We start from the raw sequence: 57,671 nt of genomic DNA, 5'->3' as shown, positions 1-57,671 counted from the left end.
CGAAAAGACGAGGGGCAGGAAGCGGCGACAAATGAATGTCGGATATATGAGCCAAGTGAAACATTCCACAGAACATAGCGAGACAATAAAAATAGGCAACAAAAAAACAAAAAGCTTTTAAAATGAAGAGGATATAAGAACAAACATGGCAATTGAGAGAGTATAATATCGGAAAAATTCAAAAAACAGCTTAAAAAGAGACAATTATTCGCCACGCACCGGAAGAGAGAAGGCAAACGAAACGGTAATGTCTCCATTTGTAAAACAGTCGAAGCAGACGTTTGCAGCCTTCATAATATTCGCTTCCTCATAATATTCGCTTCCCTTGAAAAATATGACGGGAAATAAGCGGGCTTTAGCTCATAGGCCTCGAACCCAAGCGCACAAGACCGGTGTATGACATTTTGTAAGATTGGTAGAATTTACAAGATTGCTATATTGCAATTTACCGGGAACAGCCACTCTCAGGAAAATGGCATCATATATCCATCAACGGCCCCGCGACATATGCCGCCCTTTCTTCTCGAACATGAGTTGCGAGAAAGATTCTAGATCTCAGTTTTATAAGAATTCCGGTGATAAAATCCAAATCCGCCATCATTCAGGAAATGGCTGGGATTGGCATGTCTCTGCCGATGATCTCGTAAATCGTCGGGCGAAGGGCGGAAAATCATATTCTGAGTGATTGATAACCAAAAAAATGAGCTGCCCTTTGTGTTGTGAAATACAAAATTACCTTTGCATGGCGGGACAAGCTTGAACGAATCCTTATAGGCAGGAAGGAGGTTAACAAGTTTTGCTCCGAACCGGAATTGACAAGGGGTATGTGCACGGTGAGGCCAGCGTGAAGGAATACCATCGCCAAAGAAGCAGGAGGTTAGGCAGGGCTTTTTTCGTGAAACGGGATTGGTCAGGCGTGTGTTTGCGGTATGGCAGGTTTGAAGGAAATTCCATGAGCCGTGGGAGGCTAGCGTTTTTTCCTCCTTACAGGTTTTGCAGGGGGGGTCTGCGCCGTGTAGCGAGCTCTAAGGATTCCCGTAACCAAGGAAACTGGTAAGCAGGGCGGGCTTTTTCATAGAACAGGGTTGGCAAGGCATATTCTGCGCGGGTGAAACACGCTTGAAAGAACCTCTCTTTGAGTGGGGAAGATTAACGACGGTTTTATTCTGAAACGGGATTGGCGGAACTTATGTGCATTGTGTAGCAAGCTCTAAGGATTCCCGTAACCACGGAAACAGGTAAGCAGGCGGTCTTTCTCATAGAACAGGATTGGCAGGCATAATCTGCGCGGTGAAACACGCTTGAGAGAACCTCTCTTTGAGTGGGGGAGATTAACGACGGTTTCATTCTGAAACGGGATTGGTCAGGCGTCTGTTTGCGGTATGGCAGGTTTGAAGGAAATTCGCTGGCCGTGGGGGAGGCTAGCGTTTTTTCCCCTTTAACAGGTTTTGCGGGGGGCTGCGCGGTGTAGCAAGCTCTAAGGATTCCCGTAACCAAGGAAACAGGTAAGCAGGGCGGGCTTTTTCATGGAACAGGATTGGCAGGCATAATCTGTGCGGTGAAACACGTTTGAGAGAACCTCTCTTTGAGTGGGGAAGATTAACGACGGTTTTATTCTGAAACGGGATTGGCAGAACTTATGTGCATTGTGTAGCAAGCTCTAAGGATTCTCGTAACCAAGGAGACAGGAGGTTAGGCAGGGCGGGCTTTTTCATAGAACAGGATTGGCAGGCATAATCTGCGCGGTGAAACGCGCTTGAGAGAACCTCTCTTTGAGTGGGGAAGATTAACGACGGTTTTATTCTAAAACGGGATTGGCAGAACCTATGTGACTAGTGAAAACGGCTTGAAAGACACTCTTTGAGCAGCAAGGGCGGCAAGCGAAATTTTTGTTCTGACACAGGATTGTTGTGCACGTGTCCGTGATGGAGCAAGCTTGAAGGAATGCTATGGACCCGCAAGGAAGTTGCCGCGGTTAACGAGGCTTGTGTTCTGAAAGCAGGATTGGCAGCGCGCGTGTGCGCGGTGCGGCAAGTTTGAAGAAAACCCTTGAGTAGTAAGGCGGCTGGCGCGCTTTTATCGTGAAATAGTATGCAGATGTGTATTCAGGACATCAGATAAAGCAGGAAACTTAAAAGCCGGAGATGTAAAAGCCGGAGACTTATTGAAAACAAAAAAGGACGCTAAAAAGCGTCCTTTTTTTGTGAAAAGTAAACCAAGCCCCCTCAATTTACTTTTTCAAGCCCCCGCCTTTATTAGAAGCGATAGGTTACACCAGCGCCGATCAGCCATGGATCAAGCTTGGCTTTACCGCTGATGTGTTCATTCAGACCCAAAGCGTCAGCAGTTGCTTTGTTAAGCTTGCCGTCGAAATCCGGACGGAGGTAAAGTTTCTTGACATCAAAGTTGAAGCCCCAGTGTTGGTCAAGCATGTAGTCAAAACCAACTTGAAGAGCGCCGCCCCATGTGTTGTCGATGTCGAGGTCTCTCAAACCAATGCCTGCTGAATTGTGGTCAGCATCTTCATTGTAGAAGATTGTGTAGTTAACACCACCGCCGATATATGGCTTGAATGCGCCGAAATTGGTGAAGTGGTATTGAAGAGTAAGGGTCGGAGGCAAAATCCATGTTTTACCAAGCTTGCCAGCACCTGCTGCATGCAACGAACCTTGACCGTCGATTGACGAATAGGTTGTACCCAAAATCAATTCGGCAGCGATGTTGTTGGTGAAGTAATAGGTGATGTCGAGTTCAGGAATAACTGTGCTCGAGAAGTCGAGGTCAGAACCATGAATCTGGTTAACATGGCCTTTGTCGCGTGGAACAACGCCGAGAGCGCGAACGCGGATCTGCCATGGGCTTTGAGCTTCCTGAACAACAGGCTTTGCACTCTGAACATCGGCAGCCGAAGCTGAACCTGAGAAGCTGAGTGCTGCAGCGATGGCAACTATACTGCTACCGATCAATTTCTTCATATCATTGTCTCCTAAATCAATATGCGTGCGTGTTTCACATCAGTAATTTGATTACGTTCAAGCCTATTTAATCTGAAATATCCATTGATTTGAATCAAACAATCGCCTTTTTGCCGCTTTATCGCCTTGTTTGAGAAGTAACTGTATCATTATTGCAACAAATTTTGTTGGCTGTGGAAAAAAACAGAGGCCGTTTCCGGCGATTATTAAGTGACTGTTTACTAAGTCGAATCAACTGCAAGAAGAAAAAATCTGTTTATCCAAGAATTTCTGTTACAACTGTTTATTCATGAAACAGTTTTAATAACCGGATGCAGGTAAAGATAGATCGTTAAAAAAGCCAAACTCACAAGATGCTGATAAAGTGATTGCTTTCATGCTTTTTTACCGCTAACAATTTTATTGTTGCATAGGAATTGCTTGGCCGTTCGGAAATCGTCCATGATTGGTAAAAGCCGTTAAAGCCACCAATCGGGATTTCAGGTATTCGGCCAAGAAAATGCACGTCGGACATAGGCAAACAGTTAACAAGTAGACAATGATGTTTTTTTCAGATCAACGACGATGAACTGCCAGTGGTTTTGGATACTTTGCCGTTGATTATGTTTCACTTGTTTTCTTGCCGGTTTTCATATGGAAAATTATTCGTCTGCACTCGACCTTTCACAAACGCCAAAAGTCGATAATAACAATATCACGTTGATTTCCGAAAAAACGGATCATCAGGAAATGATCGAAGAGCTGAACAGAGAAGCTTTCGGTCCTGCCCGTTTTACACGTGCTGCCCACCTTATCCGCGAAAAGGGCGGGCATGACCTTGGCCTTTCATTTGTTGCCATTTTCAATCATCATCTGGTCGGTACAATCAGAATGACCCCGATTGTGGTGGGAAATGTCAATGGCTACCTGCTTGGGCCGATTGTTATTTCACCGAAGTTCAAAAGCTTAGGCGTCGGGAGCCTGTTGATGCGCCATACGATCGAAACGGCAAAGGCCAAAGGGGTTCCCTTTATTCTGCTCGTTGGTGATGAACCTTATTATCGCCGTTTCGGTTTTTCAAAAGTGCCGGTAACGGACATGGTTATGCCCTTGCCGGTCAATCCTGAACGCTTGTTGGCACTTGAACTTGTTGATCGTGCATTGGAAACAGCAAAAGGGCTTGTGCTTCACAAAAACCAGTCCAAACGGCAAGATTGAAAACCGGTCAAATCGGCAGGGCAGATTTTATCTGCTTTCAACGGCAATTGAAAAGCGGTGCATGGGGTGAACGCCGGCTCTATTTTGAAATTCGGTGAAGGACTTATGCCCATCGGAAACAGGCGGTTCCTGCCCATATGTTTTGGACTTTGCCAAAGTCTTCGTGCTTTTGTTCAAGTGTCGAGACAATCAGGCTCGAAAAAGTGTCGAGACAACCGAAACTCTCGCGAGAGTTAAAGACGATCGCGCCGGTTGAAAGGCATTGCACCGGTCGGAAGATGTTGCACGAGTAAAAAACGGTTATGACTGTCGAAAGGCCTTAGAACGGTAAAAACTGGCGTGACTTTCGGTTATCGTTAAGAACAACGGAAATTGTTGTGACAGTCTGCAACATGTTTCATTTGTGGTCGAAATTCTCGAAGGGGCGCGTTTTATTGTCTTCATTTTTGAAGAAGGCCGTATTGGTGATTTAACGGCCTTCTCTATACCAGAGGCTTGCTAACAGAAGAAATGAAGCAACGAGCGCCAGAACACCGTTGAACAGTGAAAAAGCGGATGTGCTCACCAGTCGGGTTTCGCTGGCGGCATTGAGCAGAATGCGGTTTTGCCTTTGTGCGGGGGCAAGACTCTTGCCTTTTACAACATCTATGGCAGGCAATGTGACTTTATCACCCGCCTTTTGATGTAGACGCGTGACTGCGCCCCCACTGGTTCCGGCCACCGGCAACAACTTTTCTTCCGTCGAAATCAACTCGGAATATTCGGGTGAATTGACCGCGCCAATATGTGTCAGCGCTTCCTTGTCGCCATTGGTGACTTTGAAAAGTCCGATTTCATCGGTATCGAGCGTTGCTTCAAACACACCTTCCTGCTGTCTTTCCAAAGTCACATTTTTGGTTTTTCCTGAAGGGAAATGGACTGTGGCAATATCGGGTTTGTCGGCCATGGTCTGGCGGCGAATGGTTAGTCTGTTTCCATTGCCGGAAGCTGACAGTGCTTCTTCTTCGAGTTCCGGCTCTTTCATCAGCCAATGTGCCATGCGTCTATAAAGGGCGGCATAAGGCCCGCCACCCTCGAAACCGCGTGCCCATAACCAGCCTTCATCGGAAAGCAACATTCCCACACGTCCCTTGCCAATATGCGACAGCAACATGAGCGGGCGGTTGTCTGCACCATTCATGAGAACGGTGCTTTTGGAGCTATCCTGAACTGCGATCTGGCGCAGCCAACGACCCCAATTTTGTGCCTTTGACGTGTCGGTTTTGTCCGGATTGTTTTTCACAACTTCGCCCGAAAGGCCGCGTGTGACAGGGTGGCGCAAACCCGCTTGCGTCAGGCTCGGTGTAAAAGGTTTTTCAATAATTTCACCGCTCGGCAAAGCAGGCAGAACGCTTAATAACGGCGTACGCGCAAGCGAATTGTCACCGGCAAATTCGGGCCCTGTTGCCATCAGCAATGCGCCACCATTTTTCACATATTGAGCGACATAGTCGTAATAGATCAAAGGCAACACATTATAGTGCTGGTAACGGTCGAAAATGACGAGATCAAAGTCGTTAATTTTGTCAACAAACAGTTCGGTTGTCGGAAAGACAATCAGCGAAAGCTGGCTTAACGGCGTATTATCGGCTTTTTCGGGAGGGCGCAAAATAGTGAAATGGACAAGGTCGATGCTGGGGTCACTTTTCAACAGGTCCCGCCATGTGCGCTCGCCATTATGTGGCTCCCCCGAAACCAGAAGCACGCGCAGGTTTTCACGCACACCATCCACCACCGTTACCGCAGTATTATTGACATCGGTAAGCTCGCCAGAAAGAGGCGAGGTCGTAACCTCGATAATGTTCTTTCCGGCATGGGGAAGGGTAATTTCGGTTTCAATTTCTCTATTTGTTGCTTCGGATTGGTGGAAAACAACATTGCCATTGATCTTGAGTTCCACCATTGCATCACGGGCAGAAGCGGGGACTTTCCCCTTATCCTGAATTTCAAACCGTATTTTAAACGGTTTGTTGGTAATTCCGAAACGCGGCGGGTCGACAAACTTGACCTGCCTGTCATATTCGTCGGGTTCACCGGTAATAAGGGCATTCACCGGCTTTTCACCGGAAGTGTTGGCGTTTGCCGCTTCAATATCATGAACTTCACCGTCGGTAATCAGGATTGTGCCTGCATAACGGGCAGGCGCAACATCCGAAATGGCTTCGTTCAAAGGCGTAAACAGCCTTGTTTCGCTACCATTATTATTGTCCGAGATGGCCTTTGCCTCGATCAGGCGGGGCTCGAATTCAGGATGATTTGCAAGCTCTTCCCGAAGCATTTTCAATGCCTCTTCGGTATCTTTCGAGCGCGAGCCGAAATTCTGGCTCTGGCTTTCGTCTATGACGATACCGACAGTGCTTTTCAACGGCTCCCGCTGTTCTTCGACCATAACCGGATTGATGAGAGCAATTGCCATAACAGCGAGTGCACAAGCCCGCAAAACCGCCCCGCGTTTACGCAAAACAAGTGCGGCTATAACAAATACAAGTGCTATACCGATTAAAGTGAGGCTTAACGGCCAGGAAACCAAAGGTTCAAACGCAAGTGACTGGTTCATTGTGATTTTTCCTGTCCCAAACGCTCCAGAAGTGCCGGCACATGCACCTGATCGGCCTTATAATTTCCGGTGAGAATATACATGACAATATTCAAACCACCGCGAAAAGCCCAAACACGTTGCATCTCGTCATCAGGAACAAGCGGATATTTCCATGCGCCTTTTCCGTCATGCGCCCATGCACCGGCAAAATCATTGGCAGTGATGAGAATCGAGCTGACACCATCGCCCGCATGGATTGGCCGTTTGTCATTTCCCCCGAGTGCCGATGATAAAATCCATAATGGCGAACCTCTATAGCGACCGGGGAAATCCGGCATGATAAAAAACGATCGCGAAATAACATGATCGGGGGGCGCCTGCTCGAGTTCGGGAATGTTGAGACCATCCAGAATATCGCGCAAGCGTTGGTTGTTGGGTGTGGTTTTGCCGCTCAAATCCATGCCGGTTTCAATCTGGTCGTGGGTGTCGAACAAGACAGTGCCACCTTGATGCATATAGGTGTTGATTTTGTCGATTGCCTTTTGTGTCGGCATCGGCGAATTGGCGTCAACCGACCAATAAATGAGCGGGTAAAATGCGAGTTCGTCCTCGTCAAGATCAAGTGCGGCAACTGCACCGGGGTCAATCGTTGTACGGGTTTTTATGAACTGCCCCAAAGCTTCGAGACCGGTTTTGCTGGTATTATCAATGTCATCCAGTCCGGTTATGACATAGGCAAGCCGCGTTTTTCCCGCCGATTGCACCATTGCTGTGTCTTTGTCGGAAAGCTTTTGTGCAAAAACAGCTTGTGGAGTGAAACTCTGTAGAAGGGTGAATGCCATTGCAAAGGCCAATAAAATCACCAGAAATTTGCGTTTTCCGCTAAATAGTCGGCCTTGTTTTCCGAACAATTGTCGCCCGCAGAGCATCACAAATGTATCAAGTGCAAAAATTGCAATGGCAAGTGCCAGCAGAAAACCGTTCAAATGCGTTTCAACATCGTTTGAATAGTCCATCAAACGCACTTTTCCGGCAAAAATTTCTGTGTCGAGCGGTGTCAACCTGTCCTCTTTATCGAAGAGATTGACTGCATAGAGGTTGTTTTTCTTTCCATAAAGGCCGGGAGGATGGTTGAACGAGGGAAGCGCCTCGGTTTTATCGTTCAATATTAGCGGCGAAACGGTTGAGGGGGCCGGTACAAGCGCCCCGTTTACATCTATAATCTGCCAGGGGTCGCGTACAATATTTTCATCACTTTTTGCCCCGTCGCTTTTCGTGTCTGTCTGATTTGCTGTTTCTGCCAGTCTTTGCATCATGTCGACAAAAAAGCCCGAAAGCGGCAATGTCGACCATGTCGGGTCGGCCGAAGTATGAATGAAAATCAACATGCCTTTGCCACGCTGGGTGGCGGTAATGAGCGGCGTGCCATCGGCGAGACTCAACCATGTGTGGTCGAAAAGTTCGGGGCTCGGTTCGGCGAGAATTTGCCTCGACACCGTCACATCATCAGGAAAAGCAAGATCGGCAAAAATACCCTTTTTCGGTAAAGGTGCAAGCTTTTGCGGCGTTGCCCACGACATGATGCCGCCCAATTGGCGTTCTCCATGACGCATTTTTACCGGCAGTAACGGGTCATCGCTATCGCTACTTGCAAGATTTTGGCCTGCAAAGCGAATAAGTGTGCCGCCTTTTTCCACAAAACGGGTGAGGAGATCCTGCGAAGCCTTGGGCATATTCACAACATCATCCATGATGAGTGTGGAAGGGTTTTGTGCGATAAGTTGTTCGATAGCGTCGGAAAAATTATTGCTGCTTGCGGTAATGATCTGGTCGCGCCCCTGAAGGGCCTTGGTCACATAATAAAGGGGCGACAAAAGCGGCTGGGTGAGCTCATGGGCAGAAGTTGCAAGAATTGCAACGCGGTAAATATGGTTTCTGGAATCGGAAAGATATGTGCTTGCAACATCATTTCTGCCACTCACCCTGATAGCGGCAATGTCGTTTTTGAGTTCGAGCGGCAAGTTGAAAGCGGCAATTGTCGACGTTTCACCATCTTCAAAACGACCTCCAGTTTCCCCGATCAGCCGCCCTTCGCGGTCAAAGGCGGAAAGCGAGAAGTTTTTTTCATTATTGCCTTTTGCGCGTATCAGATCGACAGCGAGCGACCCGCTCTCGTTTTTGACCGATGTGATGGCGATCAATTCGGCAATGTCGGTGTCGTAAAGCAGGATATTGCTATTGGTATTGGCAACGAGTTTATTAAATGCGCTTTCGTCTTCAACCATTTGTAAGCCGTCGGAAAGATAGGCAATATCGGCTTTTTGACCTTTGAGGGCGGTTATCAGCCTGTTGATGATAGAAAGGCGGTGAGCGGGCAGGGATAAAGGTTGCAGATTGTGAATAAGCCGGGTCGCTTCTTCACTGCCGAGCGGGCGGATGTCCTGATTGTCATTGCCAGCGGTTGCCGCAATATAGATTGTCTTTTTTGCCGCATCTGCCTGTTTGATGAGTGCGGCCGCGGCATTGATGCGCTTGTCCCAATCATGAACCGAAGACCAGCTATTATCAATGACAATGGCAAGCGGTGCTTGCCCTGTCAAAACTGTCGATGTCGGCCGCCAGATCGGATCGGCAAAGGCAAAGATGACAATTGCCACCAGAAGAAGCCGTAAAAGCAGCAACCACCACGGAGTACGGTTGGGCGTTTCCTCTTTATTGGCAATTTTTAACAAAAGCCGTAATGGCGGAAAAATTTCGTGCGCGGGTGCTGGTGGAGTGACATGCAATAGCCACCAGATAGCCGGTAGTGCAAACAAAAAAAGTAGCAGAAAAGGTGCACCGAAACTCATGCCTTAACCTCTCCTGTAACCTTGAGCCTGTCCGATGAGGTTGGCAAGTTCGAGAATAACCGTGCTCATTTTTTTATCGGTCGCAGCAATGTGGTAACTCGCACCGCTTTTGTTGGCAAAATCGGCAAGACTTTGACGACGCGCTTTATAGAGGCGCAAATAGGCATCCTGAAATGTCTCGGCACGACCGGCAAGATAATGTTGACGGCTTTCCGGATCAATAAATTCGACCCGTCCATGGTAGGGAAAACGCTCTTCTGCGGGGTCGTAAACTTCGACAAAATGCGCCGTCACATCGGCATTTGCCAATGCGCCGAATTTCTTTTCAATTGTGTCCGGATCATCCAGAAAATCACTTAAAAGGATGATATGCGAATGGCGGCTTACGTCAAGAAAATCACCGAACTTCAGGGGGGCTTTGAGATTTGCGAAACTTAAAGCCATTTCTTCGGCCGCATTGCGTGATTGGGTGGGAGCCATAAGCCCCGGCACTGCGACACGCTCTCCCGATCGGGAAAAAAGTTCGCAAAGGGTCAGTGCCATAAGCATAGCATAACTATCCTTGGGCATGTCGGAAAAGCGGGATTGATAATGCATGGAGGGCGATTGATCGGGCAATATCCATATCGTCTGGGCGGCTGCCCATTCCTGATCGCGAAGATAGATATGATTGTCGCGCGCCGAGCGGCGCCAATCAATGCGCGTTACCGGTTCGCCATCAACATAGGGGCGAAATTGCCAGAAATTATCGCCATTGCCGCGTTTGCGCCGGCCATGAAAACCGGAAACCAGCGTGTTGGCAATGTGGCGCGCCTCGATGAGAAGGTCAGGCAGTTTGGCCGACTGGATACGGGCTTTCACCGCCAGATCGGTTGGTGCTTCTACATTGATGTCGCGAGCAATAGCCATTATTTGTTTTCGCTGTCCGTTGTTTTGCTATCCGTTGTTTTAGCTTGAGCGGATGTCCTTTTATTCGATGTCTTTCACAAGATCATTGATAACTTCAGAAATTGTAAGCCCGTCGGCGCGCGCTGTGAAGTTCAATGCCATACGGTGTTGTAAAACCGGAATTGCCAATGCTTTGACATCGTCAACCGAGGGGGCAAGCCGCCCCTGATAAAGTGCGCGCGCTCTCGCACACAAGGACAGGGCTTGTGAAGCACGCGGACCCGGCCCCCAGGCAATGTGTTTTTTAGCGTGCACATTATCGGAATCGGGGCGGGCAGAGCGTACCAATTTCAAAATGGCATCGACGACATTTTCGGAAATCGGCATTTGTCGCACCATTTCCTGAATGGTTTCGAGCTTCTTTCCGTCAAGCACCGGTTTTATTGTTTGTTTTTTAGCGCCCGTTGTTTCGACAATAATGCGCCGTTCGGTATCAATATCGGGATAATCGACATTGATCTGCATGAGGAAACGGTCAAGCTGGGCTTCAGGAAGCGGATAGGTTCCTTCCTGTTCAAGCGGGTTTTGTGTTGCAAGCACATGGAAAGGGCTTGGCAAATCATATTGTTCGCCGGCAACAGTGACATGATATTCCTGCATGGCCTGCAACAGCGCCGATTGGGTTCTGGGCGAGGCACGGTTGATTTCATCAGCCATAAGAAGCTGGGCAAAAACCGGCCCCTTGATGTATCTGAAAGAGCGTTTTCCGCTTTTGTCGGTATCCATGACTTCCGAACCGATAATATCGGATGGCATCAAATCGGGGGTAAACTGGATACGTTTTTCATCCAATCCCAAAACAGTGCCCAATGTTTCGACCAATCGGGTTTTTGCAAGTCCCGGCACACCGACAAGCAGTGCGTGCCCGCCCGACAAAATCGCAATAATACTGTTTTCAACAACAGTGCTTTGACCGAACACAACCTTGTCGATCGTGGCGCGCAACGTTTCAAACAGCTTTCCGACATTGTCGAAATCGGCAATTATTCCGGCATCATCTTTTGCTGCAATTTTGTTTGCAACTTTTTGGGAAGCAGCCTTTTTTGCAGGCTTGAGGGCAGATGCGCCAGCTTTTGTTTTCTTCGGCTCGGATGTTGTTTTAGAAGCGCTTCTCATGGCTTTTCCCCAGAACTTTTTGAATAGATGACCAAATAGAATTGACGGTGATGGAATTTGTCACCACCTTCATCTTTGAACAATGACTATTTCATGGCTTGTAGCAGAAAAATAACAGAAATGAACTGTCTAAAAGTCTTGAATAGCGATTTGACAAGAAGGTTTTTTAAAATTGGATAGAGAAAGTCGGGTAATTTCGCAAAACGACATTGTCAAAAAATTTAATGAAGAAACAGAATTTTCAACCGTTTCACGCTCTTCCATACAATCGGTTAATTCCGGCCGGCCGTTTTCCAATTCTCTTCCCATGCGGCAAAAATCCGAACGTTTGTCCTGGCAACGCTCGGCCGTGCTTGTCGGTTTTATTGAAAAATCCGATATGCCACATCTCGTTTTGACAAAGCGGACAGCAAAACTTCTCAAACATTCCGGACAAATCGCTTTTCCGGGCGGGAAAAGAGAAGCGCGCGACACCAGCGATGAAATGACTGCTTTGCGAGAAGCTCATGAAGAAATCGGGCTGGAGCCGGAATATTTCACAAAACTCGGCGAACTCGACTTCTATTATACGTCGACAGGTTTCGAGATTCGTCCGGTGGTGGGATTGATTGAAGCTGGCGCTGAATTTGTCAAAAATGACGACGAGGTTGATGAAATATTTACTGTACCGCTATCTTTTGTGCTTGATCCGAAAAATTATGTGATTGTATCAAAGAAGTCGGGAGCAGAAAAGCGGAGCTTCTATGCACTTTCCTTCGACAATCACTATATATGGGGTGCGACGGCCGCAATGATTCGTTCACTCGCAGAAAGGTTATCCCGTTGACTACGCTTAATATCGCCAAAAAAGCCTTGTGGCTTCACGATGAGGGGCTGCAACAACTGCTTCATTGTCTTTCGGAAAATGGCGAAGAGGCGCGCGTGGTAGGCGGGGCTGTGCGTAACCAGCTTCTGGGCTATCCTGTCAACGATATTGATATTGCAACAACCTGTGTGCCCGATGAAATTATCAAGCGGGTAAGCGAGAAAGGTTTCAAAGCAGTTCCCACAGGCTATGAACATGGCACAATCACTGTGGTGGTGAAGGGTCACTCCTATGAAGTAACCGCGCTTAGAGCCGATATTGAACCGGACGGGCGGCGGGCAAAAGTTGTTTTCGGGCGTGACTGGAAGACTGACGCACAAAGGCGCGATTTCACAATCAACGCCATTTATGCCGATGCCGAAGGCAAAATTTATGATGATGTCAACGGTCTTGCCGATATTGAAAGCGAGACTTTGCGTTTCATCGGCGTTGCCGAGGATCGTATTCGCGAGGATTACTTGCGCATTTTAAGATTTTTTCGCCTTTATGCATGGGTGGGCAAAGGGCGTCCCGATGCCGAAGCCATCAAAGCTTGCGCACGGCTGAAAGACGGCCTTTTGCAATTATCTGCCGAACGGGTGTGGTCGGAGGTTAAAAAAATGCTTTCCGCTCCCGACCCGACGCGGGCGCTTTTATGGATGCGGCAAGCCGCAATTTTGGGAATTATTCTTCCCGAAACCGAAAAATGGGGTATCGACGCATTTCCCCCGCTGATCGGAACCGAACATGTCATGGGCTTTCCTCCCGACCCGTTATTGCGGCTTTTTTCCATTGTGCCACGCGATGAAGTGCGATTGAAAAAAATGGCCGAACGGTTGCGCTTTTCCAAAGCTGAAAAAACACGGTTGCTCGCCTTTGCGCATATGGGGCCGATCAAATATGATTGTCCCGATGTCGGAATTAAAAAACTGGTCTATAATCATGGCAAGCAGGCGGTTCTTGACGAATTGACGCTCGCATTGTCACATGCACGCGCCCATGCTTTAAGCAATGATAATGCACTTGTTGAAGCAAGCCATTATACACGGCTCAGAAAATTGGCCGAGCATTATGAGGTTCCGGTTTTCCCCTTGACCGGCAAAGATCTTTTACCTCTCGGTATCACCGAGGGGCCGGCCATCGGGCACAAACTTAAAGCGCTGGAAAGGCTTTGGGTGGAAACCGGCTTTTTACTGGATAAGAAAGCACTCCTCGATATGGCAATGGCCTGAGATATGGCAATGGCCTGAGATATGACAATGGCCTGAAATATGACAATGGCTTGAAATATGACAACGGCTTGAAATATGACAATGGCCTGAGATGTGGCCATGGTCTGATCGGAAATATCAGCCTCGCGGGCTATTCTTTAAAATGAGGCAGGTTTGCTTTCGTGCCCGACGTGATGAAGGCAATGTTTATCCGGCTTATTTTATCTGCCACCTTTTGTCCAATTTCGTGATTACACCCATTTCGGGATTTGGCTTCGCGAAATAGCTAAAGCTATTCCGGCTTTTCTAATTGGAATTGCTAAAGCCATTTAACAGTGGGCGGCAGGGAAGAGAGAATACTTTCGATATTTCCACCGGTTTTGAGCCCGAAAATAGTGCCCCTGTCATATATAAGGTTGAATTCGACATAGCGGCCACGCTGGATAAGTTGGGCATTTCTTTGTTTTTCTGTCCACGGCTTATTGAAGTTTTCACGCACAATCGAGGGATAAACAATGTCGAAAGCCCGCCCGACATCCTGCGTAAAGCTGAAATCGGCTTCCCAGCCACCGGCTTCTTTGCTGCTATGGAGCCAGTCGTAAAATATACCACCAACACCACGCGGTTCTTTGCGATGTTTCAGATAAAAATATTCGTCGCACCATTTCTTGAATTTCGGATAATCGGCGACGGTAGGGTGGCGTTCACATACATATTGGAATGCCTTATGGAAGGTTTGGGTATCAATATCCGACTGGGTGCGCCGCTCGGCAAGCATTGGTGTCAAATCCGCACCGCCGCCAAACCATTGGCGGGTTGTAACGATCATACGGGTGTTGAAATGGACGGTCGGCACATGCGGGCTTTGTGGGTGCACAATAAGCGAAATGCCGCTTGCCCAGAAGCGCGGGTCATCTTGTGCTCCGGGAATTTCTTGTCTGAATTCCGGTGAAAATTCACCATAAATAGTCGATGTCTGGACAGCTGCTTTTTCAAAAACGCGCCCCTTCATGACCGACATAACACCGCCGCCATTCATGCCGCCGGGTTTTTCCCACGGGGTTCTGACAAATGAACCGGCAGAGAAATTGGAAAATTGGCCTGTCAGTTCCCGTTCCAGTTTTTCAAGTGAATTACAAATTCTATCCCGTAATGATTGGAACCACTCTTCTGCCCGCTTTTTCTTGTCTTCCAGATCGGAAGGCATGTCATCGGGAATGTCTCTATTCGTCATAATCCGTCTTAAATCTATAAACTCGTTTAGAATAACTCCAGAAAAGAGATAAGGGTTGAAAACGGCTTTGTCTACCTATTAATAATTCGCCGACTAATTGAATGAGGTCTATTTGTTGATCTGGCGCAATGCTTCGCTGACGCCGATTGCAACACTCACCGCAAGGTTGAGAGAACGCGCAACTTTGACCATGGGAATGGTCACTTCAGCGTCAACGGCTTGATGGACGTAATCCGGTGCACCCGCCGATTCCCGCCCGAACAGGAGTACGTCTTCGTCGTGAAAAGAAAAATCGCAATAAGGTTTGTCGGTTTTGGTGGTAAAAAGAATGAGACGGCGGTTTTCCGCCTTCTGTTCGGCCAGAAAATGTTGCCAATCAATGTGCCGCTTCAATGTTGCAATTTCGAGATAATCCATGCCCGCACGTTTCAAATGGCGGTCGGAAAGGTCAAAACCGGCCGGTTCGATAATGTCAACCGGCACGCCGAAACAAGCGCCCAAACGCAAAATTGTTCCGGTGTTTCCCGCAATGTCGGGCTGAAAAAGTGCAATACGAATTGTCATGAGTGTTGAATAGGCTTTTGAACCCGCCATTGTAAAGAGGAGGGGAAGCAACGAAACACATGAAATTCACAATTCTTGGCAAACGTGTTTTTCTCTTCCGGAATGTGCTTTATAAATCGAAGTTCAAACAACCGGATTATGTAAAGTCTGCCGCCGGCTTTCCGGTTTGTCTGTGATTTGTCTCTAATTGGTCTCACTTCATAAACATTATCGCTTTTTGCCTCGTTTTTCTGCTGTCGGCGCTGTTCGAGATAGTGGAAGCCTTATTTGTTGCGGGAAACGTCTTGTAAGCGCGCAGTTTTGAACTATCTTCAGGGAGGCGCAAAAACCGTTTTATCGTCGTCGGCAAATCCGTGTTCTGCATTTTCCTGTCAAAAGACATCCGGAGAAGCCGGAAGAAGTCGGGAGCAAAAAAGTTTCCCGCTTTGAAAAATCCGCCGGTTTGTGACAAAAAGACATATAACATTTGAAGCCATGAAACACTTCGCTAATCGGATCGTTCCAAGGGGCCAGATCGTTCCAAGGGCCGGATCGTTCCACAGATTGTGTGTTCGGGTTTTGTGTTCGGGCAGAGGTCGAACACTATATTGAGACAGCTAAAATAAAGCAGAAACAAGGAGCTCGACCATGTTTGGATGGTTTGAACGAAGATTGAACGCTTTTCCCGAAAAGGAGCTGAAACGACCACCGCAAAATCTGTTGGGTTTCTGCCTTTATTATACGGAAGGCGTTTGGCCATGGTTGATCTTCATGGCAATCTTTACCGCCTTGATTGCGGTGACAGAAGTTTCGCTTTTCGGGTTTCTGGGCAGTATTGTCGATTGGCTCAATGCCAATTCGCGGGCAACATTTTTTGAAACGCAAGGCGTAAAACTTGCACTCATCGGTGTGCTGGTTGTTCTCATCCTGCCATTTTTTGTCACCATGCACAGCATGGTCATGCATCAGACATTGCTTGGCAATTATCCGATGCGGATACGCTGGCTTGTGCATCGTTATCTGCTCGGCCAATCCATGAGCTTTTTCCAGAACGAATTTTCCGGTCGCATATCGGCGAAGGTGATGCAAACGGCCTTGTCGGTGCGTGAAACGGTGATGAAGCTTTTTGACGTTTTAAACTATGTGATTGTCTATTTTCTCGGTACACTGGTGATTGCCGCTTCCTCCGACTGGCGGCTGATGGTGCCCTTTCTTTTGTGGATTATCAGCTATATCGGGCTACTTAAATATTTTATCCCGAAATTGCGCGATGCTTCCGAAGCACAGGCCGATGCGCGTTCACTCATGACAGGGCGGGTTGTTGATTCTTATACCAATATTGCAACCGTCAAACTCTTTTCCCACCACGCAAGAGAGGAAAGCTTTGCCCGTGAAGGGTTCGAGCATTTTCAGGGTACGGTTTACAAACAGATGCGGCTCATCTCGAAATTTTCGATCAGCGTTTATGTGTCGAATTGTATTTTATTGTTTGTTGTGGGAGCGCTCGGCATCTGGCTATGGCAGCGGGATGCCATTCTCGTCGGCGCTGTCGCGGTCAGTATCGGCCTTGTTTTGCGGCTTAACGGCATGGCGCAATGGATTATGTGGGAAATGGCCGCACTTTTTGAAAATATCGGCATTGTCGAAGATGGAATGCATTCCATTGCTCAGGACAGAATCGTTGAAGACAAGAAGGACGCCAAAAAACTTGTCGTCAAAAAAGGCGACATCCGGTTTGAACATGTCGGCTTCCACTATGGCAAGGGCAAGGGAATCTTGAAAGATTTCAACCTTCATATCGAGCCGGGTCAAAAGGTAGGCGTCGTCGGGCGCTCCGGAGCCGGTAAATCGACACTTGTCAATCTTCTCTTGCGTTTTCACGATGTCGAAGAGGGCGCCATATTGATTGACGGGCAAAATATTGCCGATGTCACACAGGAAAGCTTGCGCGCGGCCATTGGCGTAGTGACACAGGATACCTCGCTTTTGCACCGTTCACTCAAAGATAATATTCTCTATGGGCGGCCTGATGCCAGCAATCGGGAATTGCTTGAAGCAGTAAGGGATGCCGAAGCTGCCGATTTTATCGACAGTCTGCGCGACCAGAACGGCAAGACCGGATATGATGCCTTTGTCGGAGAGCGCGGCGCACGCCTTTCCGGTGGGCAGCGCCAGCGCATTGCTATTTCACGTGTCATGCTCAAAGATGCGCCGATTCTTATTCTTGACGAGGCAACCTCGGCACTCGATTCGGAAGTCGAAGCTGCCATTCAGGAAAATCTCGCCCGCCTGATGGAAGGAAAAACTGTTCTTGCCATTGCCCACCGCTTGTCGACAATTGCCGAAATGGACCGCTTGATCGTGATGGATAAGGGAAAAATTGTCGAGGATGGCACACATGAAGAATTGCTTTTGAAGCACGGTATTTATGCCCATTTGTGGAACCGGCAGGTTGGCGGCCATCTTGATCTTGATAGTGAGTCTTGAGGTTTTATCGTTTAAAGGGGCTTGAGTGAAAAAACGGGGCAGAAACGCCAGCTCCTTTTGAACCGGAAGATCTTTTCCTGTTTCCTGTTTTTTGTTTTCGTAAAACAGAAACCTCTTCTTTGTGTGCGTTTACGGGGTGTCTATTTAAGGGAGTTTATCGGGCAATCGAGGCGTTTCCTAACCGCGCGCTTCGGGTTGCCTATTTTTCAATAACAATTCTGATGAAAGTTAAAAGGTTGAGCGGCGGTAGAGAAGCTGTTTTTTTAAAGCCGGATTGTATTTTGCCGTTTCCGACCGGTCGCGACACCCGACACCCCGTTTTCTTCATTGCGTGACGAACTGCCGTTATTTGAAACAATCGGGTAAAAAAGCTTAAGCTATGCCGGCGCACGGCTTTAAAATTTTGAAAATACATGGTGTTTCAACTATCATTCTTTTTAAAGCGTGGACAAATTGATGCTGTGTGCTAAAAAACATACGTTTGACCAATAGGCTCCAACCTTTTTCCGGCAGGTTACAACCTTTTACAATGAGTAGCGAAAAGACACGACGCGATTTTCTATTTCTTGCAACCGGCGTTGCCGGTGCGCTGGGCGTCGGTTCTGTCGCATGGCCATTTATCGACCAGTTGCGCCCCGATCAGAAAGTGCTGGCAAGTGCCACAATCGAGGTTGATATTTCCGGCATTGAAGAGGGAATGTCTGTGACCGTCAAATGGCGCGGTCAGCCGGTCGTCATCCGCAATCGCACACAAAAAGAAATTGATGACGCGAGAAACGTCGATCTGAATAAACTGAAAGATCCGGATGCAGTAAATCCCAACCTTGAGGGGAAGCAACCCGCCACCGATCTTGCCCGATCGGCCGGTGAGGGGCATGAAAACTGGCTGGTGATGATTAATATTTGTACGCATCTCGGTTGTGTGCCCTTGGGGCAGTCGGGTGCTTTTGGTGGCTGGTTCTGCCCCTGTCATGGTTCGGTTTACGACACAGCCGGAAGGGTGCGTTCAGGCCCCGCCAACCGCAACCTCGAAATACCGCCTTACCGGTTTTTGTCAGATAACGTGTTGCAGATCGGATAGGTGCGATGACAAAATCTTCATCCTATCATCCGAAATATGCGCTAACACGCTGGCTTGACGCGCGGCTACCGATTTTGCGTTTTCTTTATAATCTCGGTGTATCGTTTCCGGTGCCGAGAAATCTCAATTATTTCTATACCTTTGGCGGTATTCTCACGCTGATGCTGGTATCGCAGATTTTGACCGGCATTGTCATGTCGATGCATTATATTCCCGATGTGACATTGGCATTCGATGCGCGCGAACGCTTCATGCGCGATGGCCAGTTCGGTTGGCTCTTCGAGCCTTGGCATGCTGTCGGCTCGTCATTCTTTTTTATTGCCGCCTATATCCATCTTGCCCGCGGCCTTTATTATGGCTCGCACAAGCGACCGCGCGAACTCATCTGGATTATCGGTGTGCTGATCTATCTGGTGATGATGGCAACCGCATTTTTGGGCTATACACTCGTCTGGGGGATGATGTCGACATCGGCAGCTTCGGTCATTTCCGGCCTTTTCAAGGCTATTCCGGTCATCGGCCCCTGGCTTCATGAAACATTATTGGGCGGTTTCAATGTCGGCCAGCCGACACTCAACCGCTTTTATTCTTTGCATTATCTTTTTCCCTTCATTCTGGTTTTTCTTATCGGTTTGCATATCTGGGCTGTCCACCATGTCGGGCAGAACAACCCGACAGGGGTAGAGGTGAAGTCGCCGTCGGAAACTGTCCCTTTTACGCCCTATGCGACGATCAAAGATATTTTTGCAATCAGCGTATTTCTGATTTTCTTTGCGTGGTTTTTGTTTTTCATGCCCGATTATATGGGACACCCCGATAATTATATCGCCGGTGACACCATGACCACGTCACCGCATATTGTGCCGGAATGGTATTTTCTGCCCTTTTACGCCATGTTGCGCGCCATTACCTTCGATTTCGGGCCGATCAGCTCGACATTCGGCGGTGTGCTGATATTGATGGCGGCGGTGTTGATCTGGTTATTTGTGCCATGGCTTGACCGCTCGAAAGTGCGTTCTGCGCGCTATCGTCCGGCTTTCAAACTGTTTTACTGGCTGTTTATTGCCGATGTGGTATTACTTGGAACATTGGGGGCATCCCCCATTACAGAAAGTAGCGTATTCTGGTCGCAAATCGCCACACTCTATTATTTTGTATTTTTCCTCGTCATCATGCCGTTTTTGCCGAAGTTTGAAAAGACTTTGCCGGTTCCTTCTTCCATTAGTGAAGATCTTGAAAAAAGGCAAGCAAAGGCCAAAACAAGGTGGCGGCTATGGTAAGAAGGCACTCTCTTTTTTGGCTGGTTGTGGCGGCATTGCTTTTCGTGCCTCTTGCTGTTTTTGCAGAAGAGGAAGGCGGCGAGGCGCATTACCCGTTGAAAGTTCCCGAAAAACAGAGCTGGAGCTTTTCCGGTCCCTTTGGCACTTATGATCTTCAGCAATTGCAACGCGGTCTCAAGGTTTATAAAGAAGTTTGCTCGACCTGCCATTCCTTGAAATATGTTGCATTTCGAGACCTCAAGGCACTTGGCTATAACGAGGAACAAATAAAAGCTTTTGCCAAAACCTATGACATTCAGGACGGGCCGAACAGCGAAGGGGAAATGTTTGTTCGCAAAGGCTTGCCGACCGATTATTTTCCTTCGCCATTTCCGAACGTCGAAGCGGCGAAATTTGCCAATAATGGTGCCAATCCGAGTGATCTTTCGCTAATGGCAAAAGCCCGTGCGGTGTCTTTGCCGTTTCCTGCCTTTATTGCCGATATTTTTACCAATTATAACGAAGCCGGGCCTGATTATATTACGGCACTTCTCACCGGTTATAGCGACCCGCCGGAAGGGGCGGAAGTGGCGGAAAATAATTGGTATAACCCTTATTTCAATTCGGGAAATGCACTTGCCATGCCGCCCCCTTTAAGTGATGGCATGGTGACGTATAATGATGGTACAGAAGAAACAACTGAAAATTACGCCCGTGATGTATCGGCCTTCTTGATGTGGACTGCCGACCCGCATATGGAAACACGCAAGAAGACCGGTTTTCGTGTCATCTTGTTCTTGATAGTCTTTGCAGGCCTGACCTATGCCGTGAAAAGACGCATATGGAATGAATTGGATTGAAAATTGATGACAAATGAAACTCTTGAAGAAACACTGAAAAAAGCCATCCGCACAATTTCGGACTATCCGAAACCGGGGGTGAAATTCCGCGATATTACCACTTTGATGGGCAATGCCGGTGCATTCCGGCGCACCATTGACGCGCTGGTTTACCCCTATATAGGCCTTAAAGTCGATAAGATCGCCGGTGTGGAAGCACGCGGTTTCATTCTGGGCGGGGCTGTCGCCCACCAACTTTCGGCAGGCTTCGTGCCGATCAGGAAAAAAGGCAAATTGCCTTATGATACGGTGCGCATTGCCTATAGTCTGGAATATGGCATTGATGAAATGGAAATGCACCGTGATGCGGTGAAACCAGGTGAGCGAGTGGTTCTGGTCGATGACCTTATCGCCACTGGTGGAACGGCTATTGCAGCCGCAGAATTGTTGCGCCAGATTGACGCCGAAATCGTTGCAGCCTGTTTTGTTATCAACCTGCCCGATCATGGCGGAGCCGAAAAGCTTCGCCAATTGGGCGTTGAAGTGCACACACTGGTCTCTTACGAAGGCGATTGAGTTTTTCGGGGAGGCTTTAAAAAAGTTTCTATTCCGTTATGGCAAGCGGGTGAGCTGGATAAGCAGTCTTATTTAGCGGGAAGTCTTGTTTATCCGGCGGTCTTGTTTGGCAACCGGTCTCGTTTGACATGCAGCCTTGTGTGGCAAATGACCTTGTTTGGCAAGCTGGCTAGCGGGAAGTCTTGGTTAATGGGCGGTCTTATTTGGCAACCGGTCTCGTTTGACATGCAGCCTTGTGTAGCAAATGACCTTGTTTTGCAAGCTGGCTAGCGGGAAGTCTTGGTTAATGGGCAGTCTTATTTGGCAACCGGTTGTACCTGGCAACCGGTTCTATTGGGCAAGTGGTCTTCATTGGCACGTGTTCATGCGTGCCAAGCCGTCTTCTTTAGTGACGAGGCTCGCATTAAACCGGCTCATTCGGCAGGCGGGTTTCTAATTTTGCACAGTCCGGAAAGGGGGCGGGAAAAGTGTTTCAGCCGCGCTTGTCCCTGTTTCGTTTCTGTCTCTTTTTCGTGCCTGTCTCTGTTTCGTGACTGTCCCAGTTTTATGGTTGTTTTTGTTTTGCGCGTGTTTCTATTCTGCGCTTGGCTCTGTTTTCTTGTGATCCTGTTTTATTGAAGATGATTGGCCATCTTTCGGGAAAATGCCACATAAAACGACAGGTCGAAAACGACAAGTTGAAAACGGCAAATTGAAAACGGCAGGTTAAAAACGACAGGTTGAAAACGAGAAGTTGAAAAGGCAATCAAGGTTGCAGTTTGGCACTTGTAAATATCTTGTGTGGGCTAAAAATATTCTGTGTGGGCTAAAAATATCTTGTGTGGTGAGACAAGTGGCTATTCAACTCTGCCGATTTTCGCAAAATCCGGCTTGGCGTTAAAAGCCGTTCAAGATTGGTATATTTTTTCTTCAAGCAACAATCAGTCATGCAAAAAAGAGAATGGTCAGATAAAACTTAAATTGAGTAAATCAAGTTCATATTAGATATATATAATAAAATCAAACGCAATAATATAACAATAATATCAATTTTCAGTTTTAAAAAAATAAATAATCATTAAAAAAATATAAATAAAATGGAACATTCTTATCTTTTATACGTTCTATTTAAGTAACTAACATTATTATGAGGCGTATTAAATGAAAAGACTGGCACTTATCACTGTTTTGGCAGCAACAATCGCTGGAAGCGCTTTTGCGCAATCACCGAAGATCACAATCGAAGCGCCGAAAGAACCGGCTTCGGAAGTCAAGTTGCCGAATGGTGATGTCGTTGTGCGTTATGTCACACCGACCGAAACAGATTTTATTGCTTCAAGCTTGATTGATACAAAAGTATTGAACAAGCAGGATCAAGCAATCGGCCAGATCAAGGACATTATCATTCGCCAGAATAATGTAGCGGGCATTGTTGTGGGTGTAGGTGGTTTTCTTGGTGTGGGTGAACGCTATGTTGTGGTTGATCCTTCAACAATCTACATGCGTCATGAAAATGGTGCGTGGAAGGTTGTGGTCAATGTAACCAAGGAAGGGCTGATGGCCGCTCCCGAATTCAAATATGAAGAGCATAAAAAGCTCTGATTAAAAATAACTGTTCGATAGGCGAGAACGCTATCTCTATCGAAAGGCTATTTTTCTATCGAAAGCTTATCGGTTTTCTATAGAAGTTGTTTGAATAAAAGCCGTCCGGAATTTTTTCCGGACGGCTTTTATTTTGTGGTTTTCGAGACGGGCATGAAAAATAATAAAACCGGATCGGTCACAAAATAATGGCCGGAAATTGAGTAAAACCGGCGCTATTTGTTGATAACAAATCAGGAATTATGTTTGAAAAGCATGATGTCGCCATCTTCGACAACATAATCCTTGCCTTCGTCACGCGCTTTACCGGCTTCCTTTGCTGCCACTTCGCCACCAAGTTCGACATAATCCTTATAGGAGATGGTTTGGGCGCGAATAAAACCGCGTTCAAAATCGGAATGGATAACACCGGCTGCTTGCGGGGCTTTGGTTCCCCGTTTAATGGTCCAGGCACGGGTTTCTTTGGGGCCGCAGGTAAAATAGGTAATAAGATCAAGCAGGTGATAGCCCGCGCGAATCAAACGGTCGAGGCCCGGTTCATGAAGCCCCAGTTCTTCGAGATATTCTTTGGCTTCCGCTTCCGGCAATTGCGCCACTTCCGCCTCGATTTCGGCAGAAATAATCACGCTTTCAGCGCCTTGTTCGGCAGCCATTTTCTCGACAGCTTTGGAAAAATCATTGCCTGTTGCCGCATCACTTTCGGCAACATTGCAAACATAAAGCACGGGCTTCGAGGTCAACAGATTGAACGAAACCAGAATTTGCCGGTCATCTTCCGAAATATCTTTGTTCAAAAGCCGAACCGGTTTGCCATTTTGTAAAAGCTTCAAAGCCTCTTCCATCATCGGAAGTACGGTCAAAGCTTCCTTGTCTTTGCCTGTCGCACGCTTTCTCATCTGTACAATACGCCGTTCGAGACTTTCAAGATCGGACAGCATCAATTCTGTTTCAACGGTTGCAGCGTCTGACACCGGATCAATTCGCCCTTCAACATGGGTAATATCCTCGTCGATGAAACAGCGCAGCACATGCACAATGGCATCAACTTCGCGAATATTGGCCAAAAACTGGTTGCCTAACCCTTCGCCTTTCGATGCGCCACGCACAAGCCCTGCAATATCGACAAAGCTGATGCGTGTGGGGATGATTTCCTTGGAACCGGCAATAGAAGCAATCTTTTTCAACCGCGGATCCGGCACAGCAACTTCGCCAGTATTCGGCTCGATTGTGCAAAAAGGATAATTCGCAGCCTGTGCTGCTGCTGTTTTTGTCAAAGCATTAAACAGTGTGGATTTTCCCACATTCGGCAATCCGACGATACCACATTTAAATCCCATTGAAATTCTCGCAATCCTGATCCGATAAGCGTGTAAACATGGTTGGTTCTATAGCACGTTTTTAAACAGATACCAGTTAAAGAGCCGGTCATGATGCGAAAAAGATACAGTCCACACGATTTTGATGACCACTCTCGTTTTTGCCGGAATCTTGTCTATTTTAACGTTTGGCTAAGCTTTCAGGCTTAAAACAATCCGATATTTTGTATGGAGTTATCATGAGGCACCTGTCTCGGCGTACATTCATCATTGCCGCACCCCTGGCGCTCGCCGCCTGCGTAAGCAATCAACCACAAGTCGAACAATCCTGGCCGGTTCCGGCCGATATAAAAGCGCTCTACGGTCCGGTGACAAACGAACCTTATCCGCTTCCGGCTGTCGATATGAGCAAGATCAACCCGAAATACTGGCGTCAGGAAGTCGCATTCAACGGCCCTTATTCGCCCGGAACCTTGGTTGTCGACACGCAGGCACGTTTTCTCTATCTGGTTCAGGAAAATGGGCGTGCACTACGCTACGGGGTTGGTGTCGGCAAAGCCGGTCTGGCGCTTGAAGGGGAAGCCGTCGTTCAATATAAACGCATGTGGCCGATGTGGCATCCGACACGCGATATGATGGATCGCGAGCCTGACCGTTACGGACATTTGGGCGATGGTATGCCCGCAGGCCCCGACAATCCATTGGGTGCGCGCGCGCTTTATCTTTTCAAAAACGGTCAGGACACATTGTTCAGAATTCATGGCTCCCATGAAGAATGGTCAATCGGCAAGGCTGTTTCAAGCGGCTGTATCCGCTTGCTCAATCAGGATATTATCGACCTTTACGGGCGCGTTCCCGAAGGAACCCACGTCATTGTTCTCCAACACAACGAACAAGGGCTTTCGTAAGATAAACCCCGTCATTGCTGACAAAAACACCATAGCTGAAGAAATTTTCCCGCAAGACATTTGAATGTTTTGCGGGTGTTCTTTTCTGGAAAAAACGCAAACAACCGGAATTTTGCCATTTCGGATTTTGTGTTTTTTGAATGAATTTTTTTGTTTTTTAAAATTGCATCCGGTAACAAATGTCATTCACCCCTGATTGTTTTTCCCGCTTTTTCTCCTGTTAAAACAGCTGGAAAAAAGCGGTTTGGTCAGGTCGGCAATTGATCGCTTTGTCGGCTTTGAAAAATTCGAGTGTCGACAATTATGCGACCCTGCTGTTTTTCAAAAGGGTGCAAGCGGGGGCGAAAATCACAATTGGATTGTTTGACGCAGAAACTGTTGAAAGCAGGAACAGCTTAAAACAGGCACAGCTTAAAACAGGCACAGCTTGAGGCAGGAACGGCTTGAAGCAGGAACGGCTTGAGGTAGGAATCGTTTAAGGCAGGAATTGCTTAAAACGGGAATAGCTTGAAACCGGAATTGTTTGAAGCAGGAATAGCTTTAAATAGGAATAGCTTAAAACAGGAATAGCTTTAAATAGAAACTGCTTGAAGCAGGAACCGCTTGATGCAGGAATTGTTTAAGGCAGGCACAGTTTGAGACAGCAACAGCTTGAGGTAGGAATTGTTTGAAGCAGGAATAGCTTTAAATAGAAACTGCTTGAGGTAGGAATTGTTTAAGGCAGGAATTGCTTAAAACGGGAATAGCTTGAAACCGGAATTGTTTGAAGCAGATTTGTTTAAGTCCGGAATTGCTCAAAGCGCTTATATAATACATAAAACAAGCGGCTATTTGTGCCCGCCAATTGCCAAAGCGGAATGATCTAGTCGTTGTTTTTGAACAGTTTTTTCAACATCTCTGCCATCGGGCCGGTGGCGGGGAGTTCTTTTGCCTGCTGCGGGCGCGCCTGTCTGATATGGCTTTGTTTTTTGGGCTTTTTGTCGGCTTCGGGAGTGTGATCTGTTTCGCCTTCATGAGCCAAAGAAATCCGGTTCATAAACAGACTATCTTTGCCATTGACAAGAAAGCCGACATTATCGGCCAATGCGTCAAGAAGGGGATCAAGCCATTCATGATCGGCTTTGGAAAAATTGCCGAGCACATGGGAAGTGACTTGCTCTTTTGATTGTGGATGACCAATGCCGATACGGATACGGCGGTAATTATTGCCGCAATGGGCATCAATGGATTTGATTCCGTTATGGCCGCCGCTGGAGCCGCCGGTTTTGACACGCAATTTGCCCGGCACAAGGTCGAGTTCATCGTGAATGACAATGATATTTTCCGGTTGCAGCTTATAAAAGCGCATCGCTTCGCCAACAGCCTGACCGGAAAGATTCATATAGGTTTGAGGTTTAAGAAGAAGGACTTTTTCACCTTCTATCGTGCCATTGGAAATAAGCGCGTTGAATTTCTTGTTCCAGGGGGAAAACTTGTATTTTCGATTGATTTCGTCAACCGCCATAAAACCGATATTGTGCCGGTTATCCTGATATTCAGAACCGGGATTGCCGAGACCGGCAATAAGCAACATGGCTAAACCTCGCTTGGAAAGAAAAGGCGGGAAAATTTCCCCGCCTTTTGAGTCACATTATTCGGATTTTTCTTCACCTGTAGCAGCAGGTGCTTCATCGGTTGCTGCTGTGGCTTCGTCAGTTGCCGGTGTTTCATCTTCAACAGGCAATGCAACAGGAGCTGCAATGGTTGCGATTGTGAAATCGCGGTCTTTGATGAGCGGCGAGGAGCCTTCAGGCAATTTGATGTCGGAAATGTGGACGGAATCACCAACTTCCAAACCGGTAAGATCAACAGTAAGAGCTTCCGGAATGTGATGGGCGGGAACTTCAAGTTCGACTTCGTGGCGAACAATGTTCAAAACGCCGCCGGTCTTGATGCCGGGAGCTTCTTCCTCATTGAGGAAGTGGACAGGAACATTGACGTGAACAACCGATTTTTCCGTAACGCGCAAGAAATCGACATGCATCGGGAAGTCGCGAACCGGATCAAGCTGGTAATCGGTTGGCAAAACTTCAATTTTTTCGTTACCAACTTCGATCGAAGCAATGGTTGTAAAGAATGCACCACCGTGAATCTTGTAAAAAATGTCCTTATAGGAAAGGGCAATGGAAAGTGCAGGCTTTTTATCGCCGTAAATAACTGCTGGAACAAGACCGTTGCGGCGAAGGTGACGAGAGGACCCCTTACCAACCCGTTCGCGTGCTTCGGCCTTGAGTGTGTAAACTTTGCTCATGGCTTAAGTCCTTTTCAAAAAACTGGAGATTCATGGGCGGAGCTTTCAACGGTTCCGGACATGAATATGGAAAAAGGCAAAGATTTTCCCCTTATCCATCCCACGTTGCCTCCAAGGGTGTCGACGTGGATTGGGGTGCTATAATCGAAAGATCGGGAGCTTGCAAGAGTTGTGGGAAAAAATGACGTTTTTTTCACCTTTCGGCAAGGAAATGCTAAAAGGAGCCATGAAAAAAGAATCATCGATATTTTTGTTTCAATATTCTACGAGCCTTGCGACGGTTCGGCAATTGATGGATTGGCAATGACTGTCGACATCAATCTGGGAACTATTTTTGAACGTGGCGCCTTGACCGGCTCGAAAGTGGCGAGCCTTGATCTTGAAGAATTATTGGCAACACGTTTGCTGGTGCAAGGCAATTCCGGTTCGGGAAAATCGCATTTATTACGCAGGCTGCTTGAACAAAGCGCCCATTGGGTGCAGCAATGTGTGATTGATCCGGAGGGGGATTTTGTTACTCTTGCCGACAAATTCGGCCATGTGGTTGTTGAAGCGCAGCGCACCGAACTGGAATTGACACGCATTGCCGCTCGCGTGCGCCAGCATCGCGTTTCTGCTATTTTGAACCTTGAAGGGCTTGATACCGAACAGCAAATGCGCGCTGCCGCCGCCTTTCTTGGCGGGCTTTTCGACGCTGAACGCGATTATTGGTATCCGCTTCTGGTGGTGGTCGACGAGGCACAATTATTTGCCCCCGCCGCAGCCGGTGATGTTTCCGACGAAGCGCGCAAGCTTTCACTCGGTGCCATGACCAATCTCATGTGTCGGGGTAGAAAACGCGGACTTGCCGGTGTTATTGCCACACAACGTCTTGCGAAACTTGCAAAAAATGTTGCAGCCGAAGCTTCCAACTTTTTAATGGGGCGGACATTTCTTGATATTGATATGGCGCGTGCTGCCGATCTTTTAGGAATGGAGCGCCGTCAGGCGGAAATGTTCCGCGATCTTGAACGCGGTCATTTTGTGGCACTTGGTCCGGCTTTGTCCCGCCGCCCGCTTCCTGTGGTGATTGGCCCCGTTGAAACATCTGCCCGTTCGACAAGTCCCAAACTTCTTCCCTTGCCGGAAGCGCCAGTCGATGCGGAAGATCTGATCTTCACACCATCACCTGAAGAAATGATTATGCCGATAAGGCGCGCCTCACCCCCGCCACCGCCGAAACCGACCAATGAAATATTGGAAGAGCTGGTGCGCCAGAAACAGGAAGAGCCGCAAGAAGACCAAAGCCTCTTTCCCGAAATCGACGAACAGGAACGCGAGGCCGAACTCGACGCGGTAATGCGCGAAATTGTTGATGACAAGGATGCTTCTTTCCGTTCGGTTGCGGTACTTTATCAGGATTTTCTGGTGCGTTGCCGCATTCATCGGATTGCCGGTGAACCGCTTGATCTTGCCCGTTTCCGGCGCAAACTTGCCGTAGCACAAGCCGCTATTGACGAGGAAACGGCGGCAAGCGAAACATGGCAAAAAGCATTGGCACTTTCCGAAACACTGACAGATGATATTCAAGGTGTGTTTTTGAATGTTGCTGAAGCGGCAGTAAGCGGTAAACCATGCCCTTCCGATGCAACGCTTGCCCGTCTCTATGGCACGCATTCTATGAGTCGCGCGCGCCATCTCTTGACCTATTTTGAAGAACGCGGACTTCTGGTGGTAAGAACCGATTTCGGGGGAAAACGCATTGCCGCTTTTCCCGATCTCGGACTGGAAACACTGCCCGGTGACCCCGATGCACCGGATGACTTTCAAAATAAAAGCGATGCAGCCGAATAAAAGCGCTAATGCCCGATAAAGTGCAAAAGATCAGCTTTTGCATGGAAAGCGTGAGTTTTATAAAAACTTATGATCGAAAAAATATCCGGTTCAACAAAAGTTCCAGTTCGAGAAGAGCTGCTGTTTCATCATAATAAAAGGCCGCAGAAACCAAATCTCTGCGGCCTTTATTCGTTAACAAATGAAACTTTTAATCAAACAGGCTTGAAACCGATTGTTCGGCTGCTGTGCGCGAAATAGCCTCGCCGATGAGGTCGGAAATAGGCAAAACGCGAATATTGGGAGCCTGTTCTACAGCCGGTGTCGGCATGATGGAATTGGTAATAACAAGCTCTTTCAGCTTGGAACCGGTGATGCGGGCAATAGCGCCGCCCGAAAGAACCCCGTGGGTAATATAGGCGGTTACACTCTTCGCACCTTTTTTCAAAAGGGCTTCGGCAGCATTGCAAAGTGTACCACCGGAATCGACAATATCGTCAAGCAAAAGACAATCTTTGCCCGAAACATCGCCAATCACATTCATAACTTCCGATTCGCCCGGACGTTCACGGCGTTTGTCAACGATAGCAAGCAGACAATCAAGACGTTTTGCAAGAGAGCGTGCACGCACAACACCACCCACATCAGGTGAAACGACCATGACATTTTTGAGCGGATAGTTGTTTTTGACATCGCGGGCAATGACCGGAACCGCATAAAGATTGTCGGTCGGAATATCGAAAAAGCCTTGAATCTGGCCTGCATGAAGGTCGAGTGTCAAAACGCGGTTTGCGCCAGCTTCAGTCAAAAGATTGGCAACAAGCTTCGCGGAAATCGGCGTTCTGGGGCCGGGCTTGCGGTCTTGTCTTGCATAACCGAAATAAGGAATAACAGCAGTAATGCGGCGTGCAGAAGCGCGACGAACCGCATCAATCATAATGAGAAGTTCCATCAAATGGTCATTGGCGGGATAGGATGTCGACTGGATAAGAAAAACATCCTCACCGCGAACATTTTCATGGAGTTCAACAAAAATTTCCTGATCGGCAAAGCGTCGTACCGTTGCTTTACCCATGGGAATGTTGAGATATTTTGTTACGTCTTCGGCAAGGCGTGGGTTGGAATTGCCGCAGAAAAGTTTCATGGCTTGGCCCCTGGCTCTAAAGAAAACAGAATTTCTGGCTGCGGTTTTAACTTTTTGTTATCAGATTGCAAGAGTTCATATTGTCACTCCTGCCATTTTCTAATTGACTGTTTTGTTTTTGCACCGTTTAAAAAAAGAATTCACAGCCAAATGCTATCCGGTTTCGCAATGACCGGATTTAAACGGCAAAAGCTGACAGGCATTTCCTGCCTTGCCAATTCCCGCTTTTGTAACTTTACTTTTTTTGGGGGGGGCTTGGCGGGCGTAACTTCTTTTTTTGGGGAGGGGCTTAGCGGTGACCGGCTTTTCCTTGTCACCGGATTTTTTATGATAAATTTACCGCTATAGAGAATTTGCATTTATCATCTTTAATTCTTTAGCTTCGTATTGATGGGCTTGGCTTTTCGTAGGCCAGTTCCATTGGTAAAGTTTTCTGCTTTTCGTTTTTGTGCCCCGCAAAAGTTTCACCTTGAAAACCTTGTGAAACCCGAAACCAAACCGGCCTTTTACTTGTCAAACAACTATATTGCGAGTGTAATGACCGAAATTTGCCGACCGTAATCGGGTTCATTGCGATGTGTTTTGCGCCGGTAGGAAAAAAACCTTTTTTCGTCGCCATAAGTACATAAATTTACGCAATCTCCATGAACACCGGCATCATCAAGCCGATTCTGGATGAAATCCCAGAGGTTGAAGAAAAAATGCCCGAAGCGTCCGGATTTGGTAAAGAACTTTTCATATGACTTGTTTTCTTCGACGAATGTTTCATAGAATTCTTTGCCAACTTCATAATGTTTGGGGCCGATACACGGTCCTAATGTTGCTACAATATTGTTCCGTTTTGCACCCAATGTTTCCATTGCCGCGACCGTATTTTCGATAACACCGGCCAAAGCGCCCCGCCAGCCTGCATGGGCAGCTCCAATGACACGGGCTTTCGCATCGGCAAACAGCACAGGCCCGCAATCGGCTGTCAAAATCCCCAAAGCAAGTCCGGCTTTATTGGTGACCAATGCATCCGCACGCGGACGTTCACCTATGATCGGTTCATTGACAATCAGCGCATGGGGCGAATGGATTTGATAGAGATTGATAAGATTGTCCGGCTTAACACCCATATAAGCGGCAACAATATCGCGATTTTTATCAATATTTTCTTTGTCATCATCGGAGCCGCGACCAAGGTTCAAGCTTTCATAAATCCCGCGGGAAACACCGCCCTGACGTGTGAAAAAAGCGTGGCGAATGCCGTTTTTTTCCAAATTTTCAAGGGAAGGCGAAAAAACAGGGGATGGCAATTGTGACATATGAACGACCATTAGATTTAACAGCTTATCGTGGCGTTTTCAAAACGGGTTGTCAATCGCGGTAATTCTGCTCTGCAGTAAACAACGGGTGAATGCCGGTTTCTTCATCGCTCAAAGCGAGCACTTTGAACAGCGTTCCCATTTCTTCGGGTGCCGCCAGTCTTTCTACGTCGAGGCGGATTTTTTCCTGAACATCGTGGCTTTTATCCGACCCCAGCCGGCCGGCGCGTTCAACCAATCCGAGGCCTGTCAGAAACGCACCTTGGGTGATGACGCCCGATAAAATTCCGTGACGTTTGGCAATCACTTCAAGTGAAGAGAAATCGACATGGCTTGTCAGATCATCTTTTCCCGGATTTGCGAAAATATCTTTGAATTCATGGCGCGATACCGCCTGCAATGTATCGCCATAGGGAAGGCCGGTGCTCCCGTAGTCAATAAAAAGTGCCGAGCCGCGATGGCGGGAGAGATGTTTTAAAACTTTTTCGACAAATTCGAGCCGTAAGGGAGAAAGCTCCAAAACGGAACCTTCCGGCAAATCACGATATTTTTTCGGCAAGCCTGTTTGATCGAGCACATTATTACCAACGGTAAAACCAAGCTCATCGTTATCATCTGTCGTTATAAGCCGTTCATGCCAATTGCCGTCAATTTTGATGAACTGGTCGATCGGCAAGGCATCAAGAAATTCGTTTGCAACCAGAATGAGCGGGGCGTCGGGAAGTTTGTCGAAATCCTTGAGCCAGCGGACTTTATCACGATAAGAAGAAAGAGCCTGTTTTTGGAGTGCTGCAAGCTTGTCGGAGGTTTCGACCATCAAAACATTGGCAGCTTGAAAACAATCGGCCGAGAGTTTTTTGATTGTGCGTAACAAATCCTGCATCAGCGTTCCGCGCCCCGGCCCCAATTCACAAAGGGTAAAAGAGGCGGGTTTTTTCAATTTATAGAAAGTTTCAATTACCCAGATGCCGATAAGCTCGCCGAACATCTGGCTTATTTCGGGCGCGGTGATGAAATCGCCCTTTTTACCAAAAGGCATTTCATTTTTGTAATAGCCGTTTTGTTCGTCGCTCAAGGCCAATGTCATGAATGTGCTTACCCGCAAAGGGCCTTGTAGCGCGATCAATTCGCAAATTTTGGTTTTAAGATCATTCATCGGTTTTTAACGAACGCAGTTTGACATCGTTTTTTGGTGCATGTCTGAAAGCCCGATAAATGGCATAAACACCAAAAAGCACCATGGGAAGCGACAAGGCCATGCCGTAAGTGAAGCCGGTACCGGAAAAAACGCGACTAAACCATTCAGGATCCTCGCCGGGGACGCGGAATATTTCCGAAATCATGCGGGCAACACCATAGCCGAAAATGAAAGTACCCGAAACAATGCCGGGCTTGCGCAAGGCTTTGAAGGCAAAAACAAGAATAGCAAGTATAACAAAAAGGATAAGCCCTTCCATCAACGCTTCATAGATCTGGCTCGGATGGCGGGGGAGATAGTCGGGATCGCGCGGGAAACAGACGGCCCATTGAACATTTGTGACATTGCCCCATAATTCCTGATTGATGAAATTGCAAAGACGCACCACGCCGAGGCCGATAGGCACACCGGCAGCGATGGTGTCAAACATTGTCCAGATGCCGATTTTGTGTTTGAGCGCGAACCATATCATCGCGATAATGGTTCCGATAAGCCCGCCATGAAAAGCCATGCCACCATCCCAGACGGCGATGATTTCCGCAGGATGGCTGAAATAATATTGCGGGTCCCAGAATAAAACCTGGCCGAGACGCCCGCCAACAACGACACCGATAGCAGCCCAGACCACAAAATCACCCAATAATTGGGGTGTCATGGGCGGCGTTTCGTTATACCAAAGTGTTTTGTTTTTAAGCAGCAATCCACCATACCACCAGGCAAACAGAATGCCGATAACATAGCCGAGACCATACCAATGAAGCGCAATCGGCCCGATTTGAACAATGATAGGGTTCAAAAAATCGGGAAAAGCAATGGCAGGGCAGGGCGGTAGATCATTCATAACATGAGGCCGGATAAATTGATGAAGTCGGAAATTGTTTGACTGAAGATGACCGAGGAATGTTTACGGGTCAAGCTTTTATCAATTCTATCGAATGCTATCAATTCTTTAAAAATTTTAAATTTTTTCATGTTTGCCCAAGCATACCGCAAGCAACGGGTTTTGGAATTTTCTGTTTTTTCAAAACGATATGATGTGAAAGAGAAACATTTTTCATGAGTAAAAAACAGCGCCAATTTTCAAGTTTTTGATGCAGTTTCGTAAAGATGACAAAACCGCTATCCTCATTTTAAAAAAATGTTCTATATGTTAGCCTGAATTGGTTTTTACCGGGTATCTAAACAGTTTTAAGAAGGATAGGCCAAATGAGTAATGGACCCAACCGCGTGCTTGACGAGCTAGCAAAGTTGATGACCGATGCAGCCGGTGCTGCACAAGGCGTGCGCAATGAAGCTGAAACAGCTTTTCGCGCACAGGCAGAACGTGTCCTCAATAAATTCGATGTTGTCCATCGTGACGAATTCGAGGTTGTCAAGGAAATGGCAGCCAAAGCACGTCAGGAAGTCGAGGAGCTGAAAAAACGTTTGGATAATCTGGAAAACAAATCGGGTTCAAAGGCAAAAACAGCGTCATCTTCATCCGACAAGGACGAAAAGAAAAAATAATCCCCAGTTTTTCTTGGCTGTGAATAAGTCGGAAAAATGCTTAATCCAGAATCTGTTAGGGCGGGTCGAACATTTGTTCCCGCCCTGTTTTTTTATCCGTAAACAGCTTTTTGAATCAAGGGGACTAGCACTCTCGATTCAGATCAATACACTGAAAACAAAAGATGATTCGCAAAAGAGCCGAAATAGAACGAATGGCGGATTTTGCGTTTTATGCGCTTGTTGTGAGTTTTATGCGTTTATAGTTTTTTGCGGGCAACTGGAACCACGTGGCGACGCGTGGGTGGTGTTTTTCGCTGGAATTTTCTCGCGAAAATGCGATTTGGAATTGAGGAATGAAATGAGGCTTGCCGTAGGCAACTTGGAACGGGATCTCCACCCTGTCGATTTGATCGAACAGGTGGCCAATGGTCATGACTGGTCGTTCGAGAGAACGGCGGAGGATGAAATTACAATTTGTGTGGAGGGGCATTGGGCAACTTACCATATTGCTTTCTCGTGGATGGAAAATCAGGAAGCACTGCATCTTGCCTGTGCGTTCGATATGTCGGTTTCACAAACCAGACGAAAAGAACTTCTCAAATTGATCCTTGCAATAAATGAAAAATTGCTGATGGGGCATTTCGATTTTTGGGAAGATGCTTCATCTGTTATTTTCAGGCAGGCATTGTTGCTGTCGGGCGGTTTGCATCCCTCCAATGCCCAGGTGGAAAACCTGCTTATCAACGCTCTGGATGTTTGTGAAACCCATTATAGCGCTTTCCAGATGGTGGCCTGGTCATCACTTTCGGCTGATAATGCGTTGCAATTCGCTTTGTTTGAAACGAAGGGAAATGCCTGAAAATCAGGGAAAGCGCCTGAAAATCAAGGGAAATGCCTGAAAAATAATAATATGTTTCAGGCAATCAAAGAGGTTGTCAGATGACAGAAATCAGTTTCGACGATTTTTTGAAAGTCGATATAAGGGTGGGAAAAATAGTTGAAGCGAAAGCTTTCCCCGAAGCGAGAAAACCTGCCTATAAGTTGAAAATCGACTTCGGCAAAGAGATCGGTGTCAAACTTTCATCAGCACAAATCACCGTGCACTATAAGCTTGATGAACTTGTCGGGCGTGAAGTCCTGTGTGTTGTCAATTTTCCGCCACGCCAGATCGGCCCGTTCATGTCGGAAGTGCTCACTCTCGGCTTGCCGGATGAAAATGGCGATGTCGTGCTTTTACAGCCCTCGAAAGAAGTTCCGGTCGGCGGTCGTATATTCTAAGCCACAAAAAGCAAGGCATTGTAGCTTCAAAACGCCGACATTTGAAAGTGCAAGCATTTTAAGCCTGTGCGATTTTAAGCCATGGCGGTTTGAAAGTATCAGCTTTTAAGGCGTTGGCTTTGAGAGCGGGCATTTGAAAGCAAAGGCTTTTAAGGTGTCAGGGCTTGAAGATGTCGGCTTTGAATGGGCGGCGTTTGAAAGCAAGGGGCTTTTAAGGTCTGAAAATATCGGCTTTGAATGGGCAGCATTTGCGTGTTGAACAAAGCGATTTATTTTAGAGCCATATTCCCTCAACTCTGCGCAACTTTTGCGCCGTAAGTCCGCTATAAATTCGATAAAGCTGAATGGACTGTTGCCAAGGCTTTGCAATTCTTGGCCAAGGGTAAAGCCGGTTTTCGAGCTATGATCGCCAATTTTAAATGCAATCTTTAAATTTAAAGTGCAATCTTTAAATATAAGCGTTGCATATTTTCACGCATGACCAATTTCTTCGCATGTTCAAATGCTGTGAACGACATTTTCATCGCGACAGACATGTAAAAGCCTGCACAATCACCCGTGAGCAGCTTTTCGCCCCCGAACAAGCTTGCCGGATAATTGTCAGATCATTATCCGATCAGATAATTGGCAAAATTCTATTTTTTGGATTTTTTCCCGACGCTCTCCGGCAAGTCCTTGCGTTTGGTTGACGCAAATTCTCTAAGCTCGTCTTCTGTCATGGATTGTTCCATTTTTTTGGATGCGCCCTGTAGCGAGCTGACCGGTCTTTTACCGCGTTTGGCTGCAAGAGCTGCTCCGGCGGCTTCCTGCTGTACTTTTGAACGTGCTGGCATGATATTTCCCTTTCTGAAAAATGGCATAAGGCCAGAACAAATCCCTGAAAGCCCGCGCTTTGGCGGTTCTCCGGAATATGGTCAAAACCAATGCCCGTTCATTTCATATCGGGCGTTAGAGAGGAATTTCAACAATGACACGCAAGCCACCCGTCGGGCTATCATCGAGAATGATATTGCCGCCATGGCTGCGCGCAATATCCTGCGCAATTGAAAGGCCAAGACCGGTACCGCTCGCATCCTGATTGCGCGCCTCGTCGAGACGGAAGAAAGGTTTGAACACTTCTTCGCGCATATTGGCGGGGATACCCGGCCCGTCATCGTCAATAATAATAACAAGGTCGTCGTCTCCATGGACAATGGCAACATCGACGTTTTTGGCATAACGGAAACTGTTCGAGACAAGATTGCTGACAAGCCGTGAAAAAGCTTTCGGCTTCAATTGCACCAGAGGCGAACCTTCGATTTGATAGACAAAGCCGCGTTCACGCAGTTTCGCGTCTTTTTGAAGGGTTTTCATCAACTCTTCCAGATCAAGTTCACCGACATTTTCTGTTCCTTCACCACGGGCAAAGGCAAGATAGCCCTCCAACATGTTCTGCATGTCGGCGACATCCTGTTCAAGCGGGGTGGTATCGAAACTTCCTTTTGCCAATGCCAGTTGCAATTTGAAGCGCGTTAGAATGGTTCGCAAATCATGGCTGACACCCGAAAGCATCATTGTGCGCTGTTCTATCTGGCGTTCAATGCGCTTGCGCATTCGCAAAAATGCAGTGCCTGCACGGCGCACCTCTTCTGCACCTCTCGGCTCGAAGCCTTCCGGCAGCGGCAAGCCGCGCCCGAAACTGTCGGCGGCAGCGGCAAGCTGCTGGATCGGTTTGATCTGGTTTCTTAAAAAGAAAATAGCAATAATCAACAAAACAAGTGCCGTGCCAACCATCCAGCTCAAGAAAATACCGGTGTTTGAAGCATAGGCTTGCGAACGCATGGCGAAAACGCGCAAGACATGGTTATCAAGCCGGATGCGGATTTCCACAAGGTCGGAATCTCCCACCGTATCAATCCAGAACGGGCGATTGATCTGGCGGGTAATTTCTTCACTCAGAAAATAATCGAGAATAGCAAAAAACGGTTTTGGGCCGGGTGGGGGCAGCGGCTCGGGCGGGAGAATGGAAATATTCAGCCCCATACGTTGTTGGGCAATGCGTGTGATATTGTTGTAATTATCATCTTGCGGGTAGGTTTCGATAATGTCGATAATCGCAGAAATATCGCGCACCACAGCAGTCGACAGGCGTTCGGTCACCATTTGCCAATGCCGTTCCATGAAAACATAGGCAATCACCGACTGCAACAGAACCATCGGCGCAATGATGATAATGAGAGAACGCGCATAAAGGCGCTTTGGCATTTTTTTTGCCAGCCAACGCCCCAAACTGTCGATAGGCCCGGCCATCAGTTGATCCTATTCGATCGAGAGCTTGTAGCCGATGCCGCGCACCGTCTGCAGGTAAACCGGATTGGCCGGATCATTTTCTATCTTGCGGCGCAAGCGGTTGATCTGCACATCAATCGTGCGCTCGCCCACTTCCCCTTCACCTGTTGCAAGTTTATGGCGCGGAATTGTCGTGCCTGCATGTTCGGCAAAAATAACCATAATTTCCTGCTCGCGATCGGTCAGTTTTATAATTTCGCCCGATTTCTTCAGTTCTTTTTTGGCAATCGAAAATGTATAGGGGCCGAATACCAATTGTTCTATCTTCGGTTGGCCGCCGGTACTGCCGCGACGCAAAATCGCGTTCACCCGCAACAAAAGCTCGCGCGGGTCAAAAGGCTTGGGCAAATAATCATCGGCTCCCGCCTCAAGGCCGTCAATGCGACTGTCGGTTTCCGATAGGGCTGTCAGCATCAATATCGGAACGGTTTTTGTCTCGCGCAGCGAACGCGTGAGCGAAATGCCGTTTTCCCCCGGCATCATCACATCGACAATCAGCAGGTCGAAATCAAGTCCGGCCAATTTACGCCGTGCTTCATCGGCACTGGCTGCAACCGAAACACGAAAACCGTTCTGGGCAAGATATTGCGACAACAGGCTACGTATGCGTGTGTCGTCGTCTATCACCAGAAGATGGGGAGCATCATCAGAAAGCTTTGTGTTTTTTTCTGTCATTTTTCATATCCGGATTGAGCCGAGTTTATCGGAAGAATTTATCCCTGTCGAGATAGCTACCCTCTCATTGCTCCATATTTTAGGCAATACCATGACAAACGCGCCCGTCATTCATAACAGAACTTTATACTCGTTTTATCGTTAATGACGTGGAGAAAATCATAACATGAATAAAATCATGAGCGGTTAAAATAATAAAGTTTGCCAATTTTACGATCAATGTCGGGTTTTTGGGCGATGTTTATCGGCGTGGGCAACCGGCGGGCTACGCCGGTTTTGGCTTTAAAAGGGCTGTTTTTTCAAAAAAAGTTTTTGCAGGCCGTTTTACAAATTTCGACTTTTCCGGCTTGCCACTTTTTATCAAGCAAGGCAAACCCCGTGACATCGGCAGAAATAGATGTAAACAATAATAAAGACATCTGGCAAACTAAAGATCATTCCGGCAAAATTTGCCAATCTTGATATTGACCAATCTTGATATTGATATGTCACATGTTGATAAAGTTCTGAATTCTTGCAATCGAATATCGAAGGATCTGTTATGGGAAAGCTGAAAGCAATAATCATACCGGTGACGGTTTTCCAACAAAATTGTACGCTCCTTTATGACGATGAAACAAAGCGGGGCGTGCTTGTTGATCCCGGTGGTGATTGGTCACGTGTGGCACAAGCGATAGAACAGGCCGGTATCAAGGTTGAAGCAATCTGGATAACACATGCACATGTCGATCATGCCGGTGGCGCCATGGAAGCCAAAGAGGCGCTCAATGTTCCCGTTATCGGATCCAATATTGCCGATAAGCCGCTTATGGACAATCTCGTAACGACAGCGAAAGAATATGGCATGACAGGGGTGCGCAATTGCGTGCCCGACCGCTGGCTTGAAGAGGGCGATATTGTCGATTGTGGAGGGCATAGTTTCAAGGTGTTCCATACCCCCGGCCATGCTCCCGGTCATGTTATCTATTTCAATGATGAAACCCGTTTGGCTCTTGTTGGCGATGTGCTTTTTCACAATTCGATCGGACGAACCGATTTTCCCTTTTGTTCCTATGACGATCTTATGTCTTCTTTGAAAGAAAAAGTTTTGCCTTTAGGTGATGATGTTGTGTTTATCAGTGGTCACGGCGGTATGAGCACCATTGGCGAAGAAAAACTCCACAACCAGTTTTTGCAAGATTTATGAACCGGAAGTGGTAAAGCTTTATCGCTTTGCCACTTCCGCCATTGTTTTTTCGACCTTTCTTTGTGTTCCTTTGATAGCGCCCCCGTGCCGCATCGCTGTTTTGGGCTTGAGATAAAATAGCCTATCCGGACGGGCAATGACTTTGCGGGTGGTCAAGGCTGAAAAGGCAGCAAAGAGCGGCCTATGTGCGGTTGATAGAGGCCGACTATTGCGGCCAAAGCCTCTCATAATCCGGCTTTTCCAACTATGACAGGATGGGGAGAAAGCGATAGGGATGGAAGGCGTACAGGGAAGGGAGCAGGACGGGTGGAAGTCGTACAGCGCGGAAAAACGTACAGGGTAGGAGCTTTATAAGGGGAATTGCATAGGGCGCACGGGGAAAAGTCTGTATGGCTCGGCAAAATAAAAAGCGAGGCTGCAAAAAATAACAAATTCTTTTTGCGGGAGTTTTCAAAGCGCTATCCAGTCATGAAGATTGAAGGTTGAAACATCCGGTCAATTCAAAACAGGTGTTCGACATAGCGGTGTGAATCCGGCCTTTAAACGAATATTCCGGCAGGCCAAGCGAGGAAAAAACATCCATTGCAAAAATACGCGACATAAGGTCGGGTAGACTTTTTCAATGTTGATATAAGGGGTTAATGTCGCTTCTCATAAATTCGCTTGGCGTTACAAAAATGGTTAAGACCATCTACGGCGATCAAGTTCCCGTCCGTGGGTTGAATGACCGGTATTCGGGAGGCGCAATCAATGCGCTAACCGGCACTCCATGGCTGGTAGACCGGCTTATAAGCCGTTGGTGCAGGCAGATAACAGGGGCGGGCAGTTCCCCCATATTATCAGGAAGCTTTCCGTTATCGGAAAAGATGAGGGTGAATAAATGCCTTGCCGATTGTTCCGGCGCTTTCAAGCGATCAATCGAACGACAAATGCCTCTTCTGTTAAAAATTGCAATTTCGTTTGCTTGTTTTTTGAATGGGGAATTGATGCTGCTTATCTAGCATTGTTTCATTGAGGGTTAAAAAAATACCCGACACAAGGCCGGGCATTTTTAAAATCAAATGCTATCAAATCAGTTGGCGTTACAAAAATAGTTAAGACCATCTACGGCGATCAAGTTCCCGTCCGCGGATTGAATGACCGGTATTTGGATGCGCAATAATTGCGCCAACCGGCACTCCATGGCTGGTAGACCGGCTTATAAGCCGTTGGTGCAGGCAGATAACAGGGGCGGGCAGTTCCCCATATTATCAGGAAGCTTTCTGTTATCGGAAAAGATGAGGGTGAAGAAATGCCTTGCCGATTGTTCCGACGCTTTCAAGCGATCAATCGAACGACAAATGCCTCTTCTGTTAAAAATTGCAATATCGTTTGCTTGTTTTTTGAATGGGGAATTGATGCTGCTTATCTTGCATTGTTTCATTGAGGGTTAAAAAATACCCGACACAAGGCCGGGTATTTTTTAAATCAAATGCTATCAAATCAGTTGGCGTTACAAAAATGGTTAAGGCCATCTACGGCGATCAAGTTCCCGTTTGCGGATTGAACGACCGGTATTCGGGAGGCGCAATCAATGCGTGAACCGGCACTCCAAGGCTGGTAGACCGGCTTATAAGCTGTTGGTGCAGGCAGATAACAGGGGCGGGCAGCCCCCATATTATCAGGAAGCTTTCTGTTATCGGAAAAGATGAGGATGAGGAAAAAATGCCTTGCCAATTGTTCCGGCGCTTTCAAGCGGTCAATCGAACGACAAATGCCTCTTCTGTTAAAAATTGCAATTTCGTTTGTTTGTTTTTTGAATGGGGAATTGATGCTGCTTATCTAGCATTGTTTCATTGAGGGTTAAAAAAATACCCGACACAAGGCCGGGTATTTTTAAATCAAATGCTATCAAATCAGTTGGCGTTACAAAAATGGTTAAGACCATCTACGGCGATCAAGTTCCCGTCCGCGGGTTGAATGACCGGTATTTGGATGCGCAATAATTGCGCCAACCGGCACTCCATGGCTGGTAGACCGGCTTATAAGCCGTTGGTGCAGGCGGATAACAGGGGCGGGCAGCCCCCATTTCATCAGGAAGCTTTCCGTTATCCGAAAAGATAAAGATGAAGAAATGCCTTGCAGATTGTTCCGACGCTTTCAAGCGGTCAATCGAACGACAAATGCCTCTTTTGTTAAAAATTGCAATTTCGTTTGTTTGTTTTTTGAATGGGGAATTGATGCTGCTTATCTAGCATTGTTTCATTGAAGGTTAAAAAAATACCCGACACAAGGCCGGGTATTTTTTAAATCAAATGCTATCAAATCAGTTGGCGTTACAAAAATGGTTAAGGCCATCTACGCCGCGATAGGTTCCCGTCCGCGGATTGAATGACCGGTATTTGGATGCGCAATAATTGCGCCAACCGGCACTCCATGGCTGGTAGACCGGCTTATAAGCCGTTGGTGCAGGCGGATAATAAGGACGAGCCGGTTGATAATATCTCGGAGCAGGCGGATAGTAGGCTGGCGGTGGAGGCGGAGCCTGATAGATTACCCGTGGTTCGGATGGTTGTGACAAGGCACTGCCGATTAGCGCACCTGCTGCAAGGCCAACCACACCGGCTGCAACCGCATCCCCGTGATCGTGATGATGATGGTGGTGATCCCAATAACGTGGACCGTCCCAATAGCCCGGACCACGCCAATAATGGTCATGCGCCGATGCGGCAGCGAGCGGGGCCACAACCATCACTGCCGATACAGCAGAAACTATTGCCAATTTTGCAAAATTTTTCATGGTTGAACTCCTTTGAATTCGATTCATGAAAATAATTCTATATCTCATTTTCTGAACGCAGCCTGAACGCTGCTTGTGACTTTCTTATGGTAAATAATTTATTTAATATTTTTTTCCATCACAAAATATATTTTTTTGTTACAAAACATTTGGCGAAAAAAAACCGGATCGAAAGATCCGGTTTGAACGCAGCAAATAAAATCAGCCGATAAAAATCAACCGATGATTGTAATATTGACAGCTTTCGGACCTTTGCCACGACGATCCGGTTCGGTATCGAACGATACTTTTTGTGCGTCTGTAAGTCCTGTCAAGCCTGAAGCCTGAACAGCAGAAATGTGGACGAATATATCGGCGCCACCATCATCCGGCTTGATAAAACCAAACCCTTTATCATTGTTAAAAAACTTCACTTCCCCGGTCTGAGCCATAGAATGTTTCCTCATTCAGTTACCTGTAACAACAGGTTTTTATAATAAACACCGTCCCGCACACCACGCGCAAAACGGTACATGCAGGCAGTTCTTGAAGTCTGGAAAGCACTCTATTTACCAGCTTTCAACCGATAGTGGCCAATATAACCATCTCTCGATTATAACCATCTCTCGATGGCTCATCGGTACCGGTTTTCACCGGTTATCCGGTTGTTACTAGCCCAAAACTTATAGCGGTTTTGGCGCGCCTGTTAATAGTCTTCCAATGTTCGTAAAATGCCCGAACCCGCATAGATTGTATTAATTTCTTGAAATTTGCAAGAGTTTTCTGAATTTATTCTTTAAATTGACAGATTTTAATAGTTTTACTTTTGTAAAAACATTTGTCGGCTTTAGAAAAATCACGTGAAAAAGCGAGCCGGAATGGTTGTTTTACCACGTGCATCATATTCTGTTTGAATTTCCCATTATCCCACTTTTATCGCCGATTGGCGTGCATTTCAAATAAAGTTAAAATGAACAATGTTGATTATTCTGTGCGCCGAACACCGGCATTTTGAATAGTTGGCGCTTTCATAAAACGAAAAACAGGTGCGTTGATTGTTGCTTCAGGCGGTTTTATAAAGATATAAATTGAATATAAAAAACAATTGCTTAGAAAAACATACCGATTTATTGTGAGGATAAATTAAAATCATTCCAATCATTTTCTTGTTAAACGCAAGTATAGTTCCATCTTTGTATGATAAAGACTTTTGATTGTTTCAACCGGAAGCCTTTTTCGATAAAACGGGGTGCGGTAAAGCTCAAGATATTGCAATTTTTATCGCGCAATCAGGCTTTGTTTCAAAGGAAAGATTCTCGATTTTTCCCGAAAGCGCATAGCACCAAACGCTGATTTGGAACGGCAGACCGGAGCGGAAAATTTTCCACCGGTCTGCAATTTTATTTCACTTCAACGACCCGGTCTGCCGGTTTTTCCGGGACGGCGCCGTTTGCGCGCAACTTCCACAGGGTCTTCAAAGGAGCCCAGTCCGATACGTTCGCGTTTGATCGGTTTTGCACTTTCGCCGAGCGGAACTTCGGTGCGTTTTACCGTCATTTCATCAAGCGTATTTTTTCTGAACTTTCCGCTTTTCGGGTTCGTTTGGAGAATCCCGACATCCATATTCGGCCCCATATGGTCAAGGTCGGGCTTAGCAAAGAGTCCCTTTTTGTTGGCTTTGTCGCGTGACAGCTCGCCGCTTTCAATGGTCTTCTCGACATTCCGTGTGAGCGGATCATCGGAAATGGCAAGCTCTGTCTGCTGCAAGCGCTTGATCTCGTCGCGCAATTTTGCCGCTTCCTCGAAATCGAGATCGGCGGCCGCGTCGCGCATCAATTTTTCCAGATGTTCGATATGGGCAGCAAGATTGTTGCCGACCATATTGCCAGCTTCGGCAAATTCGGAAATATCGGCACGAACATGGTCGCGCTCGTAAACCGAGTCGAGAATATCGGCGATATTCTTCTTCACACTTGATGGTGTGATGTGATGCTCGATATTATAAGCCTGCTGTTTTTCGCGACGGCGTTCGGTTTCTGCCAGTGCTCTTTCCATCGAACCGGTTTTGTTATCGGCATAAAGAATAACACGGCCATCGACATTTCTAGCAGCACGGCCGATTGTCTGGATAAGCGATGTTTCCGAACGCAAAAATCCTTCCTTGTCGGCGTCAAGAATGGCAACAAAACCGCATTCGGGAATATCAAGCCCTTCACGCAACAGGTTGATGCCGACAAGCACATCGAACGCGCCCAGACGCAAATCGCGGATAATCTCGATTCTTTCCAATGTATCAATGTCCGAATGCATATAGCGAACACGGATACCCTGTTCATGGAGATATTCGGTCAAATCTTCCGCCATGCGTTTGGTGAGAACTGTCACCAGACTGCGGTAACCCTGTTCGGTGGTTTTGCGGATTTCACCAAGCACATCGTCCACCTGATTGCGGGCAGGGCGCACTTCGACCGGCGGGTCTATCAAGCCTGTCGGGCGAATGACCTGTTCGGCAAAAACACCGCCTGCCTGTTCCATTTCCCAAGCACCCGGCGTTGCCGATACCGCAATGGTTTGCGGGCGCATGGCATCCCATTCCTCGAAACGTAACGGGCGGTTATCCATGCAGGAAGGAAGCCTGAAACCATATTCTGCCAATGTTGCCTTGCGGCGGAAGTCACCACGATACATTCCGCCGATCTGCGGAATGGTGACATGGCTTTCATCGGTAAAAATTATGGCATTATCAGGAATATATTCAAACATGGTCGGCGGCGGTTCACCCGGTTGGCGACCTGTGAGATAACGCGAATAATTTTCAATGCCGGCACAGCTTCCCGTTGCTTCCAGCATTTCAAGATCGAATGTGGTGCGCTGTTCAAGCCTTTGGGCTTCAAGAAGCCGCCCCGCTTTGTTCAATTCCGCCAGACGGTCACGAAGCTCGATCTTTATGGATTTGATCGCCTGATTAAGTGTCGGGCGCGGTGTCACATAGTGTGAATTGGCGTAAATTTTAACCGATTTCAGATCACCGGTTTTTTGTCCTGTCAACGGGTCGAATTCGGTAATCGAGTCAATCTCGTCGCCGAACAGGGAAATCCTCCATGCTCGATCTTCGAGGTGGGCAGGGAATATTTCGATTGTGTCGCCTCTCACACGAAACGAGCCGCGCACAAAATTGATGTCCTGCCTACGATATTGCTGGGCAACAAGATCGGCAAGAAGCTGGCGCTGGTCGAGATGGTCGCCCACCTGCATCTGGAAGGTCATTGCCGTATAGGTTTCGACCGAACCGATACCGTAGATACAGGAAACTGAAGCGACGATAATAACATCATCCCGTTCAAGAACAGCACGGGTTGCCGCATGGCGCATCCGGTCGATCTGTTCATTGATCGACGATTCCTTTTCGATATAGGTGTCGGAGCGCGGCACATAGGCTTCCGGCTGATAATAATCATAATAGGAAACGAAATATTCCACCGCATTGTGCGGAAAGAAATTCTTGAACTCGCCGTAAAGCTGTGCCGCCAGAGTTTTGTTGGGGGCAAGAATAAGGGCAGGACGTTGGGTTTCCTCGATGACTTTCGCCATTGTATAAGTTTTACCCGAACCGGTCACGCCAAGTAAAACCTGCGTTCTGTCACCATTTTTGATACCTTCGACAAGGTCTTTTATTGCGGTCGGCTGGTCACCGGAGGGAAGGAACGGCGTTTCCATCTTGAATGGTATTCCGCCTTCCGATTTTTCCGGACGGACAGGACGATGCGGCGTCCACAATTTGCCATTTTTAAATAGCGGATTTCCCGAAGCAATCAGGTTCGATAATGCCTCGACGGTCGCCGTTGCGCCACCGGTGGAAATTTTTGAAGCATCTTCAAGCCCGACATCGAGTCCCGCCACAGGATTAAGACCGGCGGCCGCGCGCTGTTTGGCAGTTGCTTTCCCGCCAATCGAAGTGCCGCGCGATGTACGTGTCGACTTTGCAGCGGCTTTTTTCGCCTTTACCGGTTTTTTGACCGGCTTTTCGGCTGCTTTATCAATATCGGCTGCCCAATCGGCAATCGAACCAGTGGGCGCATTCAGAACCGCTTTGTCTTCTCTTTCCGGACGGGACTTTTTTGCGCCGGCGGATTGATGTTTTTTAGCTAATGACGTCATGATAGAACAATATGGTATTCCTGCCCGAAAATAAAAGATAAAAGCCATATTTTGTTTACACAATCCATAAGGAATTTTCTTTCTTTTCCCTTGTCAAACCCGAAATTGGCGAATGCCGAAGAAAGTGACAAACCCGAAATCGGCCAAAGCTGAAGAGATCAGAAAAAATCATTTGAAGTCCCGAAGTCCCGAATCCCGAAAATTGATGTTTCAAATCGCGTTAATCTTCTTGAAAAGCGTGGTTTTCCTGAAAAACATAGCCTTTTTCTAACATCTCAAAGAATCCGGAAGGGCAGAGTGCCTTCCAATCTATCTTTATTCAATCAGGTCGTGGGTCAACATGGTTGATCGCAAGTCCGGCAGCTTTCAAACCGGAATGTTTCCCGTATCATTGTGTATCGTTGCAAGGCTCCTCCAAGGTTATAGACTGCAATGACAAAAATTTTTCTCACCTCGTTTGTGGTTATCAAAAGAAGCGGCAAAAACATGATGGATTTTTTATCCAGCGATGTTGGCAAAAACATTAGCCGGAACTAACAATAATTTATCGGAAAGCAAAACCGGCCTGCTTTTGGCAAGACCTTTCCTGCAACAATGTTTCGGGTGAACATCCGGCTCGAATAGAGCGTTGGTGTTTGGCAAGAAAGCCGGAATAAACAATCATGCAAATATCAAACCGGCCGATCATAAAATAATCGGCCGGAATTGAATTCAAGTGCGAATTAACGCGGCCCTCCACCGGGGCCACCACCGGGAAACGGGCCACCCGGCCCGCCATGCGGTGGCGGAGGCATACCAGGTCCTCCACCGGGGCCACCACCGGGAAACGGGCCACCCGGCCCGCCATGTGGCGGCGGAGGCATACCAGGCCCTCCACCGGGGCCACCACCGGGAAATGGGCCACCCGGCCCGCCATGTGGGGGCGGAGGCATACCGGGGCCGGGTCTGAATGGTGGCGGGCGCATGCCCGGAGGCGGACGGTGCGGCCGGTCAAAGCCCCAATGTGGTGGCGGTGGTGGAGGTGGACGATGATCCCCGTGCCAATGCGGCCGGCGATAACGGCGGTAATACCAGTCGTCATCGTAATATCCGCCACCGATAATGACATTGAATGTCGATGAAGAGGGGCGATTATAGCTGTTATAAACTGCTTCGCCATTGCGGAAGGCCAGATATGACGCGGAAGCCCAACCGATGCGCGGGCCATAATTGATTTCACACCAATTGCCCGAACATCCGCGCACGCCGACTATTTCACCCGGAGCTATTGTGCCGCGAATGGCATAGGCAGTACTTGGCCCGTCTCTGAAATTCAAAGGTGCTGTTACGAGCGCCTCTGCTGCTTGTGCTGCCTGTGTCGTTAACAAAAATGTACCAAACAACAAGGAACCGAGTATTTTTTTCATTTTGCCCTCAAGTCCGAGAAGGTGAATGGATCATGGCATTATTCTTGTCGAACATTATAGTGTAATTTAAGCCAAATTGTAGCAAAGAGATAGTGTTCGACAATAAATCGGAAAATTAAGTTTTGTTAAGAAAAGTCAATGTCGTTTTGGCGGCTTTTAGCAATCTTTAGCCTGAATTTTGTGAACGTCGGGCGTTTTTGGAAACAAAATTTAGGATGAAAAATCTTTTTCCTATGCTATATAATGGGAAGCTAAAAGTTTAGAGACGGGTTCCGGAAGGAGTTCCGGAGGCCGTTTCTTTTTGTTTTCGACGCAAAAATCGCGGGAAGGAAAGGATACGATAATGGAAAAATATCCGATGACGACCGGAAGCTATGAAAAGTTGAAAAAAGAGCTTCAATGGCGTCAGCACGAAGAACGCCCCCGTATCATTGAAGCAATCGCCGAAGCGAGGGGTCATGGCGACCTTTCGGAAAACGCCGAATACCATGCTGCAAAAGAAGCACAGAGCCATAATGAAGGACGTATTGCGGAACTTGAAGACTATGTTACCTGTGCAGAAGTGATCGACGTTTCAAAACTCACCGGAGATAAAGTCAAGTTCGGTGCAACAGTCAAACTGATTGACGAAGACACTGAAGAAGAAAAAACCTACCAGATCGTCGGCGAGCAGGAAGCCGAAGTGAAATTGGGCAAGATTTCCATTTCTTCACCGATTGCTCGCGCCCTGATTGGCAAGGAAAAGGGCGATTCTATCGAAGTGAATGCACCGGGTGGTTCGCGTTCTTACGAGATTTTGTCCATCCAGTTTATCTGATTGGTAATTCAATGCGTGTGTCGATTGACGAAACGGACGTTATTGCGCCCAATTTCAAAAAGCGTTTGTCGGGTGTGACATCGACAATTGTGCAACTCATCCCCTTGCAGCGCAAAAAAGGCATACGCATTTCCACTATCGGACCCGGCTTGCCCGATAGTTTGCCATCTCTTGGCTATTCAAGTTTATTGAAACTGTGGAAACGGCCTGAGGGCAAACCGTTTCGCATCTGGCATGCGCGGCGCAATGTCGAAATGGTGGCAGGCATTTTGTTACGCGATCTTTTTCGCATGAAGCTGAAGCTTATATTTACGTCTGCTGCGCAACGCCAACATAAGCCTTTTACCAATTGGCTTATCCGGAAGATGGACAAGGTTATCGCCACAAGTGCCCGTTCCGGCTCGTTTCTTGAAGTGCCCTATCGGGTTATCATGCATGGCATAGACCTTGACCGGTTTACCCCGCCTGCAACATTTGAAGATACATTCCAATCGACAAAACTTCCCGGCAAATATGCGGTCGGTTGTTTCGGGCGCGTGCGCCACCAGAAGGGAACCGATCTTTTTGTCGATGCGATGATTGAATTGTTGCCCCAGTATCCTGACTGGACAGCCATTATTACCGGACGCACCACTGCCGAACACAAAGATTTTGAAAAAGAACTGGAACGTAAAATTGCCGCTGCCGGTCTTCAAAAGCGCATTCTTATACTGGGCGAGGTTGATGATATACGCGTCTGGTACCGGCGCGTAACGCTTTACGTTGCACCATCGAGAAACGAAGGGTTCGGGCTGACACCGCTTGAAGCTATGGCTTCCAAAACCGCTGTTGTGGCAAGCGACGCGGGGGCATATCAGGAACTTGTCACAGAAGGCACGGGAACAGTCGTTCCGGCCGGTGATGGAAAAGCTTTGACAGAAGCGATAAAGCCCTATCTGGAAGACCCGGAAAAGACTATCGCCATGGGTGAAAAAGCTTTAGAGCATGTGCAAAAAGATTTTCCCCTTGATAAAGAAGCAAGCTCGATAGACGAAGTTTATCAGGAACTTTTTACAAAAAAATAATGCACTATTTCTGTGGTTGTTATGACTATCGAGGGTTTTCTCTGCTGTAAGAGGCAGGGAATTTTGTTCCGTGAGTTTTAGGACACCCGACAGAACAGTTAGGTGAAATAGCCTGACCAGATTGTTTATTGCGCCAATTCACTCTTGAAATTTTAAGGCTGACGCCGACAAATCCGACTGCCAGACGGCAACGGTTTGCAAGTGAAAGATATGACATTTGAAGGGAAGTACATCCGGCAGAACGGATAGGCCATTTCGTTTGGCTTTATTCAATAATATTTTTTAAAGCCTATTGCGGACAAATTCGATTGAAACGGTTTTCATGCGCGTCACTATTGGCACAATGGGCGGTGATATGGACAGTTTCAACAGTTATCCGCTTTCCGGTTCTATCCGATAATCCCGATTGTTAGCGCTCTTGTCGTGGGGGCGGAGGCTGAAATCATATCGGGGAAAAACACAGTGCAATAATAATATTAGGAACTCATATCGGTCGATAAATCATGCTGTTTGAAAATGCATATTGAAATGAAAAGAATACAAAAAGGAAGACATAGGCCATTATAAAAAATATCGTCGTATAAATGCCTATGGGGCGGTTTGCAATCCTGTTCGATATATCCTCGTTTCCAGGGAAAGCCCGCATATCTCTTGCAGTTTTTGCATCATAACTTGCACGGTTTTTCATCCACACTGTTATAAATTGAATAAGAAACATAAAGAAACATATGACGGTGATACCCAATCCGAAGCCGGAAAACATTTGACGGATTGTCCGAAGAGAATATCCGGATAAACCCAATTTTGATCCGGTATCGGCATTTATAATTCTCAATCCTAAAATCAATTTACCGATATTGTTTCCAACAATGGAATAAACCAGAATGTCGATTAAAAGAAGCAATATATAATACTCGCAAATGACGAGGATGATAAAAAGCGTTCTTGATTGCACTATATCGAAAAAAATCTCTTGATGAAATGATGATAAAATGATTCACATGATTCAACCGGAATCCGGATAATATAAATAAAGAATTATATAACAATGTATCAAATTTACGTGCAAAAAACGCCTACATAAACAATTTTATGTTTCCATTATAAAATTAGCATACTGTTACGCATATGCATTGTTAATCATTATTTTTTGAAATACTGTTCTTTATATTGTATTCTATATGTACAAGGCCGGTATATAATTTTTTGATAGATTTGACCGGATTTAAAATAGTGTGACATAGAAATCGGGAAAAACATAAAAATAAATAACGCACTGTGATAAAGTCGGGGCCAATAAAAAGCAGCTTGAACGCTATAAAGGTGTTTTGACTTTCCAGGCGAACCGGTGAAGAGAGTTATTTTGCACCCCTTTCAACATCATGTCGGTTATTCTCTTCGCCGTCACTTTAGCCGACTGTGTGCTTTATGTTTCTTCTTTCTTTTCCTTTGATGTGGGACATGCTGTGGCGGACTTGCTGAAAAATCCGGCCCGTTTCAGAAAGGAAAGAGAAATTTTTTGCGTGGTCGCGGAGGGCGGTTAAAGAATAAGCGGTGGTTCGTCTTTGATGACGCGAATGGTAAGTGCAGTGCGCACAGAGCCGACATTGGAGGCGGCTGTCAGTTGTTCGATAACAAATGTCTGGAAGCTTTTGAGATCGGGAGCCACACAGTGAAGCAGAAAATCCGATTCTCCCGACACCATCCATGCTTTTCTAACCAGTGGCCACTTATAGACCATTGCCGCAAAACCACGTAAATCCGCATCGGACTGGCGATGTAAACCGACAAAACAAAAAGCCACGAGATCCTGCCCGATCATAGCTCCATTCAGGATAGCCTGATAACCTTTGATAATGCCATCCTGTTCGAGGCGTCTCACCCGACGCAAACATGGAGGTGCCGAAATACCGACTTTTGAAGCAAGTTCGACATTCGTCATGCGGCCATTGCTCTGAAGCTCTTTGAGTATTTTCCAATCGATTGAATCGAGATCGGCTTTAATCTGCATAAGGCTTTACTTCACTATTGTTCAATTGAGTGTCTGTCTATCACCGGTTAGGAAAAACGTCACGTGGTAAAATCATTTTCTCCAGAACGCCGGTGTAAAAAGAATGATAACAGTAACAATTTCAAGACGTCCTGCAAACATAAGGCCGCTCAATATCCATAAGGCGGCGTCGCCCACTGTGGAAAAATTTCCGTCAGGGCCAATTCTGTCGCCAAAACCGGGGCCGACATTGGAAAGGGCGGTTAGTGCGCCGGTAAAAGCCGAAACAAAATCGAGTCCGGTAAAGGAGAGCAACACCGCTCCAATCACAAGTGATGCCATATAGAGACTCATGAACAGCAAAACTGTCTGGGCAAGATCACCGGAAATATCGGTTCCGCCATAACGCACTTTCACAACCGTATTGGGGGAGAGAAGCCGCATCATGGCGACGCGTGTGAAACGCCAGAGAATGATGAGGCGGTTAATTTTAATGCCGCCCGATGTTGACCCCGCACAGCCGCCTATAAATGAAGCAATAAAGAAAAGGCCGATCGCGAAAGGCCCCCACAACAGATAATCTTCAGCGGCATAGCCGGTGGTTGTAATCACCGAGACAAAATGGAAAATCGCGTCAAGGAATGCACGGTGGAACGAAAATCCGAAATGGAAACGCAGCCAGATGGCAAGCGCAAAACTGGCGACAAGAACGATGGACAGAAAAACAACAACCTGCGGGTCGGCCAAACGCCGCGAACGTTCAGGCAAAACAAGCTTGACATAAAGAATAAAGGGGAGCGAGGCGAGCAGCATAAAAATTGTTGCAATAACCAGCACCGAGGGCGTTTTGGAAAAATAGCCGAGTGAAGCATCATGGGTTGAAAAACCGGCTGTCGCAATTGTCGTCATGGCATGATTGACAGCGTCGAACATTGTCATCCCAACGGCAAAATAGGACAGCATACATAAAAGCGTAAGCCCCAGATAGGCAATGATAATGCCATTGGCAATCTGGTTCACACGCGGCAGAACTTTTTCTGCACGGTCGGAAGATTCCATATTGAAAAGCTGGATACCACCCACTCTGAGGGATGGCAAAAGCAACAAGGCCAAGGCGATAAACCCGATGCCGCCAATCCAGCATAAAAGCGAACGCCATAGAAGAATGCCGCGCGGCAGCCGGTCAAGTCCTGTAAGTACGGTGGCGCCAGTGGTGGTAATGCCGGAAACACCTTCAAAAATGGCAGCAGCGAGCGACAATGGCAGATGTGAAAAATAAAGCGGCATAGCACCGAGCACGCAACCGGTGATCCACAAGCAAACTGTGAGCAAAAATCCCAGTCGTGCCGAAAAACGACAATTGGCTCCGTTTGTTGCAAGCAGGATCAATGTCGCAAAAGCAATGGTTGTTGCAGCCGATCGGATGAAAACAACCCAGTCGCCATTTCCCGCCCGCAAATCTGCAAGGGCAGGGAGTAACATGGTTATTCCCAGAATCAGCGCAAAACGCGCGCAGACATTGCTGACAAATCGAAAAATGGCAAACCTCGGGATTGAAAAGAAACTTAAGTAAGTGTGTTATGCAATCACCCGCTATTTTATATAAATTTTACCCCTGCTGACAATCGCTAAGTTTCACAAATTGTCACCTCTTGTGATTAAACCGGTCAATCTTTGTCACCGCCTTGCAAAAGCCGATTTTAAACCATAAATCAAATGGCAGGATCAACCTTGGGGAAATGCTTTTTATCGGCTTTTTCCTTAATCGATTTATGAAAGTGGAGTTTCATGTCAGCGCGCCATATTCCTGTTTTGATCGTCGGTTCGGGACCTGCCGGTTATACGGCTGCAATTTATGCGGCGCGTGCCATGCTTAAACCTGTCATTGTCACCGGCCTGCAACAGGGTGGCCAATTGACGATTACCGACGAGGTTGAAAATTATCCCGGTTTTGTCGACCCGATTGGGGGGCCGGAGCTTGTTGAAAAAATGGCTCAGCAGGCGGTAAAAATGGGAACCGAACTCGTTTACGACATTATTACCAAAGCCGACCTTTCAAGACGGCCTTTTACACTTCACGGTGATTCAGGTACTGTTTACACATGTGATGCGCTTATCATCGCAACCGGCGCACAAGCCCGCTGGCTGGGATTGGAAAGCGAAAAAACCTTTATGGGCGGTGGTGTTTCGGCTTGTGCCACATGCGACGGTTTTTTCTATCGCGGCAAAGATGTCGTGGTGGTCGGCGGCGGCAATACTGCGGTTGAAGAAGCGCTATATCTGGCAAATCTTGCCAAAACCGTGACTGTGGTGCACCGGCGGGATTTTTTCCGTGCGGAAAAAATTATGCAGGAACGCTTGCTTAAACGTGATAATGTGCGGGTCATCTGGAATCATGTGGTCGATGAAATTGTCGGTAATCCGCCAAAGCCGCCAATGGGCGCAACGGTTACCGGTGTACGGCTTAAAGATACATTGACCGGAAAATTGAGTGAAGTCGAAGCGCAAGGCGTGTTTATCGCTATCGGTCACGCGCCGGCGGTCGAGCTGTTTGAAGGGCAATTGCGCCAGAAACCCGGTGGTTATTTGTGGACAGCACCGGATTCAACAGCAACCAGTGTTGAAGGTGTTTTTGCAGCCGGCGACGTTGCCGATGATGTGTTTCGGCAGGCGGTAACCGCTGCCGGACGGGGGTGCATGGCTGCGCTGGAAGTCGAGCGTTTTCTGGATGAACAGGTAGATTTGAAGGCAGGCGAAAAATAAGTTCGGCGGGCGCTTTTTAGTTGGAAATTGCGCCCGATATAGAAGATGGGTATCACCGCAAAAGCCGGTGTTTTTATAATTGAGGAGAAAATCTGGTGGCTGCGCCGTTGGATTGGGACAAATTGAGAATTTTCCACGCCGCTGCTGAAGCTGGCTCGTTTACACATGCCGCTCAGACGTTGCATTTATCGCAGTCGGCAATTTCACGGCAGGTTTCTGCGCTCGAACAGGATGTCGGTGTGCCACTTTTCCAACGCCATGCGCGCGGACTTATCATGACAGAGCAGGGCGAAATTTTATATCGCACTGCCCATGACGTATTGATGAAACTTGAAAATGTCCGCTCCAAATTGAGTGAAAGTCGCGAAAAGCCGACCGGCCATTTGTGCGTTACAACGACATTCGGCCTTGGTTCCGGTTGGCTCGTCCAGCGTATACCGGAATTTGTCAACCTTTATCCGGATATACAGATCCAGCTTCTCCTCGATGACGAGGAACTGGATTTGACAATGCGCCACGCCGATTGTGCTTTGCGTTTACGCCAACCCCAACAGCCCGACCTCATCCAGCGGCGGCTTTTTACAGTGCATATGCATGTCTATGCTTCGGCCAATTATCTTGCCAATCATGGCAAACCCACCCAATTGGAAGAGCTTGATAATCATCGCATTTTGTCTTTCGGTGAATCGGCACCAAGCTATCTTGCCGGATTGAACTGGCTTGAAACCGCCGGTCGTAACGACGGTTCACAACGTATCCCGTCTTTACAAATCAATAATGTGATTTCCATTAAAAAAGCGGCCATGAAAAATCTTGGTATTGCTGTTTTACCGGATTATATCATTGCTCCCAATGATGGTTTGATAAGACTTTTCCCCGATCTCACTGAAATTCCTTCATTCGATACGTTTTTCTGTTATCCCGAAGCGCTCAAAAATTCGGCCAAACTTCATGCTTTTCGTGATTATATTTTTGCAAAATCACGCAATTGGTCATTCTGATTGCGGTATTCGGAAAAATTCAATCACGGGAACAAACATTAAAAACCTTTTATAACGTTCGCCATGATGTGCCTTGTCTCTACCGGCTTTATTCTGTCACATCATTTGTCTTTTGTTCCGATTTTGAAGTGCCTTTCTATTGACCCGCCGGTTTTCTGACAATTTGAAATGATAAACGCCGAAGGCGATAGCCTATCAACAGTATTCGCAAGTGCCAAATTTATGCATATGAAATCGTGTTCACTTGCGGCGAAATAATAGGCATTAAATAAACGTGCTAATTCTTTGAGCAGAGGATGCACGCTCTCTGGGCAAAAAAAATTTCAATCAAGGCAAAACGGGATATAGATGTTTTTATGGCGATCTGGCGGGATTCTGACAAAAAGATTTTTCTAAATATTTGTTTTATAACAATAAAAAATATACATAAATTTACTGTCAAAAAATATTTCAATGAAGCTATGCGTTTGGTGCATAGCTGTCCTGCTTAAAATCTGGTTGCTGGCTGCCTAAAAAAAGTGCATATTACCGGCATCTCAAGTGGACGTCTCCTCCCATTGCGTTTCTTGAGTGTTCCCCTCTGGAGGTTTTGTCAGATTGACTATAGTCTCTGATACCTTCAAACTTCAGCCGGACTATTTGTCCGGCTTTTTTTTTGATTTTTTTTGTTTTCTGCTTTTTAAAGAAGTTATGATTTTTCTGGTGATCTTATCGCAAATTGTAACGGCGGTAATTCTTTTAACAATTGCCGGTTTCACGCGTTTATGCGCGCACCCGTTATCATGGTTGCAGAAAATTTATATCGACAGCAAACTGCATAATATTTTCTAGTTATGGGGATATGTCTTTCCTTTTTTGTGATTTTTATTCTGGCAGATATTCGGAAATCTTAGAGGAAATGGAGTGAGCGAAGCGTTCAGCCCGCTTTCTGCCGAGGAGAGTTACATTTGATTATATAGACTGTCTCGGCAGAGACGAGATCAACATGTGCGCATAGATTACGTCAATCATATATGTGCTTGCGGTATCAATCATAGGTGCGGGGGAAATAGGTCTTCGCGGTTGTTACCACGCTCTGTTTAGACGCTGAAACTGCTTTCAGGCACAAGCTTTAGATGGTGCATAGCCCACGTGTATGCACGGGTAAGATCAACCATATGAGCAGGCAAGTCAGTTCGGGGCGGGTAATGTGCGGCTTGTTTGGAAGCTTGAAATCTCTTTCAGGCACAAGCTTTATGATGGTGCATAGCACCCGTCAATCATGTATGCACGGGTAAGATCAACCATATGAGCGGGCAAGTCAGTTCGGGGCGGGTAATGTGCGGCTTGTTTGGAAGCTTGAAATCTCTTTCGGGCACAAGCTTTATGATGGTGCATAGTACCCGTCAATCATGTATGCACGGGTAAGATCAACCATATGAGCGGGCAAGTCAGTTCGGGGCGGGTAATGTGCGGCTTGTTTGGAA

General features: G+C 47.2%; 48 protein-coding genes and 2 pseudogenes (1 of these 50 cut by a window edge). 21 read left to right on the top strand and 29 right to left on the bottom strand.

Annotated features, from left to right (window positions below; all coding sequences use genetic code 11):
* Positions 1–76, bottom strand: the 5' end (the start) of a protein-coding gene (locus tag H3S94_RS09625) for a metallophosphoesterase (RefSeq protein WP_077993041.1). Its footprint begins 830 nt before the window's first position; 76 of the gene's 906 nt are visible here — the first part of the coding sequence; its start codon is at positions 74–76; the stop codon falls past the left edge of the window.
* A gap of 2,179 nt (positions 77–2,255) precedes the next feature.
* On the bottom strand, positions 2,256–2,975 hold the full coding sequence (locus H3S94_RS09620) for an OmpW family protein (protein ID WP_077993040.1): 720 nt from the start codon (positions 2,973–2,975) through the stop codon (positions 2,256–2,258).
* 633 nt (positions 2,976–3,608) lie between these two features.
* Between H3S94_RS09620 and H3S94_RS09615 the strand changes: the two genes are divergently transcribed.
* The gene (locus H3S94_RS09615) at positions 3,609–4,172 is read left to right on the top strand and encodes a GNAT family N-acetyltransferase (protein WP_225868096.1); all 564 of its coding nucleotides are present in this window, start codon (positions 3,609–3,611) and stop codon (positions 4,170–4,172) included.
* Between the two features lie 469 nt (positions 4,173–4,641).
* On the opposite strand, the gene H3S94_RS09610 is transcribed toward H3S94_RS09615, so the two are convergent.
* The 4 genes from H3S94_RS09610 to H3S94_RS09595 are packed head-to-tail and all read right to left on the bottom strand — an operon-like array spanning position 4,642 to position 11,663.
* The gene (locus H3S94_RS09610) at positions 4,642–6,768 is read right to left on the bottom strand and encodes a hypothetical protein (RefSeq protein WP_198240906.1); all 2,127 of its coding nucleotides are present in this window, start codon (positions 6,766–6,768) and stop codon (positions 4,642–4,644) included.
* Positions 6,765–9,599 (bottom strand): DUF4159 domain-containing protein, encoded by a 2,835-nt coding sequence (locus tag H3S94_RS09605; protein WP_198240905.1) that lies wholly within the window; start codon positions 9,597–9,599, stop codon positions 6,765–6,767. Before H3S94_RS09605 ends, H3S94_RS09610 begins: the two co-directional genes overlap by 4 nt.
* Before the next feature lie 3 nt (positions 9,600–9,602).
* Positions 9,603–10,508: a DUF58 domain-containing protein gene (locus tag H3S94_RS09600; RefSeq protein ID WP_198231406.1), complete on the bottom strand. Its 906-nt coding sequence runs from the start codon at positions 10,506–10,508 to the stop codon at positions 9,603–9,605.
* 60 nt (positions 10,509–10,568) lie between these two features.
* Positions 10,569–11,663, bottom strand: coding sequence for a MoxR family ATPase (locus tag H3S94_RS09595; RefSeq protein ID WP_077993031.1), 1,095 nt, complete (start codon positions 11,661–11,663; stop codon positions 10,569–10,571).
* A 172-nt stretch (positions 11,664–11,835) separates the two neighbouring features.
* Here H3S94_RS09595 and H3S94_RS09590 point away from each other — a divergent pair, with 172 nt between their 5' ends.
* Positions 11,836–12,489, top strand: a complete 654-nt coding sequence (locus H3S94_RS09590; protein ID WP_198240904.1) for a CoA pyrophosphatase — start codon at positions 11,836–11,838, stop codon at positions 12,487–12,489.
* Positions 12,486–13,739 (top strand): CCA tRNA nucleotidyltransferase, encoded by a 1,254-nt coding sequence (locus tag H3S94_RS09585; protein WP_246786478.1) that lies wholly within the window; start codon positions 12,486–12,488, stop codon positions 13,737–13,739. The genes H3S94_RS09590 and H3S94_RS09585 overlap by 4 nt, the downstream gene beginning before the upstream one ends.
* Positions 13,740–14,037: 298 nt before the next feature.
* Here H3S94_RS09585 and hemF read toward each other — a convergent pair whose 3' ends face one another.
* Together hemF and H3S94_RS09575 are read right to left on the bottom strand one after the other, a co-directional pair.
* Complete coding sequence (hemF, locus tag H3S94_RS09580) at positions 14,038–14,952, bottom strand: oxygen-dependent coproporphyrinogen oxidase (protein WP_198231403.1); 915 nt, start codon at positions 14,950–14,952, stop codon at positions 14,038–14,040.
* Between the two features lie 108 nt (positions 14,953–15,060).
* Positions 15,061–15,516: a tRNA (cytidine(34)-2'-O)-methyltransferase gene (locus tag H3S94_RS09575; protein WP_198240902.1), complete on the bottom strand. Its 456-nt coding sequence runs from the start codon at positions 15,514–15,516 to the stop codon at positions 15,061–15,063.
* A 627-nt stretch (positions 15,517–16,143) separates the two neighbouring features.
* On the opposite strand from H3S94_RS09575, the gene H3S94_RS09570 reads away from it, so the two are divergent.
* From H3S94_RS09570 to H3S94_RS09545, 6 genes are all read left to right on the top strand, one after another.
* Complete coding sequence (locus tag H3S94_RS09570; protein ID WP_077993020.1) at positions 16,144–17,982, top strand: ABC transporter ATP-binding protein; 1,839 nt, start codon at positions 16,144–16,146, stop codon at positions 17,980–17,982.
* Between the two features lie 529 nt (positions 17,983–18,511).
* Entirely contained in the window at positions 18,512–19,063 is a 552-nt protein-coding gene (gene petA, locus H3S94_RS09565; RefSeq protein ID WP_198240901.1) for a ubiquinol-cytochrome c reductase iron-sulfur subunit, read from the top strand.
* 5 nt (positions 19,064–19,068) lie between these two features.
* Entirely contained in the window at positions 19,069–20,343 is a 1,275-nt protein-coding gene (locus tag H3S94_RS09560; protein WP_198240900.1) for a cytochrome bc complex cytochrome b subunit, read from the top strand.
* Positions 20,337–21,182, top strand: coding sequence for a cytochrome c1 (locus H3S94_RS09555; protein WP_198240899.1), 846 nt, complete (start codon positions 20,337–20,339; stop codon positions 21,180–21,182). The genes H3S94_RS09560 and H3S94_RS09555 overlap by 7 nt, the downstream gene beginning before the upstream one ends.
* Before the next feature lie 6 nt (positions 21,183–21,188).
* Positions 21,189–21,737 (top strand): adenine phosphoribosyltransferase, encoded by a 549-nt coding sequence (locus tag H3S94_RS09550; protein WP_198231398.1) that lies wholly within the window; start codon positions 21,189–21,191, stop codon positions 21,735–21,737.
* Between the two features lie 1,140 nt (positions 21,738–22,877).
* A complete protein-coding gene (locus H3S94_RS09545; RefSeq protein WP_077993013.1) occupies positions 22,878–23,318 on the top strand; it encodes a PRC-barrel domain-containing protein in 441 nt (146 codons plus the stop codon).
* A gap of 233 nt (positions 23,319–23,551) precedes the next feature.
* Here the strand turns inward: H3S94_RS09545 and ychF are convergent, their stop codons facing one another.
* Entirely contained in the window at positions 23,552–24,655 is a 1,104-nt protein-coding gene (ychF, locus tag H3S94_RS09540) for a redox-regulated ATPase YchF (protein WP_198231397.1), read from the bottom strand.
* Positions 24,656–24,873: 218 nt separating this feature from the next.
* Between ychF and H3S94_RS09535 the strand changes: the two genes are divergently transcribed.
* Positions 24,874–25,542: a L,D-transpeptidase gene (locus H3S94_RS09535; protein ID WP_077993002.1), complete on the top strand. Its 669-nt coding sequence runs from the start codon at positions 24,874–24,876 to the stop codon at positions 25,540–25,542.
* An 862-nt stretch (positions 25,543–26,404) separates the two neighbouring features.
* On the opposite strand, the gene pth is transcribed toward H3S94_RS09535, so the two are convergent.
* Both pth and H3S94_RS09525 read right to left on the bottom strand, forming a co-directional pair.
* Positions 26,405–27,115 carry an aminoacyl-tRNA hydrolase gene (gene pth, locus H3S94_RS09530; protein ID WP_198240898.1) on the bottom strand — a complete coding sequence of 237 codons (711 nt, stop codon included), beginning with the start codon at positions 27,113–27,115 and terminating at the stop codon, positions 26,405–26,407.
* 57 nt (positions 27,116–27,172) lie between these two features.
* A complete protein-coding gene (locus H3S94_RS09525) occupies positions 27,173–27,832 on the bottom strand; it encodes a 50S ribosomal protein L25/general stress protein Ctc (protein ID WP_077992999.1) in 660 nt (219 codons plus the stop codon).
* 303 nt (positions 27,833–28,135) lie between these two features.
* Between H3S94_RS09525 and H3S94_RS09520 the strand changes: the two genes are divergently transcribed.
* The gene (locus H3S94_RS09520; protein ID WP_077994622.1) at positions 28,136–29,665 is read left to right on the top strand and encodes an ATP-binding protein; all 1,530 of its coding nucleotides are present in this window, start codon (positions 28,136–28,138) and stop codon (positions 29,663–29,665) included.
* Between the two features lie 190 nt (positions 29,666–29,855).
* On the opposite strand, the gene H3S94_RS09515 is transcribed toward H3S94_RS09520, so the two are convergent.
* The 4 genes from H3S94_RS09515 to lgt all read right to left on the bottom strand — a co-directional run bounded on the left by H3S94_RS09515 (position 29,856) and on the right by lgt (position 34,134).
* Positions 29,856–30,788 carry a ribose-phosphate pyrophosphokinase gene (locus H3S94_RS09515; protein WP_077992998.1) on the bottom strand — a complete coding sequence of 311 codons (933 nt, stop codon included), beginning with the start codon at positions 30,786–30,788 and terminating at the stop codon, positions 29,856–29,858.
* Between the two features lie 521 nt (positions 30,789–31,309).
* On the bottom strand, positions 31,310–32,095 hold the full coding sequence (gene pgeF / locus H3S94_RS09510) for a peptidoglycan editing factor PgeF (protein WP_198240897.1): 786 nt from the start codon (positions 32,093–32,095) through the stop codon (positions 31,310–31,312).
* A gap of 52 nt (positions 32,096–32,147) precedes the next feature.
* The gene (locus tag H3S94_RS09505) at positions 32,148–33,251 is read right to left on the bottom strand and encodes a class I SAM-dependent methyltransferase (RefSeq protein ID WP_198240896.1); all 1,104 of its coding nucleotides are present in this window, start codon (positions 33,249–33,251) and stop codon (positions 32,148–32,150) included.
* Positions 33,244–34,134 carry a prolipoprotein diacylglyceryl transferase gene (gene lgt / locus H3S94_RS09500; RefSeq protein WP_198240895.1) on the bottom strand — a complete coding sequence of 297 codons (891 nt, stop codon included), beginning with the start codon at positions 34,132–34,134 and terminating at the stop codon, positions 33,244–33,246. Before lgt ends, H3S94_RS09505 begins: the two co-directional genes overlap by 8 nt.
* A 365-nt stretch (positions 34,135–34,499) precedes the next feature.
* On the opposite strand from lgt, the gene H3S94_RS09495 reads away from it, so the two are divergent.
* The 3 genes from H3S94_RS09495 to H3S94_RS09485 all read left to right on the top strand — a co-directional run bounded on the left by H3S94_RS09495 (position 34,500) and on the right by H3S94_RS09485 (position 36,059).
* On the top strand, positions 34,500–34,799 hold the full coding sequence (locus H3S94_RS09495; RefSeq protein ID WP_077992995.1) for an accessory factor UbiK family protein: 300 nt from the start codon (positions 34,500–34,502) through the stop codon (positions 34,797–34,799).
* A 340-nt stretch (positions 34,800–35,139) separates the two neighbouring features.
* Positions 35,140–35,640, top strand: a complete 501-nt coding sequence (locus H3S94_RS09490) for a YbjN domain-containing protein (protein WP_077992987.1) — start codon at positions 35,140–35,142, stop codon at positions 35,638–35,640.
* An 80-nt stretch (positions 35,641–35,720) separates the two neighbouring features.
* Positions 35,721–36,059 (top strand): tRNA-binding protein, encoded by a 339-nt coding sequence (locus tag H3S94_RS09485; RefSeq protein WP_198240894.1) that lies wholly within the window; start codon positions 35,721–35,723, stop codon positions 36,057–36,059.
* 635 nt (positions 36,060–36,694) lie between these two features.
* Here H3S94_RS09485 and H3S94_RS09480 read toward each other — a convergent pair.
* From H3S94_RS09480 to H3S94_RS09470, 3 genes are all read right to left on the bottom strand, one after another.
* Positions 36,695–36,892, bottom strand: a complete 198-nt coding sequence (locus H3S94_RS09480; RefSeq protein WP_198240893.1) for a DUF3008 family protein — start codon at positions 36,890–36,892, stop codon at positions 36,695–36,697.
* Between the two features lie 115 nt (positions 36,893–37,007).
* On the bottom strand, positions 37,008–38,348 hold the full coding sequence (locus H3S94_RS09475; protein WP_077992977.1) for an ATP-binding protein: 1,341 nt from the start codon (positions 38,346–38,348) through the stop codon (positions 37,008–37,010).
* 9 nt (positions 38,349–38,357) lie between these two features.
* Complete coding sequence (locus tag H3S94_RS09470; RefSeq protein ID WP_077992975.1) at positions 38,358–39,062, bottom strand: response regulator; 705 nt, start codon at positions 39,060–39,062, stop codon at positions 38,358–38,360.
* Positions 39,063–39,603: 541 nt separating this feature from the next.
* On the opposite strand from H3S94_RS09470, the gene H3S94_RS09465 reads away from it, so the two are divergent.
* On the top strand, positions 39,604–40,248 hold the full coding sequence (locus tag H3S94_RS09465) for an MBL fold metallo-hydrolase (protein WP_198231389.1): 645 nt from the start codon (positions 39,604–39,606) through the stop codon (positions 40,246–40,248).
* A gap of 18 nt (positions 40,249–40,266) precedes the next feature.
* Here H3S94_RS09465 and H3S94_RS09460 read toward each other — a convergent pair whose 3' ends face one another.
* The gene (locus H3S94_RS09460) at positions 40,267–40,476 is read right to left on the bottom strand and encodes a hypothetical protein (RefSeq protein WP_198240892.1); all 210 of its coding nucleotides are present in this window, start codon (positions 40,474–40,476) and stop codon (positions 40,267–40,269) included.
* A 413-nt stretch (positions 40,477–40,889) separates the two neighbouring features.
* On the opposite strand from H3S94_RS09460, the gene H3S94_RS09455 reads away from it, so the two are divergent.
* Entirely contained in the window at positions 40,890–41,249 is a 360-nt protein-coding gene (locus H3S94_RS09455) for a hypothetical protein (RefSeq protein WP_198240891.1), read from the top strand.
* Between the two features lie 135 nt (positions 41,250–41,384).
* Positions 41,385–41,681 (top strand): hypothetical protein, encoded by a 297-nt coding sequence (locus tag H3S94_RS12125; protein WP_369805747.1) that lies wholly within the window; start codon positions 41,385–41,387, stop codon positions 41,679–41,681.
* 49 nt (positions 41,682–41,730) lie between these two features.
* On the opposite strand, the gene H3S94_RS09445 is transcribed toward H3S94_RS12125, so the two are convergent.
* From H3S94_RS09445 to H3S94_RS09420, 7 genes and pseudogenes are all read right to left on the bottom strand, one after another.
* The gene (locus tag H3S94_RS09445) at positions 41,731–41,964 is read right to left on the bottom strand and encodes a hypothetical protein (RefSeq protein WP_198231388.1); all 234 of its coding nucleotides are present in this window, start codon (positions 41,962–41,964) and stop codon (positions 41,731–41,733) included.
* Between the two features lie 220 nt (positions 41,965–42,184).
* Positions 42,185–42,391 carry a BA14K family protein gene (locus H3S94_RS11915; RefSeq protein ID WP_246786479.1) on the bottom strand — a complete coding sequence of 69 codons (207 nt, stop codon included), beginning with the start codon at positions 42,389–42,391 and terminating at the stop codon, positions 42,185–42,187.
* A gap of 162 nt (positions 42,392–42,553) precedes the next feature.
* Complete coding sequence (locus H3S94_RS09435) at positions 42,554–43,027, bottom strand: BA14K family protein (RefSeq protein ID WP_077992965.1); 474 nt, start codon at positions 43,025–43,027, stop codon at positions 42,554–42,556.
* 215 nt (positions 43,028–43,242) lie between these two features.
* Positions 43,243–43,458 (bottom strand): cold-shock protein, encoded by a 216-nt coding sequence (locus H3S94_RS09430; RefSeq protein ID WP_077972136.1) that lies wholly within the window; start codon positions 43,456–43,458, stop codon positions 43,243–43,245.
* 958 nt (positions 43,459–44,416) lie between these two features.
* Positions 44,417–44,674, bottom strand: a pseudogene (locus H3S94_RS12120) (hypothetical protein); the annotation flags it as partial.
* Between the two features lie 45 nt (positions 44,675–44,719).
* Positions 44,720–47,089: pseudogene (gene uvrB, locus H3S94_RS09425) on the bottom strand (excinuclease ABC subunit UvrB); the annotation flags it as partial.
* 797 nt (positions 47,090–47,886) lie between these two features.
* Positions 47,887–48,570, bottom strand: a complete 684-nt coding sequence (locus H3S94_RS09420) for an SH3 domain-containing protein (protein WP_188318015.1) — start codon at positions 48,568–48,570, stop codon at positions 47,887–47,889.
* Between the two features lie 343 nt (positions 48,571–48,913).
* Here H3S94_RS09420 and greA point away from each other — a divergent pair, with 343 nt between their 5' ends.
* Positions 48,914–49,387 carry a transcription elongation factor GreA gene (greA, locus tag H3S94_RS09415; RefSeq protein WP_077992958.1) on the top strand — a complete coding sequence of 158 codons (474 nt, stop codon included), beginning with the start codon at positions 48,914–48,916 and terminating at the stop codon, positions 49,385–49,387.
* An 11-nt stretch (positions 49,388–49,398) separates the two neighbouring features.
* Positions 49,399–50,451, top strand: a complete 1,053-nt coding sequence (locus tag H3S94_RS09410) for a glycosyltransferase family 4 protein (RefSeq protein ID WP_210328014.1) — start codon at positions 49,399–49,401, stop codon at positions 50,449–50,451.
* Between the two features lie 484 nt (positions 50,452–50,935).
* On the opposite strand, the gene H3S94_RS12115 is transcribed toward H3S94_RS09410, so the two are convergent.
* The 3 genes from H3S94_RS12115 to H3S94_RS09400 form a co-directional block, all read right to left on the bottom strand.
* Positions 50,936–51,409 (bottom strand): RDD family protein, encoded by a 474-nt coding sequence (locus tag H3S94_RS12115; protein WP_369805259.1) that lies wholly within the window; start codon positions 51,407–51,409, stop codon positions 50,936–50,938.
* A gap of 582 nt (positions 51,410–51,991) precedes the next feature.
* On the bottom strand, positions 51,992–52,462 hold the full coding sequence (locus H3S94_RS09405) for an Lrp/AsnC family transcriptional regulator (RefSeq protein ID WP_075868870.1): 471 nt from the start codon (positions 52,460–52,462) through the stop codon (positions 51,992–51,994).
* A 72-nt stretch (positions 52,463–52,534) separates the two neighbouring features.
* Complete coding sequence (locus H3S94_RS09400; RefSeq protein ID WP_077992949.1) at positions 52,535–53,923, bottom strand: TrkH family potassium uptake protein; 1,389 nt, start codon at positions 53,921–53,923, stop codon at positions 52,535–52,537.
* 306 nt (positions 53,924–54,229) lie between these two features.
* Here H3S94_RS09400 and trxB point away from each other — a divergent pair, with 306 nt between their 5' ends.
* On the top strand, positions 54,230–55,204 hold the full coding sequence (trxB, locus tag H3S94_RS09395) for a thioredoxin-disulfide reductase (protein WP_198231386.1): 975 nt from the start codon (positions 54,230–54,232) through the stop codon (positions 55,202–55,204).
* Positions 55,205–55,299: 95 nt separating this feature from the next.
* Positions 55,300–56,205: a LysR family transcriptional regulator gene (locus tag H3S94_RS09390; RefSeq protein WP_077992939.1), complete on the top strand. Its 906-nt coding sequence runs from the start codon at positions 55,300–55,302 to the stop codon at positions 56,203–56,205.
* The last annotated feature ends 1,466 nt before the right edge of the window (positions 56,206–57,671 follow it).

The organism is Bartonella sp. B10834G3 (assembly GCF_016102505.1).
Lineage (GTDB): Bacteria > Pseudomonadota > Alphaproteobacteria > Rhizobiales > Rhizobiaceae > Bartonella > Bartonella choladocola.
The sequence above is the reverse complement of the archived record's forward strand: the minus strand, read 5'-3'. Positions and strand labels throughout refer to the sequence as shown.

Coding starts and splice junctions, on each gene's coding strand:
- H3S94_RS09505 (WP_198240896.1), bottom strand. CDS start 33,251: ATGAATGATCTTAAAACCAAAATTTGCGAATTGATCGCGCTACAAGGC.
- H3S94_RS09570 (WP_077993020.1), top strand. CDS start 16,144: ATGTTTGGATGGTTTGAACGAAGATTGAACGCTTTTCCCGAAAAGGAG.
- H3S94_RS09535 (WP_077993002.1), top strand. CDS start 24,874: ATGAGGCACCTGTCTCGGCGTACATTCATCATTGCCGCACCCCTGGCG.
- H3S94_RS09525 (WP_077992999.1), bottom strand. CDS start 27,832: ATGAGCAAAGTTTACACACTCAAGGCCGAAGCACGCGAACGGGTTGGT.
- H3S94_RS09515 (WP_077992998.1), bottom strand. CDS start 30,788: ATGAAACTTTTCTGCGGCAATTCCAACCCACGCCTTGCCGAAGACGTA.
- H3S94_RS09455 (WP_198240891.1), top strand. CDS start 40,890: ATGTCGCTTCTCATAAATTCGCTTGGCGTTACAAAAATGGTTAAGACC.
- H3S94_RS09550 (WP_198231398.1), top strand. CDS start 21,189: ATGACAAATGAAACTCTTGAAGAAACACTGAAAAAAGCCATCCGCACA.
- H3S94_RS09555 (WP_198240899.1), top strand. CDS start 20,337: ATGGTAAGAAGGCACTCTCTTTTTTGGCTGGTTGTGGCGGCATTGCTT.
- H3S94_RS09430 (WP_077972136.1), bottom strand. CDS start 43,458: ATGGCTCAGACCGGGGAAGTGAAGTTTTTTAACAATGATAAAGGGTTT.
- H3S94_RS09480 (WP_198240893.1), bottom strand. CDS start 36,892: ATGCCAGCACGTTCAAAAGTACAGCAGGAAGCCGCCGGAGCAGCTCTT.
- trxB (WP_198231386.1), top strand. CDS start 54,230: ATGTCAGCGCGCCATATTCCTGTTTTGATCGTCGGTTCGGGACCTGCC.
- H3S94_RS09600 (WP_198231406.1), bottom strand. CDS start 10,508: ATGGCTATTGCTCGCGACATCAATGTAGAAGCACCAACCGATCTGGCG.
- H3S94_RS09475 (WP_077992977.1), bottom strand. CDS start 38,348: ATGGCCGGGCCTATCGACAGTTTGGGGCGTTGGCTGGCAAAAAAAATG.
- H3S94_RS09465 (WP_198231389.1), top strand. CDS start 39,604: ATGGGAAAGCTGAAAGCAATAATCATACCGGTGACGGTTTTCCAACAA.
- H3S94_RS09620 (WP_077993040.1), bottom strand. CDS start 2,975: ATGAAGAAATTGATCGGTAGCAGTATAGTTGCCATCGCTGCAGCACTC.
- H3S94_RS09545 (WP_077993013.1), top strand. CDS start 22,878: ATGAAAAGACTGGCACTTATCACTGTTTTGGCAGCAACAATCGCTGGA.
- H3S94_RS09460 (WP_198240892.1), bottom strand. CDS start 40,476: ATGAGAGGCTTTGGCCGCAATAGTCGGCCTCTATCAACCGCACATAGG.
- pgeF (WP_198240897.1), bottom strand. CDS start 32,095: ATGTCACAATTGCCATCCCCTGTTTTTTCGCCTTCCCTTGAAAATTTG.
- lgt (WP_198240895.1), bottom strand. CDS start 34,134: ATGAATGATCTACCGCCCTGCCCTGCCATTGCTTTTCCCGATTTTTTG.
- H3S94_RS09400 (WP_077992949.1), bottom strand. CDS start 53,923: ATGTTACTCCCTGCCCTTGCAGATTTGCGGGCGGGAAATGGCGACTGG.
- petA (WP_198240901.1), top strand. CDS start 18,512: ATGAGTAGCGAAAAGACACGACGCGATTTTCTATTTCTTGCAACCGGC.
- H3S94_RS09495 (WP_077992995.1), top strand. CDS start 34,500: ATGAGTAATGGACCCAACCGCGTGCTTGACGAGCTAGCAAAGTTGATG.
- H3S94_RS09410 (WP_210328014.1), top strand. CDS start 49,399: ATGCGTGTGTCGATTGACGAAACGGACGTTATTGCGCCCAATTTCAAA.
- H3S94_RS09470 (WP_077992975.1), bottom strand. CDS start 39,062: ATGACAGAAAAAAACACAAAGCTTTCTGATGATGCTCCCCATCTTCTG.
- ychF (WP_198231397.1), bottom strand. CDS start 24,655: ATGGGATTTAAATGTGGTATCGTCGGATTGCCGAATGTGGGAAAATCC.
- H3S94_RS09560 (WP_198240900.1), top strand. CDS start 19,069: ATGACAAAATCTTCATCCTATCATCCGAAATATGCGCTAACACGCTGG.
- H3S94_RS09615 (WP_225868096.1), top strand. CDS start 3,609: ATGGAAAATTATTCGTCTGCACTCGACCTTTCACAAACGCCAAAAGTC.
- H3S94_RS09485 (WP_198240894.1), top strand. CDS start 35,721: ATGACAGAAATCAGTTTCGACGATTTTTTGAAAGTCGATATAAGGGTG.
- pth (WP_198240898.1), bottom strand. CDS start 27,115: ATGTTGCTTATTGCCGGTCTCGGCAATCCCGGTTCTGAATATCAGGAT.
- H3S94_RS12125 (WP_369805747.1), top strand. CDS start 41,385: ATGACCGGTATTTGGATGCGCAATAATTGCGCCAACCGGCACTCCATG.
- H3S94_RS09605 (WP_198240905.1), bottom strand. CDS start 9,599: ATGAGTTTCGGTGCACCTTTTCTGCTACTTTTTTTGTTTGCACTACCG.
- H3S94_RS09420 (WP_188318015.1), bottom strand. CDS start 48,570: ATGAAAAAAATACTCGGTTCCTTGTTGTTTGGTACATTTTTGTTAACG.
- H3S94_RS09595 (WP_077993031.1), bottom strand. CDS start 11,663: ATGAGAAGCGCTTCTAAAACAACATCCGAGCCGAAGAAAACAAAAGCT.
- greA (WP_077992958.1), top strand. CDS start 48,914: ATGGAAAAATATCCGATGACGACCGGAAGCTATGAAAAGTTGAAAAAA.
- H3S94_RS09610 (WP_198240906.1), bottom strand. CDS start 6,768: ATGAACCAGTCACTTGCGTTTGAACCTTTGGTTTCCTGGCCGTTAAGC.
- H3S94_RS09435 (WP_077992965.1), bottom strand. CDS start 43,027: ATGAAAAATTTTGCAAAATTGGCAATAGTTTCTGCTGTATCGGCAGTG.
- H3S94_RS09575 (WP_198240902.1), bottom strand. CDS start 15,516: ATGACAATTCGTATTGCACTTTTTCAGCCCGACATTGCGGGAAACACC.
- hemF (WP_198231403.1), bottom strand. CDS start 14,952: ATGACGAATAGAGACATTCCCGATGACATGCCTTCCGATCTGGAAGAC.
- H3S94_RS09520 (WP_077994622.1), top strand. CDS start 28,136: ATGACTGTCGACATCAATCTGGGAACTATTTTTGAACGTGGCGCCTTG.
- H3S94_RS09490 (WP_077992987.1), top strand. CDS start 35,140: ATGAGGCTTGCCGTAGGCAACTTGGAACGGGATCTCCACCCTGTCGAT.
- H3S94_RS09405 (WP_075868870.1), bottom strand. CDS start 52,462: ATGCAGATTAAAGCCGATCTCGATTCAATCGATTGGAAAATACTCAAA.